The following is a 57,671-nucleotide window of genomic DNA, read 5'->3' as shown; positions in this document are numbered from 1 at the left end:
GCTGGCCGAGCACCGACGGGGTCAGCTCGGCGGCCAGGATGGTGGTGGTCGGGTGGTTGCCCTTGAAGGTCTTGTGCGGGACGAGCTCGGCCGGCACGCCCTCGGCCGCGACCTCCTCCGGGGTCTTGCCGAAGGCCAGCGCCTGGGTCTGGGCGAAGAAGTTGGCCAGCAGCAGGTCGTGCTGGGCGACCAGCCCGGCCGGCAGGTCGGCGACGGGGCGGGCGAAGCCGATGAAGTCGGCCGGGATCACCTTGGTGCCCTGGTGCAGCAGCTGGTAGTAGGCGTGCTGCCCGTTGGTGCCGGGGGTGCCCCAGACCACCGGGCCGGTCTGCCAGTCGACCGGGGTGCCGTCGCGGGTCACCGACTTGCCGTTGGACTCCATGTCCAGCTGCTGGAGGTAGGCGGTGAACTTGGACAGGTAGTGCGAGTACGGCAGCACCGCGTGCGCCTGGGCGTCGAAGAACGCGCCGTACCAGACGCCCAGCAGGCCGAGCAGCAGCGGGACGTTCTGCTCCGGCGGGGCGGTGCGGAAGTGCTCGTCGACCAGGTGGAAGCCGTCCAGCATCTCGCGGAAGGCGTCCGGGCCGATGGCGATCATCAGCGAGAGGCCGATCGCCGAGTCGTAGGAGTAGCGGCCGCCGACCCAGTCCCAGAACTCGAACATGTTGGCGGTGTCGATGCCGAAGTCCTGCACGCCCTGGGCGTTGGTGGACAGGGCGACGAAGTGCTTGGCGACCGCCTCGGTGCCGGCGCCCAGGCCGTCCAGCAGCCAGGAGCGGGCGGAGACCGCGTTGGTGATGGTCTCGATGGTGGTGAAGGTCTTCGAGGCGACGATGAACAGCGTCTCGGCCGGGTCGAGGTCGCGGACCGCCTCGTGCAGGTCGGCGCCGTCCACGTTGGAGACGAAGCGGACGTCCAGGTCGCGCTGGGTGTACGGGCGGAGCACCTCGTAGGCCATCGCCGGGCCGAGGTCGGAGCCGCCGATGCCGATGTTGACCACGGCCCGGATCCGCCGGCCCGTGTGGCCCTTCCACTCGCCGCTGCGGACCCGCTCGGCGAAGGCGGCCATCTTGTCCAGGACCGCGTGCACCGCGGGGACGACGTTGACGCCGTCGACCTCGATCACGGCGTCGCGCGGGGCGCGCAGCGCGGTGTGCAGCACGGCGCGCTGCTCGGTGACGTTGATCTTCTCGCCGCGGAACATGGCGTCCCGCAGCCCGGCGACGTCGGTGGCGGCGGCGAGTTCGCGCAGCAGCTCCAGCGTCTCGGCGGTGACCAGGTGCTTGGCGTAGTCCACGTGCAGGTCGCCGACCTGGAGGGTGTGGCTGCGGCCGCGCTCGGGGTCGGCGGCGAACAGCTCGCGCAGGTGGGTGTCGCCCAGCTCGGCCCGGTGCTTGGCCAGGGCGGCCCACTGCGGGGTGCGGTCGAGCGGGGTGCGGGCGTCGGCGCGGGTCTCCGACATCGGTGGGTCCTCGATTCATCTGGGTGCAGAAACCGGCAGGGCCAGGCGTGAGGGCCAGGCGGCGGACGCCTGTTCGCGAGGTCGTGGCGGTACGGGTGGTGCGCCGACTCCGTTGACGGCCTGCCCGGGTTCAGCCTATGCAACCCGGGAGGGGGTCGTGCGCATTCCGCCCCGCGGGCGGGCGCGGGGCGGACTGTCCGTCACTTCCGTTCGGAGCGCAGGTCCAGTCCGCGCAGCACGTGGTCGACCAGTTCCGGGTCGGCGCCGAGTTCGCTGCGGGCGATCAGCATCTCGCGCCGGGAGGCGGCGATCATCTCCTGCTCGACCTCGACGGCCGCCCGCCACTGGGCGATCCGCTGCTTGGCCTCGGCGGCCTCCTCCTCGGCGTAGTTCTCCGGGCAGAGCCGGGCCAGCCGGTCGTGCTGACGGTCCCGCAGGCGGTCGGCGACCTCGGCGGGCAGCTTGTCCTGCTCCTCCAGCTCGCCGAGCCGCTGGAGGCCGGCCTTGGCGGCCCGCCACCAGAGCTGGCGCACCGCCTGCTCGTGCTTGTCCTGGTCGATGTCCAGTTCGAGCTGCTTGGCCAGCCAGGGCAGTGTCAGGCCCTGGACCAACAGGGTGAACAGCACCACGCTGAAGGCGATGAAGACCAGTCGGCCGCGCTCCGGGAAGTCCTCGCCGGAGTGCAGGGTGAGCGGGATGGCGAGGGCCAGGGCGACGGTGGCCACCCCGCGCATGCCGGACCACCAGAGGACCACGCTCTCCTTCCAGCTGAACGGGGTGTCCTCCTCGTCGCCCTTGCGCAGCTTCTTGGACAGCCAGCCGGCCGGCAGCAGCCAGAGCAGCCGGACCACCACCACGACCGCGATGACCACGGCCGCGTCCCCGAGGAAGCCGGTCCAGCCGCGGCCGGCCTCCTTGAGCACGGTGGCCAGCTCCAGGCCGATCAGGCCGAAGGCCACGCCGGTGATCAGGATCTCGACCACCTCCCAGAAGGCGTTGCCGACCAGCCGGTAGGCGACGGCGTCGGCGTCGGCGGCCCGCTCGGCGAGGTAGAGCGCGCAGATGACGACGGCGAGCACGCCGGAGCCGTGGATCTCCTCGGCGACGGTGTAGGCGGCGAAGGGCACCAGCAGGTTGAGCGCGACCTGCTGGGTCGGGTCGTCCAGGCGGTCGGCCAGCTTGGCGTTGACCCAGCCGAGCACCACGCCGACGACCACGGCGAGCACCGCGGACAGCACGAAGCGCAGGACGGCGTCGCCGACCGAGAAGTCGCCGCTGACCACGGCCTCGATGGCCAGCGAGTAGATGACGATCGCGGTGACGTCGTTGAACAGCCCCTCGCTCTCCAGGATCGCCACCAGGCGCCGGGGCAGCCCGACGCTGCCGGCCACCGCGACGGCGGCCACCGGGTCGGGCGGGGAGACCAGCGCGCCGACCGCGATGGCGGCGGCGAGCGGCAGGGCGGGCAGCAGCCAGTGCACGGTGCCGGCCACCGCGACCGTGGTGACCGCCACCAGGGCGATCGCCAGCAGCAGGATCGAGCGGGCGTTGGCCTTGAAGTAGCGCACCGAGGAGCGCCGGGCCACGGCGAAGATCAGCGGTGGCAGGACCAGCGGGAGGATCAGCTCCGGCTCGATCTTGACGTCCGGGATCTGCGGGACGAGCGCCATCACGATGCCGAGCAGGGTCATCAGGACCGGCTGCGGAACGCCCGTCCTTCGGGCGAGCGGCATGGTCACCACGGAGGCGAGCAGCACCAGGAAGAACAGGGGCAGCTGGCCCACGGGACGGTTCCTCTCGACGGCGGATCGGCGCCGGCCGGCCCGGCGGGGCGGGCGACCGGTCGGCGGCGGACGGCTGAGCGCCGCCCAGGATAAATCTGACAATGCACCCATACGTGAAGACACGCCGAACAGGTGCTTGACCTGAAGTGCACTTCAAGTCCGAGGATCGGCGGTACCGAAACGGTCGAGAGCGCGAAGGAGCCCCCCATGAAGGCGGTCACCGTCCCGGAGTCCGGCGGTCCGGAGGTCCTGCGGGTCACCCGGGTCGACGACCCGGAGCCCGGCCCGGGCGAGGTCCGGGTGCGGGTGTACGCGGCCGCCGTGCAGCCGGTGGACCTCGCGATCCGGGAGGGCTTCCGCCCGCCGGGGCTGGTGGCCGAACCGCCGCTGGTGCTCGGCAACGAGTTCGCCGGGGTGGTGGACCGGCTCGGGCCGGGGGTCGACACCCGACGGGTCGGCGACGAGGTGCTGGGCTTCCGGGTGCTGGGCTGCCAGGCCGAACTGGTCACGGTGGACGCCGGGCAGTTGGTGGCCAAGCCCGCCGGGATGCCCTGGGAGCAGGCCGGTTCGCTCTCCGCCTCCGGCCAGACCGCGCACCTGGCGCTCGAACTGCTCGGGGTCGGCCCCGGCGACACCGTGCTGGTGCACGGCGCCTCCGGCGGGGTCGGCACCGTCGCCGTCCAGCTCGCCCGGGCGTCCGGCGCCACCGTGATCGGCACCGCGAGCGCGCGCAACCACGACTACCTGCGCGAGCTGGGCGCGATCCCGGTCGCGTACGGCGAGGGGCTGGTCGAGCGGGTCCGGGCGGTCGCGCCGCAGGGGGTGGACGCGGCCTTCGACGCGGCCGGCCGGGGCGCCCTGGCGGCCTCCGTCGAGCTGGTCGCCGACCGGCACCGGATCGGCACCGTGGTCGACTACCAGGAGGCCGAGCGGCTGGGCGTCCGGGGACTGCGGGGGCCGCGCACCGCCGAGCGGCTGGCCGGACTGGTGGCGCTGTGGGAGGCGGGCGGGCTGCGGATCGAGATCGCAGAGTCGCTGCCGCTGGAGCGGGCGGAGCAGGCGCACCGGCTGGTCGGGGCCGGACACGTCCGCGGCAAGGTGGTGCTCACGGCCTGAGCGACCGGGCGAGCGGGCCGGGCGGACGGCCGGGCCGCGGGGCTCCGGGCCGATTGTGTGTTTCGGCCGCTGACCAGGTAATGTTCTCCACGTCAGCAGGCGCCGCTAGCTCAGTTGGTTAGAGCAGCTGACTCTTAATCAGCGGGTCCGGGGTTCGAGTCCCTGGCGGCGCACAGACAGCCGGAAGGCCCTTCGCGAGAGCGAAGGGCCTTCCGGCGTTTCGGCGCTCCCCGGCACCGGCGCTCCCGGGCGTCGACGCTCCCGCCCGCAGCGGACCCACCGGCTGGCAGGAAAGGTGGGAAACAGGTCATTGCTGCCATCCCGGCCCGGTGACAGGCTGGCCGCATGAGAGAGCGCAGCGTGGTCGTGGTCCTCTACGACGACGTGCAGAGCCTGGACGTCACCGGCCCCCTGGAGGTGTTCGCGGGAGCGGGCGCCGCCGCCCGGCGGCCGGGGGCGTACCGGGTGGTCACGGCCTCCCCCGGCGGCCGACCGGTGCGCAGTTGCAGCGGACTGCGGCTGCTGCCGGACGCCGACCTGGCCGAGGTCGGGCCGGTGCACACCCTGCTGGTCCCCGGCGGCGTGGACTTCGAGCACCCGGACGGCGCGCTGGTCGCGCGGATCCGGGAGCTGGCCGGCCGGGCCGAGCGGGTGGTGTCGGTGTGCACCGGGGCCTTCCTGCTCGCCGAGGCCGGTCTGCTGTCCGGGCGCCGGGCGACCACCCACTGGGCGTACTGCGAGGAGCTGGCCCGGCGGTTCCCGGACGTGGCGGTCGACCCGGACCCGATCCACGTCCGGGACGGGCACGTCGCCACCTCGGCCGGGGTCACCGCCGGGATCGACCTGGCCCTGGCCCTGGTCGAGGAGGACCTCGGCCGGGACGCCGCCCTGCTGATCGCCCGTCACCTGGTGGTGTTCCTGCGCCGGCCGGGCAACCAGGCCCAGTTCAGCACCCAGTTGGCCGCCCAGGTGGCGTCCCGGCAGCCGCTGCGCGAGGTCCAGCGGTGGATCGCCGAGCACCCGGAGGCCGACCTGTCGGTGGAGGCGCTGGCCGGCCGGGCGGCGATGTCACCGCGGCACTTCGCCCGGGCCTTCGCCGCCGAGGTGGGGCTGCCCCCGGGCCGGTACGTGGACGGGGTCCGGCTGGAGGCCGCCCGGCGCCGGCTGGAGGACACCGACGACGGCGTCGAGGGGATCGCGCGCTCCTGCGGCTACGGCACCCCGGAGGCGATGCGGCGCGCCTTCGTCCGGGCCCTGGCCGCCCCGCCCGCCGAGTACCGCCGCCGCTTCCGTTCCCGACCCGACTCCCGACCCGGCTCCTGAGCCGGTTCCTGATCCGCTTCCCGACCCGATGGAGGACCCTGATGCGCATCGCGATCCTGCTCTACGACGACTTCACCGCGCTGGACGCGGTCGGCCCCTACGAGGTGCTGTCCCGGATCCCCGGGGCCGAGGTGGTGTTCACCGCCGCGAAGCGCGGGCCGGTCCGCACCGACATGGCCAGCCTGGCGCTGACCGCCGACGCCGCCCTGGACGAGGTGGACTCGGCCGACCTGCTGCTGGTGCCCGGCGGCCCCGGGACCCAGGCGCAGCTGACCGACCGGGCGGTGCTCGACTGGGTGCGCCGGGTCGACGCCACCACCACCTGGACCACCTCGGTCTGCTCCGGCTCGCTGATCCTGGGCGCCGCCGGGCTGCTCACCGGCCGCCGGGCCACCAGCCACTGGGGCGTGCTGGACGCCCTGCCCCGGTTCGGGGCGGAGCCGACCGGCAGCGAGCGGATCGTGATCGACGGCAAGTACGCGACGGCGGCCGGGGTCTCGGCCGGGATCGACCTCGCGCTGCGGGTGACCGGCCTGGTCGCCGGGGACGCCACCGCGCAGGCGATCCAGCTGCTCATCGAGTACGACCCGCAACCGCCGTACGGGACGGGCTCGCTGGCCACGGCGTCCCCCTCGGTGGTCGAGGGGGCGAAGCGGCTGCTGGCGACCTGACCGGGTCGTACCGTGCCGTGGGGCCCGCGGTCCGCGGGCCCCACGGCCGGGTCAGCGGCCGAAGTAGCCGTCGAAGTTCTTGGAGAACTCCCGGCCGCCGAACTGGTCCCAGTTGACCGACCAGGTCATCAGCCCGGCCAGGTTCGGCTGGGCGCCCGAACGCGGCACGTACGTCCCGCAGTTGGTCAGCTTGGTGAGGCAGTCCAGCGCCTTGTCCACCTCGGCCGGGGCGACGTAGCCGTTGCCCGCGTTGGTGGTGGCCGGCATGCCGATGGCCACCTTCGAGGCGGGCAGCGGCGGGAACATGTTGGCGGTGTTGCCGGCGACCGGGAAGCCCTTGAGCAGCAGGTCGGTCATCGCGACGTGGAAGTCGGCGCCGCCCATCGAGTGGTACTGGTTGTCCAGACCCATGATGGAGCCGGAGTTGTAGTCCTGGACGTGCAGCAGGGTCAGGTCGTCGCGCAGCGCGTAGATGACCGGCAGGTACGCCCCGGCGCGCGGGTCCTGGCCGCCCCAGGGGCCGGATCCGTAGTACTGGTAGCCGAGTTGGACGAAGAAGGTCTCCGGCGCCATGGTCAGCACGAAGCCCGGGCCGTACTTGGCCTTGAGGGTCTTCAGGGCCGAGATCAGGTTGACGATGACCGCGCTCTTCGGGTTCTTGAAGTCGGTGTCGCCGGTGTCGAGCGAGAGCGAGTGGCCCTCGAAGTCGATGTCCAGGCCGTCCAGGCCCCACTTGTCGATGATCGCCGAGACCGAGCTGACGAAGGTGTCCCGGGCCGCGGTGGTGGTCAGCTGGACCTGGCCGTTCTGGCCGCCGATCGAGATCAGCACCTTCTTGCCCTGGGCGCGCTTGGCGGCGATGGCGGCCTTGAAGTCGGCGTCGGACTCGACGGTGGGGCAGTCGGTGGCCGAGCAGCGGTTGAAGCGGATGTCGCCGGAGGTCGGGGAGGTGGGCTCGCCGAAGGAGAGGTCGATGATGTCCCAGGAGTTGGGGACGTCGGCCATCCGGGTGTAGCCGGCGCCGTTGGCGAAGCTGGCGTGGAGGTAGCCGACCAGGGTGTGGCCGCCGCTGGGGGTTCCGGTGGGCGTGCCCGTGGGCGTTCCGGTGGGCGTGCCCGTCGGGGTGCCCGTGGGCGTACCGGTCGGCGTGCCCGTCGGGGTTCCGGTGGGCGTACCGGTCGGCGTTCCGGTCGGGGTTCCGGTGGGCGTACCGGTCGGGGTGGGGGTCGGCGAAGGGCTGGGGGCGCCCGGGCCGTCCAGCGAGACGTCGTCCGCGTAGTAGGTGCCCTGCCCGTACCAGCCGTGGGTGTAGACGGTGGCGCTGGTCTGGGTGGCGCCGGTGGTGAAGCCGACGCTGAGCTTCTGGTAGGCGCCGCCGGTGCCGGGCGTCCAGGTGCTCGGGCCGCCGCCGTCGACGCCCAGGTAGACGTAGGAGCCGTTGACCCAGGCGCTCAGCGTGTAGGTGGTGTTGGGCGCGACGGCGACGGTCTGCGCGCACTGGGCGGTGTCGCCCGCGGTGGCCGCGGCGGCGAGCGCGTAGCTCCCGCTGTGCACCGGGGTGGTGACGACGCTGCCGGAGTTGCCGGTGCAGCTCCAGGGGCCGAGCGCGCCGGACTCGAAGCCGCCGTTGACCAGGAACTCGCCGGCCGAGGCGGCGGGTGCCAGGCCCAGGGTGAGGCCGGCCAGGGTGGCCGCGGCGACGGCGGAGGCGGTGCCGGCGGCGAGTGCGGCGCGGCGGTGTCTGGGCACGGTTGATCTGCGCATGGGGGTGCTCCTGCGTGGCGCGGTCGTGGGGGACGTCCGTGGGCACGCCGGAGCACGCGCCAGTGGGGGGAACGGCCCGGCTGCGCGCCCAAGTTGGACTAGACCACTGAAGCGGATCCGGCAGTGCGCCGTCAATGGTCCAGACCGGTCGAGAGGGGTCCGGGAGGACCGCCCCGGTTGCCGGGGGTGACACCCCGTCGAAGGATGGAGGAGTGACCCCGCCCGGCTACCTCCGCCACCCCCACCTGCACGGCGACCTGCTCACCTTCACCGCCGAGGACGACGTCTGGATCGCCCCGCTGGACGCCGGCGCCGCCGCCACCGGCCGGGCCTGGCGGGTCGGCTGCGACCGCACCCGGGTCAGCCACCCCCGCTTCTCCCCCGACGGCACCACCCTCGCCTGGACCAGCTGGCTCGGCCTCACCCCCGAGGTCTGGACCGCCCCGGTCGAGGGCGGCGAGGCCCGCCGGCTGAGCTTCTGGGGCAGCCAGGACACCCGGGTGCGCGGCTGGCTGCCGGACGGCGAGGTGCTGGCGGTCACCTCCTACCACGAGCCCTTCGGCCACTACACCTGGGCGCACGCCCTGCCGCCGGACGGCTCCCCCGGCCGCCGGATGCCCTGGGGTCCGGTCGGCGACGCCCAGCTGAGCCGGACCAGGACCGTCCTGCTCACCGGCTCCGCCCCGCACGAGCCCGCCGCCTGGAAGCGCTACCGCGGCGGCGCGACCGGCCGGCTCTGGGTCGACGGCGAACCCGTCCTGCCCGGGCACACCGGCCACCTCGCCTCCCCCATGCCGGTCGGCGGGGCACCCGACGACCGGATCGCCTTCCTCTCCGACCACGAGGGCATCGGCAACGTCTACTCCTGCCGCCCGGACGGCACCGACCTGCGCCGGCACACCGACCACGCCACCTACTACGCCCGCGAGGCCGCCACCGACGGCACCCGGATCGTCTACCAGCACGCCGGCGACCTCTGGCTGCTGGACGGACTGGACGCCCCGGCCCCCCGCCGGCTGCACGTACCGCTCGGCGGCGCCCGGGCCGGCCGCCGCCCGTACCAGGTCGGCGCCGCCGCCCAGGTCAAGGACCTCGCCTGCGACCAGACCGGCCGGGCCGGGGTGATCACTGTGCGCGGCAGCCAGTACTGGCTCACCCACAAGGACGGCCCGGCCCGCGCGCTCGCCGACACCCCCGGGGTGCGCACCCGGCTGCCGGTGGTGCTCGGGCACACCGGCGAGGCCGCCTGGATCACCGACGCCGAGGGCGCCGACGCGATCGAGGTGGTGCCGCTGCCCGGCCACGAGGAGAGCGTCCAGCACCGGCACCGGGTGCTCGCCGCCGGACGGCTCGGCCGGGTCCTGGAGCTCACCGCGGCCCCCGACGGCGCCCGGCTCGCCGCCACCACCTCGGACGGCCGGCTGCTGCTGGTCGCCGCCGACGACGGCGGGGTGCGCGAGCTGGCCGCCTCCGACTACGGCCCGGTCTCCAGCGCCCGGTTCTCCCCCGACTCGCACTGGATCGCCTGGTCCCAGCCCGCCGCCGGGCGCTCGCTGCGCCGGATCCGGCTGACCCGCACGGACGCGCCCGCGCCGATCACCGACGTCACCGACGGCCGGTTCGAGGACGAGCAGCCGGTGTTCACCCGGGACGGCCGCTACCTGGCCTTCCTGTCCTGGCGCGGCTTCGACCCGGTGCACGACGTGCACACCGGCGACCTCTCCTTCCCGGTCGGCTGCCGCCCCTACCTCGTCCCGCTCACCGCCGACACCCCCTCCCCGTTCGCCGCGCCCGCCGAGGACGGCGCCCCGCGCGGCGACGGCGGCGGCGACGGCACCGTCCGGGTCGACCCGGAGTCCATCGGCGAACGGCTGCTGCCGTTCCCGGTGATCGCCTCCAAGTACTCGGCCACCGACGCGGTCCGCGGCGGCCTGGTCTGGCTGCGCTGGCCGATCTCCGGCACCCTCGGGCAGACCTTCGCCAACCCCGAGGACACCTCCGGCCGCCCGTCCCTGGAGCACTTCGACCTGGCCCGCGGCACCCGCAGCACCCTGGTCGACAAGCTGGACGGCTACGCGGTCTCCGGGGACGGCGGCTCGATCGCCGTCTACTCGGCCGGGACGCTGCGGGTCCTCCCGGTCGGCGCCCCCTCCGCCGGGACCGGCGTCGACCTGCGCCGGATCACCCACACCGTGCACCCGGCCGCCGAGTGGCGCCAGGCGTACCACGAGGCCGCCCGGATCGTCCGGGACCAGTTCTGGGACGAGCGGATGTCCGGCCTGGACTGGCCCGCGCTGGTCGCCCAGTACGAGCCGCTGCTGGACCGCATCTGCTCACCCGACGACTTCGCCGACCTGCTGCGCGAACTCCTCGGCGAGCTCGGCACCTCGCACGCCTACGTCACCCCCTCCCGGCGCGCCGAGGGCCCCACGCTCGCCCAGCAACCGCTCGGCCTGCTCGGCGCCAACGCCCACCGCTCCCCCGACGGCCGCTGGCTGGTCGACCGGGTGCTGCCCGGCGAGTCCTCCGACCCGCGCGCCCGTGCCCCGCTGGCCGCCCGGGGCGTCCGGGACGGCGACGAGCTGCTGGAGGTCGGCGGCCGCCCGGTGGACCCGGTGCGCGGTCCGCTGCCGCTGCTGGCCGGCACCGGCGGCACCACCCTCGAACTGGCCCTGCGCAGCGGCCCGGACGGCCCGGTCCGGCGGATCACGGTCACCCCGCTGACCGACGAACGGGCCGTCCGCTACCAGGACTGGGTCGCCAAACGCCGTTCCCTGGTACGGGAGTTCAGCGACGGCCGGTGCGGCTACCTGCACATCCCGGACCTCGGCGGCTCCGGCTGGGCGCAGTTCAACCGCGACCTGCGGCGCGAACTGGACAAGCCCGCCCTGGTGTTGGACGTGCGCGGCAACGCCGGCGGCAACGTCTCCGAACTGGTCCTGGAGAAGCTCACCCGGCACGTCCTCGCCTGGGACTTCAGCCGGGACCGCCAGCCGGTCCGCTGGCCCCGACACGCGCTGCGCGGGCCGCTGGTGGCGCTCGCCGACGAGGCGACCAGTTCGGACGGGGACGTCATCATCGCGGCGATCAAGCTGCTCGGCCTCGGCCCGGTGATCGGCAACCGCACCTGGGGCGGGGTGGTCGGGATGACCGGGCGGCACACCCTGGGCGACGGCACCCAGATCTCGGTGCCGAAGAACGCCTCCTGGTTCGGCGGCGGGCTCGGCTGGTCGGTGGAGAACCGGGGCGTCGAACCGGACGTGCACGTGCTGCGCACCCCGCAGGACTGGGCCCGGGGGCGCCACCCGGAGCTGGTCACCGCCGTCCAGCTGGCCCTGGAGCTGCTGGAGGACGCGCCCGCGGCGGCGCCCCCGCCGGACTCCACGCCCCGGCCGGACCTGCGGCGCCCGCCGCTGCCGCCGCGGAGCGGATGACCGGCTCGACCGGGCTCGGCCCCGGGAGCGGACGACCGGCCCGGCGGAGCTCAGCCCCAGGGGTCGCCCTCGGCGGTCATGTCCGCGGCGGCGCGCCGGTCCGCCTCCTCCTGGGACATCCGCTCCTGGGCCACCCGTTCCTGGGCGTCCCGGGTGCGCTCGACGTCGTCGCCGAACGCGTCGGCGGCCTCGTCGTGGGCGAGGGCGGCGCGCTGGGCGGCCTCCTGGCCGGTGGACTCGTGCTGCGGCGGACGGTGGAACAGCCTGTCCAGGATGCCCATGACTCCTCCTCCGGACGGATTACCGGGCTGCCCCCACTCTCACACCGGGGGCGGACGGTCGCACGTTGAGCCTTTGGTCCCGGGTGCACGCGCCCAAGGGCCGTAGCCGGGCGCCGCCGACCGGCGGAGGGTGGCGGTGTGAGGAACTCGACCGAGGAACTGCACGACGGACCGCGCCGCCGGGTCGGCGCGCTGGCCGCACTGGACGGACGGCTGCCCGGCACCCACGACCTGCTGCTGATGCAGTGCCCCGGCTCGCTGCGCCCGCTGGCGGGCGGCGGGCTGCCCGGCTGGGCCCGGACGCTGCTGCGGACCCACCCGTGGGTCACCGTCGGCCGCGCGCCCTCGGTGGTCGGCACCCCGGCGGACCTGCCGCGCCCCCAGCGCTGCACCCGGGACCCGGAGGCCGCGCCCGAGCACTGGATCCCGGTCACCGTGCGCGGCCCGCGGCCCGGGCAGCGGCTGGACGCGCTGGCCCCCTGGGCGGCGGTGGCCCGCACCCTGCGTCCCGAACAGCTGCCCGGCCGGCGGGAGCGGCTGGCCCCCGGGCGGACCACCGGGATCCCGGCGCTGGCTCTGCTGCCGGAGGTCGGCCGGCTGGTCGCGGACCACCGGCTGGTCTGGGGGCCGATCGGCGCGGTCGGCTACGAACTGGGCACCGGCCTCCCGGTCGCCGGGCCGCTCAGCCCGCTGCGGCTGGTGCTGCGCGCTCCGCACCCGATCAGCCGGCGGGACGCCCTGCAGCTGCGGCGGGCGCTCAGCAAGCTGCCGGTGCCGGTGCAGGCCGAGTTGGAGACCCGCTACGGCGCGGTGCAGCTGGCCGAGTACGCCGCCGGGGTGCACAGCTTCACCCTGCTGACGCCGGACGGGCCCCGGGAGGTCCACGATCCGTGGTTCCCCCGGGGCCCGTCCGGCTGAGGCTGCCGTCCGGGGCTGCCGTCCCGGACCGTCGGGTCAGCCGCTGACGCTGGGCGCGCCCGTCTCCAGGTGCCCGGTGAACCGCTGCGACCAACTGCTGTCGGTGTTCACGGTGACCGTGAAGTCGTACCAGCCGTTGTTGTAGGCGACCGCGTTGAAGAAGTCGCTGACGCTGCCGCCGGCCGGCACCTGGTACGTCCAGGGGCCGTCCGTGCGGTAGTTGTTCGAGGTGATGGTGAAGGTGATCGGCGTGGAGCCGGAGTTCGCCAGCGCGAAGTAGACGGCCGGCTGGCCGCTGCCCGGCTCGACCGCGTACGAGGCGGTGACGGCGGCGTTCTTGCCGGGCCGGGTGAGGTCCCCGGTGAAGCGGCGCAGGAAGCGGTTGGGGCCGACCACGGTCAGGTCGTACTTGCCGTTGCCGAAGTTGTTGGTGCCGCAGTTGAAGAAGTCGGTGACCGGGCTGCCGGAGTCGACGGTGTACTGCCAGGGGCCGCCGCTGCGGTAGGCGTTGGCGTAGGCCGAGAAGTGCGCGGCCCGGGCGGCGCCCTCGTTGGACATCTTCACCCAGACGTGCATGATCCCGCTGGAGTTGCTGTCCCAGTGGTCCAGGTTGGCGTTGGGCTGGTACGGCAGCGGGCGGGCCGGGCGGGTGCCGGGCTCCTGGGCGGGCAGCGCGTTGTCGCTCGGCGCGGGGTTGGGCAGCGGGCCGCAGGTGGACAGGCCGATGGTCTGCGAGGTGTCGGGCAGTGCTGGCATGCCGTAGACCGGGTTGGCGAAGTCGAAGACCGAGGTGAGGTCGCCGCACACCTTGCGACGCCAGTCGCTGATGTTGGGGCTGGTGGCCGGGGTGCCGAGGGCGGCGGTCCACACCTCCAGGAAGCGCAGCACCGAGGTGTGGTCGAAGGTCTCGGAGTTGACCCAGCCGCCGCGGGTCCACGGGGATATCGCGAGCATCGGGACCCGGAAGCCGAGGCCGATGTTGGTGGAGTTGTAGAACTCCCCCGCGGTGCCCGCGGGCGCGGCCGGCGGCGGGACGTGGTCGAAGAAGCCGTCGTTCTCGTCGTAGTTGATCAGCAGGACGGTGGAGTTGAACACGTTGGGGTCCGCGTTCAGCGCGTCCATCACCAGGTGGACGAAGTGCGCGCCGTCCTGCGGCGTGGCGTAGGGGTGCTCGGAGGACTGCTGGTCGGCGACGATCCAGGAGACCTGGGGCAGGGTGCCGTTCCGCACGTCGGCCCGGATCGCGGCGGCGATGTCGTCCGGGGTGCGGCCGGTGACCTTGGGGACGGAGCCCATGCCCTTGACGGCGAGCGGGCTGCCGGCCGCGGCGCCGGTGAAGCGGCTGAAGTAGGCCAGGGCGTTGTCGCCGAAGTTGTCGGCGGCGTTCTGGTAGACCTTCCAGCTGACGCTGGCGGCCTCCAGCGCCTCGGCGTAGGTCTGCCAGCGCAGGTTGGACTCGGAGCCGCCGTCGTAGGCGGGGCCGCCCGCGGTGCCGGCCGGGTCGATCGTCCCGCTCCAGTGGTAGGTGCGGTTGGGGCCCGTCGCGCTCAGCACCGAGCAGTGGTAGGCGTCGCAGATGGTCCAGTTGTCGGCCAGCGCGTAGTGGAACGGGATGTCGGCGCGCTGCAGGTGGCCGAGGGTGCGGACGGTGCCCTTGGCGGACACCCAGGAGTCCATCTTGCCGCCGTTCCAGGCCTTGTGCTGGTCGGACCAGGCGTGCGAGAGGTCACCGTTGCACTGCGCCTGGGTCTCCGCGCTGCCGCTGCTGCCGGAGGGGTTGAAGGCCCACGGGTACTGGCGGGAGAACAGCCCGTTGGGCTGGTTGAAGACGCTGTAGCCGCCGGAGAGCTGGATGGTGGCCTTGTCGGCGTAGCCCCGGACGCCCTTGAGGGTGCCGAAGTAGTGGTCGAAGCTGCGGTTCTCCTGCATCAGGATCACCACGTGCTGGACGTCGGTGATGGTGCCGGTGGTGCTGAGCGCGGTGGTGGAGGCGGCGGCGGCGCTCGGGGCGGCGGCGCCCACGACGTCGGCGCCGGCCACCGCGAGACCGGCCGCGGTGGCGCCGGACAGCGCGACGAACTTTCTACGACTCAACTCGGCCATCAGACCGGTCCGTCCCTTCACTGGCGATGTTGTGTACACAACTCGGGGCCATCGATCGCGGAGAAGTGTCCACCGCGGCCGGAGCGGGCCACCAGATGCGCGCAGCAGGGTTGTCGGACTGTTCGCCCGGCTGTCACCGAGCGACGCCGGGCTGAACGCCCGGCTGATGGAACCGGGAGGCCGCCTCCACCGGGAGCGGCCGGGGGTCGGTCAGCGGTCCTTCACCTCGATGCCCAGCGCCTGGGCGAACTGCGGTGCCAGGTCCAGCAGTTGGGTCGAGCTGATGACGGCGCCGCGCAGCCCCTGGTGACCGTCGGCCAGCCCGAGCCGAGCGGCCCCGCGCAGATCGGTGCCGCTCAGCACGGCCCCGCGCAGCCGGACCTCCTCCAGCGTCGAACCGGGGAACGTCACCCCGGTCAGCTTCGCCCCGCCGAAGTCCACGTCGCGCAGCAGGCAGTCCTCGAACACGACGTCCCGCAGCACGGCCGCCCGCAGGTTCACCGCCTCCAGCTTGCAGCCGCGGAACACCACCCGGCGCAGCGCGGAACCGTGCGCGGCCACCCCGGCCAGCACCCCGCCGACGAAGCTGCTGTCCTGCCACTCGGTGTCGCTCAGGTCGCAGGCCACCCAGCGGCCGGCCTGCACCCAGACCTCGTTGAACCGGGCCTGGCGCAGCTTGACCCCGCTGAGCGCGACCCCGGTGAAGGCGCACTCCAGGAAGGCCGCCCCGGCCGCCGACTCGTCGGTGTGCTCGCCGCCGTCGAAGTGCGCGGTGTCGTACCGCTCGTCGCTGCGCAGCGGGCCGGTGTGCGGGCTCAGCAGTTCGGCGTAGGGGAGGTCGGTGAGCTGCTCGGGAACGGGACGGGGCATGGCGGCGGCGCCTTTCGGGGCGGGGGCGAACGGGTCTCGCCCGCATGGTCGCACGCACCGCCGACACCGCCCGCCCGGACGCGCACCGCCGACACCGCCGACACCACCGCCCCGGACGCGCACCGCCGACACCGCCGACACCGCCGGCCCGGACGCTGCGGACGCGGCCGGGCCGGTGGTGCTCATCGGGCGTTCAGGACGGTCAGCCGCGCGCCCAGAGCGAGTTGACCCGGCTGCGCTCGGCACTGTTCGGGTACGGGTTGGTGCAGGACGGGCCGGGGCCGCCGCCCGACATCAGCTCGCTGCACGGACCGGAGTAGTGGTCCGGCAGGCCCAGCACGTGCCCGGTCTCGTGGGCCGTCACCCGGACCGAGTTGTACTGCTGGTTCTGCTGGTAGTCGAGGAAGACGTAGCCGCGCCCGTGCCCGTCGGTGCTGGCGTACGAGCCGCGCGGGTCGTTGCCCTCGTAGTAGCGGAAGTCGGCGGCCGAACCGGCCCGCAGCTGGACGTTGCCGACCGAGCTGTTCCAGATCTGCGCGGCGCTGGCGATCTGGCTGCGGAAGGACGGGGCGGAGCTGGCGTCGTAGGTGACCACCACGGTGGCCAGGCCCGGGCTGGCGGCCTGCTTGGCCTTGGCGGAGGCCATCACGGCCTGGAAGAACGCCTGGTTGTTCGCGGCCTCCTCGGTCGAGCCGGCGTACGTGGAGGCGGTGTAGCCCTGGACGGCGGGGGCAGCCGGGGCGGCGGCGGCCGCGGTGGCGGGCAGCACGGCGAGGCCGGCCGCGAGGGCGAGGCCGAGGGTCGCGGACAGCACGGATCGCTTCATGTGGGGGCTCCTGAAGGGGTCCTGGAAACGGTGGGGGGTTCCGGTCCCGGGTGCCTCGGCCGGTTGGGGACGGCCTCGGGGGGACACCTGGCGACCGGGTGTCCCCAGAGCTTCGGGCAGCCCGACGGGCCCGCGGATGATGTCAACCCGCGATAGTGCGGTCCAATCCCCCCGGCCCCCGCCGGATTTGAGCCGCCTTTTCCTCGTCTTGACCCAGCCATGCCCCTGGCATTCCGTTCCGGGGGCGGCTAGGCTCCGGGGCGGGGAAGTACCCATGCGGTGACCCGCCCGTTTCCGGCCGGGCGGGTCACCGCGCCCCGTTCCCGTGCCGGGCCGGTCAGTTGGCCGGAGCCACGCCGTTCGCCCAGAGCGAGTCGACCTGGGCGCTCTCGTTCGCGTCGGGGTGCGCGTTCATGCAGGACGTGCCCGGGCCGTGGCCCGACATCAGTTCGCTGCACGGACCGGAGTAGTCGTCGGGCAGGCCCAGCACGTGCCCGGTCTCGTGGGCGACGATCCGGAGCGAGTAGTACTCCTGGGTCTGCTGGTGGTCGAGGAAGATGTAGCCGTGCCCGTGCCCGTCGGTGCTGGCGTAGGAGCCGCTGCCGTCGCCCTCGGTGTACGAGAAGTCCCCGGTGCCGCTGGCCTCCTGGAGCTGGACGTTGTGCACCGAGCTGTTCCAGATCTGCGCGGCGCCGGCTATGTCGGCGGTGTAGGAGGGGGCGTTGGTGGTGTCGTAGGTGACGGTCACGGTCTGCAGCCACGGGTCGGCGGCCTGCCGGGCCCGGGCGGAGGCCATCACGGCCCGGAAGAACGCCTGGGTGTTCGCGGTCTGCTCGGCCGAGTGGGCCCGGGTCGCGTGGGTCGGCGCGGCCGGGGCGGCGGTGGCCGCAGTGGCGGGCAGCGCGACGAGGCCCGCCGCGAGGGCGAGGCCGACGGTCGCGGACAGCACGGATCGCTTCATGTGGGGGACTCCGGTTTCCTGGCGCGCCGTCCCGCCGGGCCCGGTGGGGGCCGGACCGGACGGTGGCGGCGCGCAGTGGGGGCCGTCCCGGCCGGGCGCCGGGGCGGTGTGGTGCCCCCGAGCTTCGACCCGCCCGGGCCCGTCGCGGATGATGTCAACCGGCGATAGTCCGGCCGCATACCGGCGGGGACCGCGCCGCGGGTTCCGTCGGCATGCCCTTGATCCCCTGTCATGTCCTTGGCGATGTGGCGCGTTGACGTCTATGCTCCCGTCGTGGAGCTCGACGTGAGACACCTGCGGGTGCTGTGCGCGATCGCCGACACCGGCAGCCTCCGCAAGGCCGCGCTCCAACTCGGCATGACCCAGCCCTCCCTCACCACCCAGCTGCACCGCATCGAACGGGCCATCGGCGGAAGCCTGTTCACCCGCGAGCAGACCGGCAGCCGGCCCACCGCCCTCGGCCACTCGGTGCTCTCCCGGGCCCGGCCGGTGATCAGCGAGATGGCCGCCCTGGTCGCCGCCGCCCGCCAGGAGGCCCGCGACACCACCGGGCCCGGCCGGCAGCGGCGGCTGCGGATCGGCAGCGTCGGCAGCCGGGCGGTCGCCGCCTGGCTGCGCCGGGTGCACGAGCGGCTGCCGGACACCGACACCACCATCCACGTGGACATCTCCGCCAGCGCACTGCTGCGGATGGTCGCCGCCGACCAGCTGGACGTGGCCTTCGTCTACGAGAGCGAGGGCTTCCCGCTGCGGGTGCCGCCGGACGCCGAGCACCGGGTGCTGATGGCCCGCGAGCCGCAGTTCGTCGCGCTCGCCGCGGGGCACCCGGCCGCCGCCCGGCCGGTCGTCCACCTGGCCGACCTGGCCGAGGACACCTGGATGGTCGACCCGACCGCCGACCACGAGTACGCCGCCATGCGCCGGGTGTTCAGCGAGGCCGGGCTCAACCCCCGGGTGGTCCAGGTGCGGGACAACGCCACGGCCGCCGAACTGGTCGCCTCCGGCGAGGCCGTCCGCCCCTGCCAGCCCACCTCACTGCCCGGGCCCGGCACCGTGGTCCGCCCGGTGCACGGGGACCCGCTGGCCGTCCGGCTGCTGTTCACCTGGCGTCCCCGGGTGCTCAGCCCGCCCGCCCTGGACGCGCTCTACGGCGAACTGCGCGCCGCCTACCTGGACCTGGCCAAGGTCAACCCGGCCTACCTGGCCTGGCTGGCCCGGCACGAGCCGGTGCTGCTCGGGCGGCTCTGACCCGACGGGCCGGGCCCGACCCCCTCCGGCCCTGCTCGGACCCGACCCCCGCGCGGGCCGGGCCCCTCCGACCCCGGACCCGACCCCGTTCGAGCCCCGCTCAGGCCCGGCCCTCCCGGCTGTGGACCAGCACGCCCACCCCGATCATCACCGCGCAGACCAGGCCCGCCGCCAGCACGCCCGAGCCGCCCAGCGCGGTGCAGGCCAGCACCAGCACCGCGGCGGTCGGCGCCACCGACTGCGCGAGGGCGCCGCGCTTGGTGTGCCGGGAGTGCAGGAACCAGACGGTGACCAGGTAGAGGGCGGTCGGCACGGTGACCGTCGCGGTGGCGGCCGCCGGGGAGATCGCCGCCTGGTGCACCGCGGACTCCACCGCCACCTCCAGCCCGGTGCCGATCGCCGCCGCCGACCCGAACACCAGGTAGTGCCCGTACCCCCAGGCGAAGGCCTGCCGGTTGGAGCGCAGGTGGTCGTGGACCGGCCGGGCGAAGTAGATCCACCAGGCCGCGAAGCAGATCAGCAGCCCGCCGACCGCCACCGGCACCAGCCGGCCCAGCTCCTCGTGCTCGTCCACCGCCGACTGCACCGCCACCGTCGCCGCGGCCACCGTCTCGCCGAGCACGATCAGGGTGAACAGCCCGTACCGCTCGGCGATGTGGTGCGGGTGCCAGGAGGTCTGCGTCCGCAGCTCGGCGACCACCGGCACGGACAGCTCGCACAGCACCCCGATCGGGATGACCACCGGCCGGGCGGCGGCCGGCAGCAGCACCACCACCACCCAGCCGATCTGGCAGAGCGCGATCCCCACCGCGTAGCGCAGGGCCACCCGGCGCGCCGCGCCCTGCTCGGCGGCCGCCGCGCGCAGCCACTGGGTGACCATCGCCAGGCGCATCACCACGTAGCCGGCGATCGACAGCCGCAGGTCCTGGGTGGCGAACAGCCGGGGCACCCCGGCCGCGAGGATCAGCACGCCGGCGATCTGCACCAGCGTGGTGATCCGGTACGGCACGTCGTCGCAGTCGTAGGCGGAGGCGAACCAGGTGAAGTTCATCCAGGCCCACCAGATGGCGAAGAAGGCGATGGCGTAGCCGCGCAGGCCCTCACCGTAGTGCCCGGCCGCGAGGGAGTGGGCGAGCTCGCGGCCCGCCTGGCCGACGGCGACCACGAAGCAGAGGTCGAAGAAGAGTTCCAACGGGGTGGCGACCCGGTGCGGCTCGGCGCGGTCGCGCGGGACCATCCGGCGCACCGGGGGCGGGTCGACGTGGTGCGCTCGGGGTGCCGCGGCGGCGGGATCACTGGCCATCGGTGCTGCTCCGGGGGGGTCGGGAGGGGCGGACCGGGCCCGGCAGGGCCCGCCGTCCCGCGCATCCTGGCAGCGGCCCGGGCCCGGCGCACGCACCGGCGCGGCGCGGGTGGCCCGTCCGTACGCGCGTATGGCCCGTCCCGTACGGACGGGTGGCCCGTCTCGAACGCGCGGGTGGCCCGTCCCGCCCGCCGGGGCCTGCCGAGGGCCCGCCGGGGACCCGCCGGGGCCGCAACTCCGGTCGACCCCGGGCGCGATGCCCCTTTATGCCCGTTTTCTCCTTGCCGTCAGCGAGAGTTGACGCTCCGGTGCGCGAAGTGGGTGACAGCACGGCGGGTTTCCGGGCGCGCCCCGCGCGCTGCACCACGACCGGCCGGGACGCCCCGCTAGATTCGTCCCCGGTTGGAAGCGAGCGCGGGCCCCCTGCGGGGCCCCACGACACGGGCGGCCTGCGGGCAACGCGGAAGGTCAAGGCCGGTGGCAGGACAGCGGGGGCGGCAGTGCCGACCCACCCGTGTCCGTACCACCGGCCTCGTGATCACCGCGCTGCTCGCCAGCGCCTGCCGTGCCCTCGCGGTGGCCGTCGCCCGCACCGCGGCCGCTTCGGCGGCCCGGGCTACTTCTCCCAGCCGACCTTGCTGTAGTCCTCCTGGGCGAGGCCGAAGGCGCCGTAGTTGGCGAGTCCCTTGCGGGTCGCCACCACGGCGGGCCGCTGGTAGAGCTCGACGGTGTGGCCGAGCTCCCAGATCTTCGCGTCCGCCTGGTTGTAGAGCTTCGCGGCCGCCACCGGGTCGACCGTCCCGGACGCCTGCTTCAGCAGGGCGTCGATCTCCGGGGTGCCCAGCCGGGACGGGTTGCTGAAGGTGTTGTCGCCCACCGGCAGGCGGAAGTTGGCCAGGCTCTTGGAGTTCGGGAACGAGTCCGTGTTGCGCCAGCTGGCGATGTCGAACTTGCCCGGGGTGACGTACTTGTCGAAGTAGTCGTTGGCGGCCACCTTGTCCAGGTCGACCTTGACCCCCGCGGCCTGCCACATCGCCGCCGCCGCGGTGGCGAGGTCGAGCTGGGCCTGCGCGGTGCCGTCGCTGAGCACCCAGTGCAGCTCCAGCGGCTTGCCGTCCTTGGTGCGCGGCTGGCCCGCCCCGGCGCTCTTCCAGCCGGCGTCGTCCAGCAGCTTCCCGGCCGCCGCGAGGTCGAACGTGGCCCAGTCGCCGGAGTTGTCCTGGTAGCCGGCCTGGTTGGGCATGATGATGTGGTTGCCGAGCGGCTTGAACTCCACCGGCACCCCGTTGTTGGCGATCTTGATCAGCGCCGAGCGGTCGAGCGCCTTGCCGAGCGCCTGGCGGACCGTCCGGTCCGCCAGCGCGCCGGTGCCGCCGAAGGAGATGTGCACCTCGTCCCACGGGCTGGCGGACCGGATCACGGTGTCCTTGGCGTTCTTGAGCTGCCCGTACGCGGCGGCGGTGCCGGCCGAGGCGAAGTCGATCTCGTTGTTGAGGTACGCCTGGATGCTCGCCGACTTGTCCATCACCCGGAAGGTGATCTTGTCGAGCTTGGCCCTGGTCCCCCACCAGGCCGGGTCCGGGACCAGGCTGATGGTCTGCGCGGTCTTGTCCGCCGTCCCGATCCTGAACGCGCCCGCGGTGATCGGGACCTTCTCCACCCAGCCCTTGTTGAAGTCGTCCGGGGTGGAGATGCCCGCCGCCGGGATCAGCGGGCGGAACAGGTTCTGCCAGTCCGCGTACGGCTGCGCGAAGGTGACCTTCACCTCGGTCGGGTCGGCCCCCTGTTCGACCGCGGAGATCAGCTCGTAGCCGGACGGGTCGTAGAGGTTGTACGCCTGGTTCTTGCCGTTGCTGGCCTGCCAGTCGGCCTTGAAGTCCAGGTAGCCGAGCGGCTTGCCGTCCGACCACTTGGCCTTGGGGTTCAGCTTGTACGTGACCACCTGCGGCGAGGTGGAGGTGACCTTCGCCTCCGCCAGGTAGTCCGGGTTCGCCACGAAGGTGCCGGAGGCGTCGGTGCTGAAGAGGTCGGGCTCCAGCGCCCGCATCAGGTCCACGGTGTCGTTGTAGGAGCCGCCGTCCACCTGGAGCGGGTTCCACTGGGTGATCCACTGGTCCAGTTGGAAGCGCACCTCGCCGCCGTCCTTGAGCTGGTCCACCGGCTTGACGTTGATGTCCTGGGAGTCCTGTCTCGGCGGCTCGCTCTTGGCCACGTCACCGCCCGATCCGCCCCCGCCCGAGGTGCACGCGGTGACCGCCAGCGCGACGGCGGCGGCGAGGGCGGCCGCCCGGCCGAGGCGCCGGAGCGGACGGGGCGCACGGGAGGTCCGGGGCGTACCGGGCGTACCGGGCGTACGGGAAGCGTCCATGAGGGTCCCCCTGGTGAGGTCTGCGGCCGAGGTCCGCGCGGGCGCGGGCGGGGCCCGGGCGAGGTGGGCGTGGGGCACGGGAAACGGGAGTTGGGGCGCAACAGGCATGACCGGGCTTGAGCGTGGGCACTCAATCCGGCACCGAGCCAGAGGAACGTAACAGCGGATCAGATCCGCCACCAGGGGGAGGAACGGACACCTGATCCAGACGTCACACGCAGCAATCCCGCCGCAACACCCCGCTGCTTCACTCTGACCTGCGGTTTCCCCAACTGCACGGCCGCCTCTGCCACCTGACGCCCGATCGGGCCCCGACCGAAGGCCACCCGCCGATGCCCTCCAGACGCGTCGCCCCCGCCCCGACCCCGGGCGGCCGCTGATGCTCCGCTACCTGTCGAAACGGCTGAGCTACTACGCGGCGCTGCTGATCGCCGCCGTCTTCCTGGCGTACGCGATCTCCGCGAGCGCCCTGGAGCCGCGCACCTACTTCGACGCCAAGGTCCCCCGCCCGTCCGCCGCGTCGGTCGAGCGCCAGCTCACCGCGCTCAACCTGAACGACCGCACCCCGGTCGTCGAGCGCTTCGGCCACTGGGCCGGCGACCTGCTGCACGGCGACCTCGGCCGGACCATCCACGACACCCCGGTGACCGACGACTTCGGCCGCCGGGTCTGGGTCTCGCTGCGGCTGCTGGTGATCGGCAGCCTGCTCGGAGCCGTCCTCGGCGTCGCCGCCGGGGCGTGGAGCGCGGTGCGCCAGTACCGGATCTCCGACCGGCTGCTCACCGTGGTGTCCTTCGTACTGCTCTCCACCCCGGTCTTCCTGGTCGCGCTGTTCCTCAAGAACGGCGCCATCGCCGCCAAGGACGCGGCCGGCCACGAGGTCATCCCGTTCACCGGCTACGAAACCCCCGGACTGGCCGGCGGCCTCGGCGCCCACCTCGCCGACTGGGCGCTGCACCTGCTGCTGCCCACCGTCTCGCTCGCCCTCGGCGGCCTCGCGACCTACAGCCGCTACCAGCGCGGCACCATGCTCGACGTGCTCGGCTCCGACTACCTGCGCACCGCCGAGGCCAAGGGCCTCACCCGGCGCCGGGCCCTGCTCAAGCACGGGCTGCGCACCGCGGTGATCCCGATGTCGACCATGTTCGCCTACAGCTTCCTGGGCATCTTCACCGGCGCGATCTTCACCGAGACGATCTTCGGCTGGCACGGCATGGGCGAATGGCTGATCAAGGCGATCAACGAGCAGGACGTCAACTCGGTGGTGGCGATCAACCTGTTCACCGCCGTCGTCGTGCTGGCCTCCGGCTTCCTGGCCGACACCCTGCACGCCGCCCTCGACCCGCGCGTGCGGTCCTGACCGGAGGTGCACCGAGATGACCGTCGTCGCCGCTGAGCCCGCCGAACCCACTGACCCGGCCGGCACCGCGGGAGCCGCAGGCACCGCGGGACCTGCCGGACCCTCCGGACCCGCGCGACCGGCGGGACCCGCAGGAGCCGTGCCCGTCGTGGAGCGGCCCCGGGCCGCCGGACGGGGCCGACTCGTGCTGGCCCGGCTGCTCGCCGCCCGCGGCGCCCTGGTCGGGGCCGGGCTGATCCTGCTGCTGTTCGCCCTCGCCTTCGGCGGGCCGTACCTGATCCCCTGGGACTACGCCGCCCCCGACTTCACCGCCCTGCACCAACCCCCCTCCGCCGAACACTGGTTCGGCACCAACGGGGTCGGCCAGGACGTCTTCGCCCAGACCGTCCGCGGGCTGCAGAAGTCGCTGATCATCGGCCTGCTGGTGGCCCTCTTCTCCACCGTGCTGGCCTCCCTGGTCGGCGCCTGCGCGGGCTACTTCGGCGGCTGGGCCGACCGGGCCCTGATGTTCCTGGTCGACCTGATGCTGGTCTTCCCCAGCTTCCTGATCATCACGGTGGTCTCGCCCCGGCTGCGCAGCAGCGGCTGGATCGCCTTCGTGCTGCTGCTCGCCCTGTTCAACTGGATGATCACCGCCCGGGTGGTCCGCTCGATGACCATCTCCCTGCGCGAGCGCGAATTCGTCCGCGCCGCACGGTTCATGGGCGTCCGGCCGCTGCGGATCATCACCCGGCACATCCTGCCGAACGTCGCCTCCTTCCTGATCGTCGACGCCACCATCGCGGTCGGCGGCGCCGTGATGAGCGAGACCGCGCTCTCCTACTTCGGCTTCGGCGTCCGGCCGCCGGACGTCTCGCTCGGCACCCTGCTCGCCGCCGGGACGTCCGAAGCCCCGGTGTTCCCCTGGATGTTCTACTTCGCGGCCGGACTCCTGGTGCTGTTCGTACTCGCCGTCAACCTGGTCGGGGACGGGCTGCGCGACGCCCTCGACCCCACCGCCGGAGCGGGCCCCCGCCGTTCCCGGCGTTCCCTGCGTTCCCTGCGTTCCCTGCGTTCCCGGCGGGCCGCCCGCCGCCCCGGTAGCTCCCCGAGGAAGCCGAAGTGACCACTGCCGTCGAGACCCCCCTGCTCGCCGTCCGGGACCTGCGGGTGGACTTCACCGGCCCGCACGGCCCGGTGCCCGCCGTCCGCGGGGTGGACCTCACCCTGCGCCGCGGCGAGACCCTCGGCATCGTCGGCGAGTCCGGCTCCGGGAAGTCCGTCACCGCGCTCTCCGTGCTCGGCCTGCTGCCCGGCACCGCCCGGGTCACCGGCTCGGTGCGGCTGGACGGCCGGGAACTGGTCGGCCTGCCCGGCCGGGAGCTCGCCGCGATCCGCGGTCGCCGGGTCGCCATGGTCTTCCAGGACCCGCTGTCCGCCTTCACCCCGGTCTACCGGATCGGCGACCAGATCGCCGAAGCGGTCCGGATCCACCAGCCGGTCGACCGGGCCACCGCCCGCCGCCGGGCCGCCGAACTCCTCGACCTGGTCGGCATTCCGGCGCCCGACCGGGCCCTGGACAGCTTCCCGCACGAGTTCTCCGGCGGCATGCGCCAGCGCGCGATGATCGCCATGGCGATCGCCAACCAGCCGGACATCCTGCTCGCCGACGAACCCACCACCGCCCTGGACGTCACCATCCAGGCCCAGGTGCTCGACGTGCTGCGCACCGCCCGCGAGGAGACCGGCGCGGCCCTCGTCCTGGTCAGCCACGACCTCGGGGTGATCGCCGGGGCCGCCGACCGGGTCGCCGTGATGTACGCGGGCCGGGTGGTCGAGACCGCGGGAGTGGACGAACTGTTCGCGGCCCCGCGCCACCCGTACACGCTCGGCCTGATCGGCGCGCTGCCCCGGCTGGACGGCGCCGGCGGTCCGCTGGTGCCGATCCCCGGCTCCCCGGCCCCGATGGCCGAACTCCCGCCCGGCTGCGCGTTCGCCGCGCGCTGCCCGCTGGCCGAGGAGCGCTGCTCGGCGATCGAGCCCGAACTGACGGGCGGGCCCGAAGCGGGCGGCGGGTCCGATGTGGGGGACGGGGCCGATGTGGGGGACGGGGCCGAACCGGGCGGTACGGAACGGCACCTGGCGGCGTGCGTCCGGTCGGCCGAGTTGGCCGAGCGCCGTCCCGCGCCGAGCGAGGTGTACCCGGTGCCCGAACCACCGCCGACGACCGCCGCCGGGGACCGCTCCGAGCGGGCGCCGGTGCTGGCGGTGAGCGGCCTCGGCAAAACGTTTCCGCTCCTCAAGGGCACGGTGTTCAAGCGCAAGGTCGGCGAGGTCTACGCGGTGGACGGCGTCGACCTGGACCTGCGGGAGGGCGAAACCCTCGGCCTGGTCGGGGAGTCCGGCTCGGGCAAGTCCACCACCCTGTTCGAACTGCTCAAGCTGGGCGCCCCGGAGACCGGCCGGATCGAACTGCTCGGCCGGGACACCGCCCGGCTGACCCGCTCCGAGGCCGCACGGCTCCGGTCCGAACTGCAGATCGTGTTCCAGGACCCGATGGCCAGCCTCGACCCCCGGATGCCGATCGGCGACATCGTCTCCGAACCCCTGCGCGCCCAGCGCGCCCCGCGCGAGGAGATCGCCCACCGGGTGCCCGAACTGCTGCACCAGGTCGGCCTCGACCCGCACCACGCGGACCGCTACCCGCACCAGTTCTCCGGCGGTCAGCGGCAGCGCGTCTCCATCGCCCGGGCGCTCGCCGTCCGGCCCAGGCTGCTGGTGCTGGACGAACCGGTCTCCGCCCTCGACGTCTCGATCCAGGCCGGGGTGCTCAACCTGCTGCAGTCGCTCAAGGCCGAGCTCGGGCTGTCCTACCTGTTCGTGTCGCACGACCTCTCGGTGATCCGGCACCTCGCCGACCGGGTCAGCGTGATGTACCTCGGCCGGACGGTCGAGCAGGGGGCGGTCTCCGCCGTCTTCGACCGCCCCCGCCACCCGTACACCCGGGCACTGCTCTCCGCCGTCCCGCTGCCCGACCCGGCCGCCGAACGCGCCCGCGACCGCATCCTGCTCGCCGGGGACCCTCCCTCCCCCACCGAGCGCCGCACCGGCTGCCCGTTCCGCACCCGCTGCCCGCTCTACGCCGGGCTGGCGGACGCGACGGCCCGGGCGCGCTGCGAGCAGGACCGGCCGGCCCTCGACGGCGACCGGGCCGCGGCCGACCACCGGGCGGCGTGCCACCACCCGGGGTGACGGTGGCGACCCCGGCGGCGACTCCGGTGGGTGATCGGCCGAATACGATTCGGCGGATCGGGTCGCTGACGTGTACTGTCTTCCACGTCAGCAAGCGCCGCTAGCTCAGTTGGTTAGAGCAGCTGACTCTTAATCAGCGGGTCCGGGGTTCGAGTCCCTGGCGGCGCACATGGCAAGGTCTCAGGCCGTCCACTCCGGTGGGCGGCCTGAGGCGTTTCCGGGGCGATCCACCCGGCTCACCCGGCTCACCCGGCCCAGTGGGCCCACGCAGCCGACCGCTCAGCCGGTCTCCAGGACGGCGGAGGCCACCGCGTCCGGGCGGTCGAACATCACCAGGTGCCCGGCCGGGGCCGTGGTCCGGTAGTCGGCCCGGAGCAGCGTCGCGAGCTCCCGCTGGTCGGCCAGCCAGGACTCGGTGCGGCGGTTCCGGCAGCCGTCGTCGGCGGCCAGCACGGTGACCGGCAGGTCCTCCGGCAGCGGCCGGGCGGCCCGCAGCCCGTCCAGTTCGGCGGCCATGTCGAGGTACCGCCCGTTCTCCCGGAGCAGCGCGCGCAGGGCCCGTCCGGTGCGGTAGCAGTGCCGGACCAGCGGCGCCGGGGCCAGGTCCTCGCGACGGACGGTGGACAGCCGGGCGGTCAGCCGGCGCACGGCCGGGCCGAGCAGGTACGGCACGGCGAGGGCGGTCGCGGCGCCCGCCACCGCCCGGGCGGCCAGGTCCCGCGCGACGGGCGCCGGGTACGGCCGGGGGTCCGGTTCGACGCTGCCGTCGACCAGCACCAGCCCGGCGGCCCGCTCGGGGTGCAGCCGGGCGAAGGCCTCCACGTGGAAGCCGGCCAGCGAGTGGCCGGCCAGGGTGCAGGGCCCGTCGAGCCCGAGCCCGTCCAGCACCGCGCGGATCCGTTCGGCCTCACCGGCCAGGGTCGGCGCGGGCCGCCGCCCGGTCGCGGGCTCGCCGGCGCTGAGCCCGTAGCCGGGCCGGTCGAAGCGGACCACCGTGCGGTACGGGGTGAGGAACGGGACGACCAGGTCCCAGTCGAACCAACTGCTGCCGAGGCCGCCGGTGAGCAGGCAGACCGGGCCGCTGCCCTCGGTGCGGACGTGCAGCGGGACACCGTCGATGCGCAGGAAGCGGCCCCGGGGCGCGGGGCCGGTGGGGCCGACGGCTCCAGGGGGTCCGACGGGGCCGGAGGGGCCGGTGGAGTCGGCGGGCGTGGTCATGTCCGACCCCGGTCAGGGTCGGGGTCGTCTGTTGCCCGGTCCGGCGTCCGGTCCGCGACCCGGTCCGCGACCCGGTCCTCCGTTCCGGGCGGGGCACCCGGGGCGGCCCGGCCGCCCGGACCGCCCTCCCGGGCGACGGCCACCGCCAGGACGGCCAGCCAGAGCGCGACCAGCAGCACCTGGAGTCGCTGCCCGGCGCCCAGCGCCCAGGTGCCGCGCCCGGCCTGGAAGGCGGCGATCGCGCCGAGGCTCCAGCCGGTGGCGAGCAGTTCGGCGCCGAGCAGCCAGGGCCCGAACCGGCGCACGGCCGGCCAGCGGTGCTGCCGCCGGGCGGCGACGGTGAGCGCGACCAGCCCGGCGAGCGCGCCGACCATGGCGAGGCTGCTGGTGACGGCGTGCGCGGTGTGGGTGGCCGGGACGAGCCCGGCGGTCTCCCGGGCGGCGCACATCTCGTCGCTGGTGGGGGTGCAGCTGAGCGGCAGCCGGGAGTCGGCGGCGGTCGCGGCCCCGAACAGGGCCAGGGCGGACCATCCGACCAGGGCCCAGCGGCTGCGGCCGGGGGCGCGGCGGGAACCGGCGCCCGGGTGCGGACCGGGCACGGCGGGCCGGCGGGCCTGCCCGGTGGCGAGCGCGGTGACGGCAGCGGCGAGCACGCAGAGCCCGGCGACCAGGTCGGTGGCCCGGAACAGGCCCCCCAGCGGCTGGTCCTCGGCCGCGAGTTCGCTGATGTACGCCTGCACCGGGTCGAGCCCGGTGCTCAGCACCACCTCCAGCACCCACGCGGTGTACGCCACGGCGCTGAGCAGCAGCAGGACGGCGACCGCCGTCCGCGCGGCGTGCGGCCGCCGGAGGCCTCGGGGCTCTCGGCGGCGGGGGCGGGGGCGGGGGTGTCCGGGCTGGGGGCTGGGCACGTTTCCACCCTAACCGGGAGAGAACTCCTCCCCAACCGGGAGGAAACGGGCAGCTCAGAGGCCCTTCGGACGCCGGCGGAGCCGAGGTGGCACGAGGCACCCTCCGGGACCGTGTATTGTTCTCCAGGTCAGCAAGCGCCGCTAGCTCAGTTGGTTAGAGCAGCTGACTCTTAATCAGCGGGTCCGGGGTTCGAGTCCCTGGCGGCGCACAGACAGTTGGGGAGCCTCTCGCAGCAGCGAGGGGCTCCCCGATTTTTTGGCCCTCGACGTCCGTTTTGTGTGTGATGTCGGTCTCGATTGCCGTTCCGGTGGAGCCATTGGGCCCGCCCGGCTCGTCCAGGGCAGTAAACCGGAATCGGGACATGGGTCCCTAACCACCGATGTCCCCGTCTGTGCAGGCCGGCTCGGTCCGCCCGCAGGAAAGGCCGCGCCTTGTTCCGAAACGCCCAGAGCGGCGGCGGTCGCACGCCGTCGATCGGCCTCCGGCCGGTCAAGGGGCTCAAGCGCTCCGCCGCCACCCCCGGTGGCGGTAAGCCGCGCCGGCCCAAGCGCAAGCGCACCGGCTGGCGCCGGCTGATACCCACCTGGCGGATGACGCTGCTCGGCCTCGCCTCGGCGCTGCTGCTCGGTGTCGGCCTGTTCGCGCTGGGGATCGCGCTGGTGAAGGTCCCGGACGCGCACGCCGCCGCGACCGCCCAGAGCAACACCTGGCTCTACGCCGACGGCTCGGTGCTCACCCGCACCGGCCAGACCAACCGGCAGAACGTCGGCCTGGACAAGGTCTCCCCCGCCGCCCAGCACGCGGCGCTGGCCGCCGAGGACCGCAACTTCTACAACGAGGGCGCCGTCAACGTCCAGGGCCTGGTCCGGGCCGCCCTCAACACCGCCAAGGGCGAGGGCACCCAGGGCGGCTCCACCATCACCCAGCAGTACGTGAAGAACACGTACCTGGACCAGAAGCAGTCGATCACCCGCAAGGTGAAGGAACTCTTCATCGCGATCAAGGTGGACGCCACCGAGAGCAAGGACGAGGTCCTCTCCGGCTACCTGAACACCTCCTACTACGGCCGCGGCGCGTACGGCATCCAGGCCGCCGCCCAGGCGTACTTCGGCGTCGACGCCTCCGCGCTCAGCGCCGCCCAGGGCGCCTACCTGGCCACCCTGCTGAACGCCCCGAGCGCCTACGACGTGGCCACCGCGACCCCGGCGGGCAAGCAGAACGCCGTCAACCGCTGGAACTACGTCATGGACGGCATGGTCAAGGAGGGCTGGCTCTCCGCCGACGACCGGGCCAAGGCCACCTTCCCGGACGTCAAGGACCCGCAGCCCAACCCGGGCCTGTCCGGCCAGTCCGGCTACCTGGTCAACGCGGCCACCCAGTACCTGACCTCGAACAACATCATCAGCGAGACCGAGCTGGCCAAGGGCGGCTACACGATCAAGCTGACGATCGACCCGAACCGCCAGCAGGCCCTCCAGGACTCCGTCCAGGCGCAGCTGCACGACACCCTGAACCCGGACAAGCGGAAGAAGGACGCGGCCGCCCAGGCCGGCGCCGTCTCGGTGGACCCGAAGACCGGCGCGGTCGTCGCCCTGTACGGCGGCGTCGACTACGTGAAGCACTACGTCGACAACGCGACCCGGCGCGACTACCAGGCCGGTTCCACCTTCAAGGCGATCGCGCTGGCCGCCGCCTTCGAGAACAACGCCAAGACCCAGGACGGCCGCACCATCACCCCGCGCACGGTCTACGACGGCACCAGCGGCCGCAAGGTCCGCGGCGGCAAGGGCACCCCGTACGCACCGCCGAACGAGGGCGACAGGAGCTACGGCCAGATCAGCCTGCAGCAGGCCACCGACTGGTCGGTCAACTCGGCCTTCGCCCAGCTGGCGCAGGACACCGGGCTGCAGAAGGTCAAGGACACCGGCATCGCGCTGGGCCTGCCCGGCAGCACCCCGGGCCTGGACCCGGTGCCGTCCATCCCGCTGGGCGCGGCCACCCCGAGCGTGCTCGACATGGCCGGCGTCTACGCCACCCTGGACAACGGCGGCAAGCAGATCACCCCGTGGCTGGTGCAGTCGGTGGACCGCGAGGGCGAGGCCGTGTCGCTGCCCGCGCACAAGTCCACCCAGGCGATCAGCGCCGACACCGCCAACCAGGTCACCTCGATGCTCCAGGGCGTGGTGAGCGACCCGGGCGGCACCGGCTGGCGGGCAAAGGCCCTGGGCCGCCCGGTGGCGGGCAAGACCGGCACCACGGACGACCAGAAGTCCGTCTGGTTCGTCGGCTACACCCCCGAACTGGTCACCTCGGTCGCCCTGTTCGGGCAGGACCCGGGCAGCGGTGCCCAGGTCAGCCTCAGCGGCATCGGCGGGATCGACGGCGCGGCGGGCGGCCAGTACCCGGCGCAGATCTGGACCAGCTACATGAAGTCGGCGCTCAAGGGCCAGCCGGTGACCGACTTCCCGACCCCGGCGGACGGCGGCGACTCCTCGGGCGCCACCGACCTGCCGACGGCCCCGAACACGCCGAGCAGCACCCCGTCGACCGGCGGTGCCACGCCGAGCACCGGCGCCGGCAACCAGTCGGGCGACAACTCCGGCGCGACCTCCTCGGGCGGCTCGGGCTCCGGCTCCGGCTCGGGTTCCGGCTCCGGTTCCGGCTCCGACGGGTCCGGCACCGGGCCGACCACGGCCCCGACCGGTCCGCCGACCACCCAGCCCAGCACCCGGCCCCCGCGGCCGACCACGCGGCCGACGCCGACCACCCAGCCCACCACGGGCCCGACCGGTCCGCCGACCACCCAGCCCACCGGCGGGACGGACGCGCTCACCGGAGCGGGCGCCGGGGGCTGATTCACCCGGTCGGCCGCACCACCTCCGTCGGCCGGACCACTGACCTCGGGTCGGTGGTCCGGCCGTCGTCGTCCCGGCGGCTCCGGCCGTGTCCGGGCGGTTCCCGGGCCGTTCTCGGGCGGCGCTCGGGCCGTACTCGGGCCGTTCCCGGGGTCAGGGCGGGCAGCGGCCCGGGAAGGCGCTGACGGGCGCGGGTGAGCGCGCCGCTACGGACAGTTCGGGCCAGGACCGAATGACGAAATGGCGCCTTACCGAAGGATCGGTACGACTGTCACAATGCGCCCGTGCACAGATCAACGGCCTCGCCCGTCACCCCTTCGGGCCGAACCCTCGGCCTCGGCCTCGCGCTGGTCTCCGCCGTCGCCTTCGGCGGCTCCGGCACCGCGGCCAAGCCGCTGATCGAGGCCGGGCTCTCCCCGCTGCACGTGGTGTGGCTCCGGGTGACCGGGGCCGCCGTGGCCCTGCTGCCGATCGCCTACCGGCACCGGGCCGCCGTCCTGCGCCGTCCCGGCCTGCTGCTCGGCTTCGGCCTGCTCGCCGTGGCCGGCGTCCAGGCCTTCTACTTCGCCGCCATCTCCCGCATCCCGGTCGGCGTCGCCCTGCTGATCGAGTACCTCGGACCGCCGCTGCTGATCGGCTACGTCAAGTTCGTGCAGCGCAAGCCGATCACCCGGGGCGCGGCCGTCGGCGCGGCCGTCGCGGTCACCGGGCTGGCCTGCGTGGTCGAGGTCTGGAACGGCCTGAGCTTCGACCCGCTGGGCGTGCTGCTGGGCCTCGGCGCGGCCTGCTGCCAGGTCGGCTACTTCCTGCTCGCCGACGCCGGCCGACGCGGCGACCGGCCGGTCGACCCGCTGGCCGTCAGCGCGTACGGCCTGCTGGTCGGCGCCGTCGTGCTCACCGCCCTCACCCGGCCCTGGGAGGCCGACTGGAGCCTGCTCGGCGGATCCGTGGTGATGAACGGGCACAGCCTGCCCGCGCTGATCCCGGCCGCCTGGATGGTGCTCATCGCGACCGTGCTCGCCTACCTGACCGGGGTGATCGCGGTCGGCCACCTCTCCCCGCCGATCGCCGGGGTGGTCGCCAACCTGGAGGCGGTGGTCGCCACCGTGCTGGCCTGGGTACTGCTCGGCGAGCACCTGGGGCTGCCGCAGGTCGCGGGCGGCCTGCTGGTGCTGGCGGGCGCCTTCGCGGCACAGACCAGCACGTCACCGGGGGCCACGGGAGCGGGAGGGGCTGGAGGGGCTCCGGAGGCGGCTGGGGGGACGGGGCCGGCCGGGGCGACGGGCCCGGCCGGCGCGGGGGTCTCCGGTGTGCGGGTCTCCGGCGCCACCGCCTCCCGCGCCGCTGCGGCCGCCCGGGAGCGGGTGGCCGCCGTCGACGGTGGGGTCAGCGGCCGGTCCAGCCGAACCAGTCGAGGTGACTGACCGGCCACACCACGGCCGACACCGGGCCGACCACGTTGCCCACCGGCACGGCGCCGCCGCCCGGATTCTGCCGGTGCCAGCGGGAGTCCGCCGAGTCGCTGCGGTGGTCGCCCTCGACCCAGATGTAGCCCGAGGGCACCGTCACCGGGCCGAAGTCCAGGCCCGCGCAGGAGTCGTCGCCCGGGTGCAGGTACGGCTCGTCGACCTTCCGGCCGTCGACGGTCAGCGTGGTGCCCGAACACTGCACGGTCTGTCCGCCGGTCGCGATGACCCGCTTGACCAGGTAGTTGTCGTCCTTCGGCGGCATCAGACCGACGAAGCTCAGCACCGAACTCACGGCGTTGGTGAACGGGTTGGAGTCGACCGGCTGCGGCGGCAGCCAGTTCCCGGGGTCCTTGAACACCACCGGCTGCCCCGGCTCGGGCTTCCAGCCGGTCAGCGGCGCCAGCTTGTTGACGCCCACCCGGTCACCGATCCGCAGGGTGTTCTCCATCGACCCGGACGGGATGGTGAAGACCTGGAACAGACAGGTCTTGATCAGCAGCGCGACCACCAGCCCGACCGCCGCCATCGCCGGGATCTCGATCCACCACGGCCGGGGACGGCGCCCCGTCCGGCGGGCCTTGCGAGCGCGCGAGCCCTCGGCCCGACGCCGGGCCCCGGCCCGGCCACCGGAGGCGGGCCGGGCGGGCCGGGTCTCCGGGGCGGGCCGGCTCTGCCGGCCGTGCTGGCTCTGCTGGCTGGGAGCTCCGCTGGGCGTTTCGGGCAGGTTCACCGCCATCGTCGCTGCTCCACCTCTCCGGCTGGGGAAACCTGCACGCTACGCCAACCGGGGAGCCTCGGGAAATCCGGGCTTTAGCCGCCCCCGACATCGCCGGACGGCGGGAGCCGTACGGCGGGCGGCAGGGGGCCGTGCCGGAGCGGTGGGGGGCGGCCGGGGCCGTGCGGCGGGACGCTCGGAGGAGACGTGCCCGGGGCGGGCCCCGGAGGCAGCCCTCGGATGCGGACCCCGGAGTCCTGTTCAGGCGGCTTGGTCCTGCGGCCTGTTCAGGCGGTGTCTCCAGGCGGCCCGTCCCGGTCGGCCTGTTCAGGCGCGGGATGTTCAGGCGCGGGCGATGGCCTCGTGGTGGCGGATGACCTCGGCGATGATGAAGTTGAGGAACTTCTCCGCGAAGACCGGGTCGAGCTTGGCCCCGGCGGCCAGCTCCCGCAGCCGCTTGATCTGGTCCCGCTCCCGGGCCGGGTCGGCCGGCGGCAGCTTGTGCTCGGCCTTGAGCCGACCGACCCGCTGGGTCGCCTTGAAACGCTCGGCCAGCATGTGGACCACCGCGGCGTCGATGTTGTCGATGCTCTCGCGCAGGCTGGTCAGCTCCGCCCGCACCGCGTCGTCGATCCCCTCCGGCGCACCGGCGTCGGAGGTCATGGGCTGGTCCGTCATCGGGGCGGCTCCCGGTGTCTCTGGGGTGGGCGCCCGACCGTACGGCGGCCGGGCTCGGGCCCCGGCAAATCTAACAGGGCCCCCGCGCCGGACCGGCACCGTTCGAAGAACGGTCCAGCATCCGGACACCCGTCGCCGCCACCGTGACCGCCTTTGTCGCCGTCATCGTCGCCGCCGTCCGGCTCCGTGGCGCGGCTGCCCGTAGGCTGGTGCGTGCATGACCGGAAGTGACGACCAGCAGTCCCTCAGTAGTGGAGGCACCGATCGTGGCAACCACCCGCACCGCCCGCACGGCCTGGGAGGGCGACCTCCTGCACGGCAAGGGGGAGGTCACCTTCGCCTCCTCGGGGATCGGCGAGTACCCCGTCTCCTGGCCGGCCCGGGCCGAGACGCCCAACGGCAAGACCAGCCCCGAGGAACTCATCGCGGCCGCCCACTCCGCCTGCTTCTCGATGGCCCTCTCCCACGGCCTGACCGGCGCCGGGACCCCGCCCACCAAGCTGGACACCCAGGCCGATGTCACCTTCCAGCCCGGCACCGGCATCACCGGCATCCACCTGACCGTCACCGGCGCGGTGCCCGGACTGGACGAGGCCGGCTTCGTGAAGGCCGCCGAGGACGCCAAGGCCAACTGCCCGGTCAGCCAGGCCCTGAGCGGCACCACCATCACCCTCACGGCCAAGCTGGCCTGACCGCCCCCGGCCCGTCCGGGGGCGCACCCGGACCCGCCCCCGGCGCGCAACCGGCGCCCGGGGGCGCGGCGTCGGCGCACACGCCCCCGACGCACCTCATGTGATGTGTAGCGGGGGCGTCCGAACGTTCCACCACGCATGATCACAAACAGGGCGAATCACCCTGCCGGCGGTCACCGCGCGTTGCCGTCGCGGCCTATGATCGGCCGAAGCGCCCTGTTCTCCCCGGGTCCCCGCGCGGTAGCGCCCCACGCCGGACGCCCCGCAGCGGACCGACCCCGAGACCCCGACAGAGTGCGGAGCCGGCCGCCGGGACCCCGACCGGCCAGGCGAACCATCGTCAAGCGTCAGCAGCGGACGGGAGCATGCCGTGCCGGGCCAGAACGAGGGGGCCGACGCACACCACCACCCAGGCGTGCGACGCGAGGAATCGTCACACCACCGCCGCCTCGCCGCACCGGTCCTCGATCCGGCGGCCCGCAGTTCACCGGCCGCCGTCTCCCCCGCCGCTCCCCCGGCCGCCGCGCCGTCGACCTCGGCCTCGGCTTCAGTCACGGCCGCGGCCACGGCCTGCGGCACCCTGGAGGACCCGGGGGTCCGGCGCTGCCCCACCTGCTCGGCGCCGCTGACCGACGGCGCGCACCTGGACGGCGCCGACGATCCCGGTCGGCCCGGCAGCACCGACGACCGCCTGCTGGCGGCGCTCCGGGCCAGCGAAGCCCGGTTCCGGGCCGCCTTCTGCGACGCCGTCATCGGCATGGCGCTGATCGACCCCGAGGACCGGATCATCGAGGTCAACCCCGCGTGCGCCGCGCTGATCGGCCGCGGCGTCGACGAACTGGCCGGCACCCACCTGTACGAGACCATCGACCCGGAGGGCATGCCGCACCGGCTCTTCGAGGAGCTCGTCCACGGCGGGCGGGAACGGTTCCGCGTGGAGAAGCAGCTCAAGCACCGCGAGGGGCACCCGGTCTGGAGCAAGGTGACCGTCTCGCTCATCCGGGACCCGGCCGGGCAGCCGCTCTACACCCTCGCGTTGGTCGAGGACATCACCGAACAGCGCCGCCTCGGCGACCGCCTGGAGTACCAGTCCCTGCACGATCCGCTGACCCGGCTGCCCAACCGGACCCTCTTCTTCGAACGGCTCGACGCCGCCTGCCTCCCGGGCGTCGAGGAGCCCGTGCGCCGCAGGGCCGATGGCGTCGGTCGGGACACCGGGGGCGGCGGGGACACCGGGGGCACCGGGCCCGACGGGGGCAACGGTGCCGACGGGGGCCGCAGGACCGGCGGCTCCGACGGGACGTCCGTGACGGACCCGCGCCGGGTCGGTGTCTGCTACCTGGACCTCGACGGCTTCGCGGCGATCAACGAGACCCTCGGCCACCACATCGGCGACCAGCTGCTGATCGCCGTCGCCGCCCGGCTGCGGGGCGGGCTCTCCGGGCGGGACACCCACCTGGTGGCCCGGATGGGCGGCGACGAGTTCGCCGTCCTGGTCACCGACAGCAGCGGCAGCGAGCAGCTGACCGCGCTGGCCGGGCGGATCCTGGAACTGCTGGAACGGCCCTTCGACGTCGTCGGGCACCGGCTGGTGATCACCGCCAGCGTCGGCGTCGTCGAGCGGTCGGTGCACGAGACCACCCCGACCGACCTGGTCAAGGACGCCGACGCCACGCTCTACTGGTCCAAGGCCGACGGCCGGGCCCGCTGGACCCTCTACGACCCGGACCGCGGTGCCCACCAGCTCACCCGGCAGCTGCTCGCCACCGCGCTGCGGCCGGCCCTGGAACGCGGCGAGTTCACCGTCGAGTACCAGCCGCTGGTCGGCCTGGCCGACGGCGCGGTGCACGGCGCCGAGGCCCTGGTCCGCTGGCGCCACCCCCGTTACGGGACGCTCTCGCCCGACCGCTTCATCCCGCTCGCCGAGGAGTCCGGCGCCATCGTGCCGCTCGGCACATGGGTCCTGGAGGAGTCCTGTCGCCAGGCCCGGCAGTGGCTCACCGAGTTCCCCGACACCGAGACCTTCGTGAGCGTCAACCTGGCGGCCCGCCAGATCTGGGACTCCGACGTGGTGGCCGACGTCGCCCGTGTCCTCGAACGCACCGGCCTGCCCGCCCGGCTGCTCCAGCTGGAGATCACCGAGAGCGCCCTGCTCGGCCCCGGCGGGCGCCCGCTGCAGGCCCTCCAGGCGCTCGCCGACATGGGCGTGCGGATCGCGATCGACGACTTCGGCACCGGCTACTCCAACCTGGCCTACCTGTCCCGGCTCCCGGTGCACGTCCTGAAGCTCGACGGCACCTTCATCGAGGGCTTCCGCGACCCGGCACCCACCCCGGCCGCCCCCGCGGGGGCCTCGGGCTCCGCCGCCGTCTCGGGTTCGGCCTCGGGCTCGGGGTCGGGGTCGACGGCGGCTTCGGCTTCGGCTTCGGCAGCGACCGTGGACCGGTCGGGCACCCCGGAGCTCCGCTCCCGCCGCCGTGACGCGGACGAGCAGATCGTCGGCGCGATGGTGCAGCTGGCCCACACCCTCGGCCTGACCGTCACCGCCGAGGGCATCGAGAGCGCCGCCCAGGCCGAGCGGCTCCGGCTGACCGGTTGCGACACCGCCCAGGGCTGGTACTTCGCCCGGCCGGGCGAGGCCGAGCTGGTCGCGGCGATACTCCGGGAGGGCCGCCCCGCCCCGACCGGGCGTTAGCCGGGCGGCGCGGAACAGGGCAGGGCGGGGTCGGGCGACGGTCGTCGCTGTGAAGCCTGACGCGGTCGCCGTCAGACCGCGGCGGTCAGGCCGTACGCCTCGGCGATCAGCCCGTAGGAGCGGAACCGGGCCTCGTGACCGTGGATGTGCGAGGTCACCATCAGCTCGTCCACCCCGGTCCGCTTCCGCAGGGCCTCCAGGCCGTCGGCCACCTGCCCCGGGTCGCCGAGCACCACGTTCTCGAGCCAGCTGTCGATGAAGTCCGCCTCGGCCGGGCTGTACGGGTACTCCTCGGCCTCCTCCGGAGTCGGGATCGGGCCCGGGTTGCCGCGCCGCAGCCGGAGCATGCCGAGGGCCGCGGAACGGGCGAGGCGGCGCGCGGCGGTCTCGTCGTCGGCGGCGACGGCGCTCACGCCGATCAGCGCGTACGGCTCGTCGAGCACGGCGGAGGGACGGAAGGACGTCCGGTACAGGTCCAGGGCCGGGAGGGTGTTGGCGCTGCTGAAGTGGTGGGCGAAGGCGAACGGGAGGCCCAGGCGGCCGGCCAGCTGCGCGCTGAAGCCGGAGGAGCCGAGCAGCCAGACCGGCGGGCGGCCCTCGCCCTTGGGCACGGCGGTCAGCCGCTCGTACGGGTGGCCGGAGGGGAAGTCGCCGTCGAGGAAGTGGGTCAGCTCGGAGAGCTGGAGGGGGAAGTCGTCCGCGCCCTCGGCGTGGCCTCGGCGCAGCGCGCGGGCGGTGGCGGGGTCGGTGCCGGGGGCGCGGCCGAGCCCGAGGTCGATCCGGCCGGGGTGCAGGGCCTCCAGCAGGCCGAACTGCTCGGCGATGGCCAGCGGGGCGTGGTTGGGGAGCATGACACCGCCGGAGCCGAGTCGCAGCGTCGTGGTGTTGGCGCCGAGGTGGGCGAGCAGCACGGCCGGGGTCGAGCTGGCGACCCCGGGCATGCCGTGGTGCTCGGCGACCCAGAAGCGGTGGTAGCCCCACTGCTCGGCGCTGCGGGCCAGCTCGGTGGTGGCGGCCAGGGCCTGGCTGGGCGTGTAGCCGACGCCGACGGTGGCGAGGTCGAGGATCGAGAGCGGAGCGGGGGCCGTGCCGCGGGCGGTGCCCCGGATCGCCTCGCCGGCTCCCGGCCCGGTGCCGTACTCCTGCTGGTCCTCGGTGGTCATGCCGTCCGCCCTCCTGGCTGTGGTGGCCCGGCTCTCCTCCGAGCCGGCCGTCGTGGGCGGCCGCGCGGGTCTCTCACGGCCCGGCGGTCGCTGCTGCCGTCGGGGGTCAACCAGCTCCGGGGGCCCGCTGTTCCCGTCCCAGCCGCTCGATCCGGGTGCGGTCGGGGCGGGGCGGACTCGGGAGGGGCGGATCGGGGAGGCGTGGGCCCGGACGGCGTGGGCCCGGACGCGGCCTCCGGGGCCGTTCCGCCGGACCTCCGGATCGTCGGACCGCCGGACCGCACCGGCGGGCCGACCGATCGTTCGGATGACTCAGGGCCAACGGGCCGACACGGTTGGCGACTTCACGCCAGGATCGGAAGTCGCCAGCCCCGGCGCTCGCGATCGCCGACCGACCTCGGGCAGGCTGGTGATCAGGAGCGGGTCACCGAGCGGGTCCGCGCTCCGTCTGCAAGATCGTCGGGCTGGACCAGCTCCGGACGATCCCTGCGAGCCCTCGGCGCGGCACCCCGCCCCGGGGGCTCGTCCCATTTCCGGGTTCGGTCATACCCGCCATTTCCGGGTTTGGTCATACCCGCGCATACTGGGGTGCTTCATGGCATGAAAAGTCGAGGCGCTAGCGTTGACCTCAGAGCCACCTGCTCCACCAGGGCGGCGTGGAGGGAGTAAGGGCCTTGCATTTCGTAGCGACGATCGGATCCTCGTGGATCTGCGCCCTTGCCCTTTTCGCCGTACTCGGGGACGCCCTGCTCCCCTTCATCCCCAGCGGGACGCTGGTCATCCTGGCCGTGCTCAAGACGGCACAGATCAACGGCGCACCGCTGCTGCTCGGCCTGGGCGTCGCGGTGGCCTCGTTCCTGGGTGACGTCCTGCTGCTGCACCTCGCCCGGCGCGGCGCCCCGGTGCTGCAACGCCGGCTCGCCCGCCGCCCGAAACTGGCGGCCAGTGTGGCCCGGGTCCAACAGTCCCTGATCGAACGACCGCACGGCGGGGCGGCCGCGATGGTGGTGGTCGCACGGTTCGTGCCGGCCGGGCGGACCGTCCTGGACCTGGCGATCGGCCACTCCCCCGCCCACCCGCACCGCTTCCTGCACTGGTCGGCGCTGGCGGCGCTGGTCTGGGCCGCCTACATCGTGACGCTGGGCTGGCTGAACAGCCACTGGTTCAACACCGCCTGGCTGAGCCTCGCGGTCTCCTGCGCGGCGGCCACCGCCGTGAGCACCGCGATCGCCCGAATAGTGCGCCGCACCCGGCGGCTGGCCGCGCTCTGAGCCACCCGGACCGGTCGGCACGGTCCGACCGCACCGTGCCGTCAGGAGCACAATTTTCCCTTACGGGCGATGCCCCGTTCCGAGCGCTGACGAACTCTGACCGGACCGGGCGGCGCGGCGGTACCGTACTCCCCTGAAGATGCGCCGTGCGAAGCGTCACAGGACCGCAACAGACGATGAGTCCCTGCAGCCCGACGGGGTACCCGTGGCGTGTTGACTGTCGTCGGGGCCGGGCGACCTTGGAAGCCACTGCGGCGACATGACATGCTAACGGCGGAATATTCATCAATTGCCCGATTTGACCGGTGCGGCCCGAGCCGCCCTCACCACCGGCCGTCGGCACCCAGGGGAGACCATGACCAGCATCTCGCGCAGGACGGTGCTCAGTGCGACCGCCGCGACCGCAGCCCTCGGCGCGGTCACGGCCTGTTCCAGCAGCGGATCCGGTTCCGGGCAGAACTCCACCTCGACCTCCCCCGGTGCCGGCCCCGGCACGGGCACCGGCACCGGCAGTGCCGACCCGACCCAGGCGGTGGTGCCCAAGGGCGCCCCGATCGGGGACGGGTCCAACGCCGACACCGGCCCGCAGCCGAACCAGCCCAAGCCCGAGAAGCTCAAGCCGGGCGAGCGCCCGCCGCAGTTCGTGGTGTTCTCCTGGGACGGCGCGGGCGGCACCGACGACGGCCAGTTCCCCCGCTTCCTGAAGCTGGCGGAGCAGTACAAGGCCACGATGACCTTCTTCCTCTCCGGCATCTACGCCCTGCCCAAGGGCAAGTCGGAGCTGTATCACCCGCCGAAGCACGCGGTCGGCGCGTCCGACATCCCATACCTGTCGGACGGCGCGGTCAAGAGCACCCTCAAGCTGGTCAGCCAGGCCTGGCTGGCCGGGCACGAGATCGGCACCCACTTCAACGGGCACTTCTGCTCCAGCCGCCCGGACAAGAACGGGGTCAACATGTGGACCCCGGAGGACTGGCAGAGCGAGATCGACCAGGCGATCTCCTTCGTCACCCAGTGGCGCACCAACACCGGCTTCACCGACGTCGACCCGCTGCCCTTCGACTACAAGAAGGAGCTCATCGGCGGCCGCACCCCGTGCCTGGAGGGCCAGAAGGCACTGCTGCCGACCATCGCCAAGCTGGGCTGGAAGTACGACGCCAGCTCCGCCGGCGGCCTCCAGATATGGCCGCAGAAGGTGCAAGACGGCAAGGTCTGGGACTTCCCGCTGCAGTCCATCCCCTTCCCCGGGCACTCCTTCCAGGTGCTGTCGATGGACTACAACATCCTCGCCAACCAGTCCAACGGCAGCACCAAGGGCGACCCCGCCAAGTACAACGACTGGCGCACCCAGGCGACCAACTCCTACCTGGCTGGCTTCGACCGCGCCTACAACAGCAACCGCGCGCCGTTCTTCGTCGGCAACCACTTCGAGCAGTGGAACGGCGGCATCTACATGGACGCCGTGGAGGGGGCCCTCAAGGCCATCGCGGGCAAGCCGGAGGTCCGGCTGGTCTCCTTCAGGCAGTTGGTCGAATGGCTGGAGGTGCAGGACCAGTCGACCCTGCGCAAGCTGCGCACGCTCAACGTCGGCCAGGCGCCGTCCGGCGGCTGGGAGAGCTTCCTCGGCGCGGCCGGCTGACCCGGTAGGACCCGGGCGACCGGTGTCACCGCGGGGCCGCCACGGCCGGCGGGGTGTTCGCACCCCGCCGGCCGTGGCCGTTCCACGGGGGTGCCGTCACCCGGCGGCGGGGGCCTCGGCGAGCAGGCCGCGGACGATGCGGTCGGCCCCCGCCTCGCCCCAGAGGATCGAGTAGTGGTTGGTGTCCGGGACGAGCGAGGCCGGTACCCGTTCCCGGTCCAGCCCGGACAGTCCGATCCGCTGGTGGTCGTAGAGGCCCTGCGGCTCGTCGAGCAGACCGCGTTCCGCCCAGAGCAGTTCGGCCGGGCAGGGCAGCCGGTGCACCGCGCCGGCCGCCTCCTGGTCGAGCAGCACCTGGGCGCCGTCGGTCTGAACGGCCTCCAGCACGCAGGAGGAGCGCAGTTCGGGCTCCACGCCGATGAGGTCGCGCTGGGTGTAGGCGTCGATCCCCTCGGCCCAGCCGTCGCCGATGGCCGGGTGGCGCTGCCAGAACTCCCGGTAGGCGGCACGGTCCGGGAAGGTCATCGAGAGCCGGGCCAGTGCGGGGCCGAGCACGGCCGCCAGGGCGTCCTCCTCGCGGACGCCCTCGGGGAGCGGGAAGCTCAGCGCACCGTCCACCAGCAGGACCCGGCGGACGAGTTCGGGGTGCCGGACGGCGGTCAGGGCGGTCACCCAGGCTCCCATCGAGTGGCCGACGACCACGACGGGCCCGGCTCCGAGGGCGGCGATCAGCGCGGCCACGTCGTCGGCGTGCCGGGCCAGCCCGTACGGTCCGGCGAGCGCGCGGCTGGCGCCGCGGCCCCGCAGGTCGGGTGCGAGCAGGGTGGCCCGCCCCGCGAGCCGGCGGGCGACCTCGTACCAGGCGAGGCCGTTGGCGGTGATGCCGTGCACCGCCACGACCGTCGGGGCCTCCGGGCGGTCGGCGGGCCACCGCAGGACGGCCAGGTCCCCACCGGGTACGGGGACGGTCAACTCCTCGGGCTTCAGGGGTGTCTGGCTCACGCGGGGGAACCTCCGGTGGGACGGGCGGTCCGGGCGCCGGCCGGCGGGCGGACCGCGCGGGCGGATCGGGCGGCACGGATGCGAGCGGGCAGTCTAGCCAGGCCGCCCGGCAGCAGGTAGACCACGGCGACGAACAAGGCGCCCAGCAGGAACAGGGGTTGGGAGAGCGGCACGCGCAGCACCGCGGGCAGCCCGGCGACCGTGGTCGAGTTGGCGAGGTCGCCGAGCCGGTGACCGGCCCAGGTGTAGAGCACGCCGCCGAGCAGCGGCCCCCAGCGCGTACCGGAGCCGCCGAGCACCACCATCACCAGCAGCGCCAGTGTGGCGTCCGAGCCGGCGGTCTGCGGGGTGGCACCGCCGGTGAGCAGCAGGTAGACCACCCCGCCCGCCCCGGCGAGCGCACCGGAGAGCACGAAGGCGACCAACTTGTAGCCGTAGGGCCGCAGTCCGAGCACCTCGACCCGGCGCTCGTTCTCCTTGATGCCCTCCCAGACCCGCCCGGTCGGCGAGTTCACGGCCCAGTGGACCGCGGCGACCGTCAGTACCAGGTAGCCGACGGCGATCCAGTAGAGGTTGGCGGTGTTCTCGATCCCGAGCAGGCCGGACGGCAGCAGGTCGGCCGGGGCGGAGCGGCCCTCCTCCCCGCCGGTGATCCCACCGGGGTTGCGCTGGACCAGGATCGCGCCGGCCTGGGCGAAGGCGAGGGTGACCATGGAGAAGCCGATGCCGGTGACCCGCAGGCTCACCGAGCCGAGCAGCAGGGCCAGCAGGACGGTGCAGGCGACGCCGAACACCGCGGCGACGGCGAAGGGGAGCCGCAGTTCCAGCATGCCGAGGTCGGTGGCGTAGAGACCGGTCGCGAAGTAGAGCGCGTGGCCGAAGGAGAGCAGTCCGGTGCGACCGAGCAGGAGGTCGTAGCCGGTGGCGAGGGCCCCGTAGAGCAGGCACAGGGCGATGAGTTGGAGACTTCCGGGGCTGCCGAGCGGGCCGTCGAGCAGTCCCGGGACGGGAAGCGCACTGTATGGGGCGACAAGGAGCGTGATCAGCAGGGCGATCGGCCACCAGCGTAGCGCTCCGTGCAGCACTGTCCAGCGGCTAGTGACTGAATCACCTGTTCGAGGGATGGCGCCGGGCTCGTCCGTGTGTTCACAATGGGTTCCGGCAAGGCTGGTGTCAGTCCCCCTTGCCATAGTGACGGTGTCGGCGGAGCTGGTGTCAGTCCCCTCTGCTGATATGGCGGTCACGGCAGGGCTGGTGTCAGTCCCCCCTGTCGAGGTGGCGGCGCCGCGGGCGGCCGCGGGGCCACCGGTGCTCGTGATCGGGGTTTCGGCGCTCACGCGAGCCTCCCGGTGAGTCCACGGGGTCGGACGAGAAGCAGCACGGCGAGCAGCACGACGACCGAGAGGTCGCCGAGCCCGGCGCCGGTGTAGTAGTTGGCGAACTGCTGGACGAGGCCGACGCCGACCGAGGCGGCGGCGGCCCCGGTCACGGAGCCCATGCCACCCATCACCACGACGACGAACGCGAAGATGAGCAGGCCGGTCCCCTGGCCGGGATTGACCGAACCGAAGTAGAGGCCGCCGAGGGCACCACCGAGGGCGGCGGCCGCCCCGCCGATGGCGAAGACCAGGGTGAAGGCCCGTCGGACGTCGATCCCGAGCGCCGTGACCATCGCCCGGTCCTCGACGCCGGCCCGGACGATCAGCCCGTAGCGGGTACGGGCGAGGAACAACCGAAGAGTGAGCAGGAGCAGCGCGGCGGCGGCCACGAGCACGAAGCGGTTGACCGGGACGGTCGCACCGAGCACGTGCCAGGTGCCGGCCAGCAGGGCCGGCTGGGGGAAGGGGCGGGCGTCCGCGCCCCAGATCCCCATGAGGAGGGCGGGTACGGCGAGCCCGACCCCGACGGTGGCGAGGATCTGGTCGCGCGGCCGGCTGTAGAGCGGCCGGATCAGGAACAGCTCCAGCAGGACGGCGGCGGCCGTCCCGAGCAGGGTGCCGAAGGGCACCGCGAGCCAGAAGGGGAAGCCGGCTTCCGCGCCGGCCCACCAGGTCGCGTAGGCGCCGATCGAGAGCAGGGCGCCGTGCGCGAAGTTGAGCACATCCATCAGACCGAAGATCAACGAGAGTCCGGAGGCAACCAAGAAGTACAGCGCACCAAGACCGAGACCGGTACAGGAAAGGAGAACGACGGTGTCCATCAGGGCTTCACCTCCGTGGTGACGACCGGGGCGGCGGCCGAGGGAGCGGCGGCAGACCGGGCCCCGCCCGCGAGCGGGTGCCGGGAGCCGACACCGAGCAGGCGGCGGGCGGCCTCCTCGTCGGCCAACAGCTCGGCGGTATCGCCACGGTGGGCGGTCCGGCCGTCTGCCAGGACGGCGCAGGTGCCGGCCAGGCGGCGGACGAGCGCGAGGTTCTGCTCGACCAGGAGAACGGGCACGGCCTCGGCTGCTCGCGCCAGGACCTCGGCCACCTCGGCGACGATCTTCGGTGCCAGGCCCTTGGTCGGCTCGTCGGCGATGATCAGCCGGTTCCGGTTGAGCAGTGTCCGGCCGATCGCCACCATCTGCTGCTGACCGCCGGAGAGCGTTCCGGCCAGCTGACCTGCTCGTTGCTTGAGTTCGGGAAAGAGCTCATGGACGAGCGCGTAGTTCGGCCCATCGGTCCCGGCACCGGCACCGGCACCGGCACCGGCACCGGCCCTACCGGCGCTCCCCGGACCGCCCCCGACCCGGGCTCCGCGCTCGGCGAGCCGAAGGTTCTCGGCGACCGTCAGGCCGGCGAAGATCCCGCGGTCCTCGGGCGCGTAGCCGATGCCATGACGAACCACCAGATGCGTAGGGAGGGAGGAGAGCTCCACACCGGAGAACCGAATGCTTCCGGTGCGCGGAACCAGGCCCATGAGGGCCTTCACGGTGGTGGTCTTGCCCGCGCCGTTGCGGCCCAGCAGTGCGGTGACCCCGGCGGGGGCCACATCGAGGTCGACACCGTGGAGGATGTGCAACCCGTCGATGACCACCCGCAGATCACGGACGGAGAGGAGGGGATCGGCGCCACAGGAGCGCGTGGAAGGCGGCTGCAGCGAGGGGAGCGGAGAGGAGAACGAAGAGGAGGTCACAACGCCTCACCCAGGTAGGCCTGTTGCACGGTCGGGTCGGCCATCACGGCCTCGGGGGTGTCCAGGGCGAGCAGGGTGCCGTGGTGCATCACCGCCAGGCGGTCGGCCAGACCGAGCAGGACGTCCATGTGGTGCTCGACCATCAGGACGGTACGGCCGAGTTCACGGTGCACGGAACGGATCAGTGCGGTGAGGGCCGGCACCTCCTCCGCGCTGACCCCGGCCATCGGCTCGTCCAGCAGGATCAGCCTCGGGTCGGAGACGAGCAGGACGGCGAGTTCCAGCTTGCGCTTCTCGCCGTGCGAGAGCGCTCCGGCCAAGGTGTCGGCGCGGTGGGTGAGTTCGGTGCGGTGCAGGGTGTCGGCCACCTGCTCCGCATGGCGGTCGGCGCGGCGCCAGAGGCGGTACGAGGCGCCCGGCCCGGCCGCCGCCTGGGCGGCCAGCCGGACGTGGTCGGCAACCGTCATCCCCGGCCAGAGGGAGGAGGTCTGGAAGGTCCGGCCGAGCCCACGGCGTGCCCTGGCGTGCACGGCCTCGGCGGTGATGTCCGTGCCGTCGAGGTGGAGGCTGCCGCGGGTCGCCGGGTAGATGCCGGAGATCAGGTTGAAGAGGGAGGTCTTGCCGGCCCCGTTGGGCCCGATGAAGGCGATGAACTCGCCTTCGCCGACCGAGCAGGAGACGTCCTCGACGATCGGCACACCACGGACGGACCAGCCGAGCCCGTCCAGCCGCAGCACCGGGGAGGAGGAACCGGACGGCGTGACGCGAGGAGAGGAAGCAGCGGGAACGGGCATCGGGGTCAGCCCGCCATCGGGGTGACCGGGGGCGCCACCTCGTCCGCGGTCAGGGCCTTCTCCACCGAGGGCTTGGCGGCGGCCCCGGTGCCGGTCAGCCGGACCTGGAACATCGGCTGGAGCAGGGCGTGGTCCTCGGCGCGGACCGTGGTCCGACCCTTCACCCCGTCGAAGCTCCAGCCCTCCAGCGCCTTGACCAGGGCGGACGTGTCCTCGGTGGAGCCGTGCTCGGCCTCGACGGCGTGCACGATCAGCTGGGCGGCGGTGAAGCCGTCCGGGGTGAAGATGTCGGGCCTGCCGCCCGCCGCGGTGACGGCCTCGGTCATGGCCTTCTCCGCCGGAGTGCCGGCGGCGCCGTCGAAGTAGTGGTCCAGGAAGGAGATCTTCTCGCCGGCCGGGCCGAACAGCGGGTAGGAGGCGGCCAGGTCCAGGCCGGTGACGACCCTGGTGTCGGCGAACACGTCCTGTTGGTTGAGCGCGGTCCAGAGGGCGGACGCCGTGTCGCCGGCCCAGGCGACGAACAGCAGGTCGGGTTTGGCGGTCTTGGCCTGGGTGGCGAAGGGGGTCAGGTCGGTGGCGCTCGGCGGGGCGAGCACCTGGTCCACCGTCGCCCCCTGGGCGCCGAGCACGGCCTTCACCGCGGCCACATTGGCCTGCCCGAAGGCACTGTCCTGGGCGAGCACGGTGACCTTCCTGCCCTTGGCGTCCCCGATGAACGAGGCCGCGGTCCTGATGTCCTGGTAGGACTGGCGACCGGAGCGGAAGGTGTACCTGTTCAAGCCGGTGACCTTGTCGGCGGCGGCCGGGCCGCTGATGAAGAGCACCTTGTTCTGGGCCGCGATCGGGCCGACCTGGAGCGCGACACCGGACGCGGTGGAGCCGGCCAGCACCTTGTAGCCCTTGCCGATCAGGTCCTTGGCCGCGGACACCGCCTTCGCCGGGTCACCCGCGTCGTCCTGCTCCTCGAACTCGATCCGGTGCCCGTCGACCTCGCCCGAGCCCTTGGTCGCGTAGCTCAGGCCGGCCTTGAAGCCGTCCAGGTACTGCTTGCCGTAGGCGGCCAGCGGCCCGGTCCTGGAGTACACCAGGCCGACCTTGACCGGGGCCTTGGCGCCACCGCCGCCCGCCGCGGCCGTCCCGGCGGTGCCCGCCTCGGCGCAGCCCGCGGCGAGCAGGAGGCAGGCCGCCACGGCGGCCAGCCTCCGGGTCGGGCCACCGGCCAGGGGCCGGCCCGGGCGGGTTCCGGAGGCGGTCCTGGTGGGGACTGTCGTGCTGCGCATGGTGACCGACTCCTGAGGGTGCGGCGGGGTGGATGCCGGAACCGTAGGTGTGCGGTGGGTCCCGCGACATGTGCCCGGTCGACGTAGCAGCCCGCCGTGATGTGGCTCCGGTCGCCATACCGCCGCCCGGGCGCCGCGTTCCGGATGTCCGGATGTGGCCTGTCGACACGGGTCCGCCCCCGGCCATGGCGGTGCCCGCCATGGCCGCGGAAGCCCGGACCCGGCGACGGTGGAGACGGCGCGACGACGGCGGAGACCGCCCACCGCAGTGGAAGCCGCCCGCTGACGGCGGTGGATGCCGCCCGGCGACGGCGGGAGCTGCCCGGAGCAGCCCCGGAACCGCACGGCACCGCACGAGCGGCCGCCACGGCCGGGAGCCGCGCCGCCCCGGGACGCGCCGCGTCCCGTCCCCACCCACACCCCCATGAGGTGATCCCTTGGACAAGGTCCTGGACTCCCCCGCCGCCGCGGTCGCGGACGTCCCCGACGGAGCGGTCCTGGCCGTCGGCGGCTTCGGCCTCTGCGGCATCCCCAGCACCCTGATCGGCGCCCTGGTGGACACCGGCACCACCGGGCTGCGCGTGGTGTCGAACAACTGCGGGGTGGACGACTGGGGGCTGGGCCTGTTGCTGCGGGCGGGCCGGATCGCCCGGATGACCTCCTCCTACGTCGGTGAGAACAAGGAGTTCGCCCGGCAGTACCTCACCGGGGAGTTGGAGGTGGAGCTGACCCCGCAGGGCACGTTGGCCGAGCGGTTGCGGGCCGGCGGCGCCGGCATCCCGGCGTTCTTCACCCCGGCCGGTGTCGGCACCCAGGTCGAGGAGGGCGGGCTGCCCTGGCGGTACGCGGCGGACGGCTCGGTGGCGCTGGCCTCACCGCCCAAGGAGGCACGGGAGTTCGGCGGTCGCCGGTACCTCCTGGAGGAGGCGATCACGGCGGACTTCGCCCTGGTCCGGGCGGAGGTGGCGGACCGGCACGGCAACTGCGTGTTCCACGCGGCCGCCCGCAACTTCAACCCGCTCTGCGCCACGGCCGGTCGGGTCACGCTGGTCGAGGCGGACCGGATCGTCGAGCCGGGCGAGCTGACCCCGGACGCGGTGCACCTGCCCGGGGTGTACGTCGACCGGGTGGTGGCCGCCGAGCCGGCCGACCGCCGCATCGAGCGCCGAACCGTCCGTCCCGCCCGACAGGAGGCCTGAACCGATGTCCACCGCGACCACCGCCCACGACACGGCCACCCCGCTCGATCCGCGCGACACCCCACCGGTCCCGCGCGACACCCCACCGGATCCGCGCGACACCCCACCGGATCCGCGCGACGCCGTGGCCGCCCGCAACGCGCTGGCCGCCCGCGCCGCCCGGGAGTTGCGCGACGGACAGTACGTGAACCTGGGCATCGGCCTGCCCACCCTGATCCCCGGCCACCTCCCGCCCGGCGTCCAGGTGGTGCTGCACTCGGAGAACGGCATCCTCGGCGTGGGCCCGTACCCGGTGGAGGGCACCGAGCACCCGGACCTGGTCAACGCGGGCAAGGAGACGGTGACGGTCGCCCCCGGGGCCTCGTACTTCGACTCCGCCTTCTCCTTCGGCATGATCCGGACCGGCCGGATCGACGTCTCGGTGCTCGGGGCGATGCAGGTGTCGGCCGCCGGGGACCTCGCGAACTGGATGATCCCCGGCCGGATGGTCAAGGGCATGGGCGGGGCGATGGACCTGGTGCACGGCGCCCGTCGGCTGATCGTGGTGATGGAGCACACGGCGCGGGACGGCTCTCCCAAGATCGTCCGGGAGCTCTCGCTCCCCGCGACCGGTCGGCGGGTGGTGGACCGGATCGTCACCGATCTGGCCGTCGTCGACGTGACCCCGGAGGGACTGCGCCTCGTGGAGACGGCCCCGGGAGTGAGCCCCGCCGAGGTGCGGGCGGCGACCGGCGCCGACCTGCTGCCGGCCCGCTGAGAAGCACCCCCGCGCCCGGCCGCCCCGGCACCCGACCACCCACGCCTCAGCACCCGACCACTCACCGCCCCGCCACCCGACCGCCACCCGCCCCATCGGCCGACGGCCGGACCGCCTCCGGGAGACAACTCCCCCGGGCGGTCCGGCCGTTCGCTTGCCCACGATGGCATCCGCCAACCATCACAGTGCCGAATTCCCCGCATTAGCACCATCGCAAGCCATCGTGGCCAGGAACCGTAGTATCTTCACGCCTGGGCGGTGATCGTCGGTGGGAATGGTTGCGATCAGCGTTACGCTCCGGGAGAGTTGAGCAAGCCAAGGATCCTGCCGCACCCGGAGGGGAAGCTGGATAGCGCACCGGGATCCCGCATTCGAAGCCGCCGTGCAGGCCTACGACCGAACCGGTCGCACACACATCGTGCGCCGGGCTTCACGCGTTGGATTCCCACGGCCGGAACGCGTGTCGGACACCCCGGAAACCGTGGGACGGCCCGCAGTTCACCGGGACGCGTTCCGGCCGGGCGGCTCCGGGGCGAGGCGGGCAAAGCCGAGCACAGTACGCCGCCATACTCCGGGGGGAGCACGCCATGACCATTCCGTCCTCGCGACGAGAGGACGCCGGCACGGCCCGGCCGGACCGGGAGCGAGGCCAGGGCCTGGGCCAGGACCGGGGCCGGAGTCAAGACCGGGACCGGGACCGGGAGGACGACCAGGGCGGCCGCCGGAGCCGCCGCCGGGATCCCGGGCGACTCGACGAGGCCGCGCTGCGCGACCTGCCGGTCCCCGAAGCCCCGTACGACTACGGCCACTTCAGCCGTCTGGCCGGTCCGGCGGTCGATCCGGGCGAGGACCGGGAGTTCGGCGGCGGGGTCTACCGTGCGGAGCCGGGCAGTGCCCGGGAGTCCGCGGGAACGGAGCCGGCCACCCCCTACCGGGTCCAGTACCGCAGCCTGCTGCGCCACGAACCGCACCGGATCCGGGCCGCCCTGCTACTGGTGGCCGCCCCGCTGGTGGAGGCGATCCTGCTGGTCTGGCTGCTGCTGCCGGAGCACTGGCCGGAGCGCCCCGACGAGACCAACGTCCTGGTGCTGCTCGGCGACAAGGTGATGATCGGGATCATCGCCGTGGTCGAGCTGTTCCGGCTGGTCAACGTCGTCTCCAACACCCATGCCACCCTCGTCGCCCGCGACCCGATACCCGTGACGCCGGAGTCCGGCACCCGGGTCGCGTTCCTCACCACCTGCGTGCCGGGCAAGGAGCCGCCGGAGATGGTCCGGGCCACGCTGGTCGCGGCGGGTGCCGTCCGCCACGAAGGGCCGTACGACGTCTGGCTGTTGGACGAGGGAAACGATCCTGCAATGCGGTCCCTCTGCGGCGAGCTGGGCGTCCGCCACTTCAGCCGGGCCGACCGTCCGCACTGGAACCAGCCGAAGGGGCGGTTCCGCGCCGGGACCAAGCACGGCAACTACAACGCCTGGCTCCAGGCCCACGGCGACGACTACGACTTCTGGGTGTCCGTCGACACCGACCACGTACCGCTGCCCGACTTCTGCGAGCGCATGCTCGGCTACTTCCGCGATCCGGACGTGGCATTCGTGGTCGGCCCCCAGGTGTACGGGAACTACCGCAGCTCGGGTTCGGCCGTCACCAAATTCTCCGAGAGCCAGCAGTACCTCTTCCACGCCCTCATCCAACGCGCCGGAAACCGTTACGGCGCACCGATGTTCGTCGGCACCAACAACGCCGTCAGAATCCGCGCGCTCCAGTCGATCGGCGGGTTGTACGACTCCATCACGGAGGACATGGCGACCGGCCTGGAGTTCCACCGGAGCCGGAACCCGGAGACCGGGGAACACTGGAAGTCCGTCTACACGCCGGACGTGCTCGCGGTGGGGGAAGGCCCTTCCTCCTGGACCGACTTCTTCTCCCAGCAACTGCGCTGGAGCCGCGGCACCTACGAGACCCTGCTCACCCAGTACTGGCGGGTGCTCTGGCGGCTCTCGCCCGGCCGGCTGCTCAACTACTCGCTGATGGTGGGCTTCTACCCGATGGCGGCGCTCACCTGGCTGCTCGGCGGCGTGTCCAGCGTGCTCTACCTGGGCTTCGGCGCCTCCGGGGTGCACGTCTCCTCGGAGATCTGGATGATGCTCTACAGCGACGCCGCCGCGCTCCAACTCCTGCTCTACACCTGGAACCGCAAGCACAACGTGAGCCCGCACGAGCCGGCCGGCTCCTCCGGGGTCGCGGGCATGGTGATGTCGGCACTCTGCGGGCCGGTGTACGCGGCCTCGCTGCTCCAGGCGCTGGTGCGCCGTCGCAGCCGCTTCGTGGTGACGCCCAAGGGCCGTTCGGCCAGTACCGACCGGCCGGGCACCTTCCGCTACCACCTGTTCTGGACGCTGGTGTTCGGCGGCGCCGTCGCCGCCTCCTTCCACACCGGCTACGACCACGTCGCGATGCGCACCTGGGCCTGCATCGCGCTGGCCCTGACCGTGCTGCCGCTGCTGATCTCGGCGGGTGACGCCGTCCGCCGGCGGCGCACCCGGCCCACCGCCACCCTCACCGTGACCGGCGGCCCGTCGGCCACCCCGACGGTCGTCCTGGAGAAGCGCCGCCCGCGCCACGCCCGGACCACCACCACGCCGCACGACCCGACGCCCCAGGGCCCGACGCACGAAAGCCCCGCGCACCAGGGCGCGGCGCACGAAAGCCTCGCGCACCAGGGCCCGGCACACGAAGGCCCCGCGCACCCCGGCCCATCGCTCGACAGCCCGACGCTCCAGCTCCGCCTGGCCGGGCCCGAGGACCGCACCGGGAACCGCACGCCCACCCACTGAGCCCGTCCCGCCCGCCACCGAGGGGACCACCACCGTGAAGATCCACAAGACCGGCCGCACCAAGCGCTTCGCCCTCGGCAGCACCGTCGCGCTGACCGTCGCCGGGATGAACGCCCCCGCCGTCCTGGGCTTCGCCAGCGACCAGTACCACCAGTACGTGATCAACCGCCCCGGCTACAAGGCGCAGTACGGCCACTGGCAGACCCTGTCGCTGCCCGCCGAGTTCCGGGTCAACGCCGTCCACGCGACCCTGCTGCGCACCGGCAAGGTGCTCATCGTGGCCGGTTCCGGCAACGACGAGAAGCAGTTCAACGCGGGCACCTTCAAGAGCCTGCTCTGGGACCCGGCGAAGAACACCTACAAGCTGATACCCACCCCCGCCGACATGTTCTGCGGCGGCCACACCTCCCTCCCGGACGGCCGGGTGCTGGTGGCCGGCGGCACCCAGCGGTACGAGAAGCTGGACGGCGCGGTGAAGAAGGCGGCCGGGGTGATGCGGGTGCGCAACGAGAGCCCGGAGCGCGACCGCACCTTCCCCAAGGGGACGGTGTTCGTCGGCCCCAACGGCCGCGAGTACGCCAGCACCGTCCAGGTGACCGTGCCCGCCGCGACCAAGACCGGCTCCGGGAAGCAGACCGTGGTCACCGCGGGCGAGCAGCACGTGTTCGTCGAGGCGGTCGGCGAGGGCGCCGGCTACGTGGCCGACTCCCCCGCCCAGTACCGGATCAAGGGGCTGTCCGGTGCCGACGCCCACAACCTGTACGGGCAGAGCGACAAGCTGAACCTGGACAAGCAGGACTACCAGGGCATCCGCGCCGCCTTCGAGTTCAACCCGGACACCGAGCTCTACGAGCAGGTGACGGACATGGCGCACGCCCGCTGGTACCCGACCCTGACCGGGCTGGGCGACGGCCGGGTGGTCACCGTCTCCGGCCTGGACGACACCGGGCAGATCCTCGACGGCAACGACAACGAGATCTACGACCCGAAGTCCAAGACCTGGTCCAAGGGCCCCGACCACTACTTCCCGACCTACCCGTCGATCTTCCTCACGGCCACCGGCAAGCTCTTCTACTCCGGCTCCAACGCCGGCTACGGGCCCGCCGACAAGGGCCGCGAGCCGGGCGTCTGGGACCTCTCGAACGACGGCTTCCAGCCCGTGCCCGGCCTGCGCGACCCGAACCTGACCGAGACCTCCTCCTCGGTGCTGCTGCCGCCCGCGCAGGCGCAGAAGGTGATGGTGCTCGGCGGCGGCGGGGTGGGCGAGTCCCCGCTGTCCACGGCCCGCACCGACATCGTCGACCTGTCCGTGCCCAAGCCCGCCTTCACCCCGGGCCCGGACCTGCCGGCCGGCGGGACCCGCTACCTCAACAGCGTGATCCTCCCGGACGACACCGTGTTCACCACCGGCGGCTCCAGCGGCTACCGCGGGCGCGGCGACAGCGACCTGCTCAAGGCGCAGGTCTACCACCCTGGCTCCAACAGCTTCAGCACCGCCGCCGAGCCCACCGTCGGCCGCGACTACCACTCCGAGGCGCTGCTGCTGCCGGACGGGCGGGTCGCCGTGCTGGGCTCCAACCCGCTGTTCGCCGACAAGGCCGAGACCCAGCCCGGCGGCTTCGAACAGCGGATCGAGATCTACACCCCGCCGTACCTGTACCACGGCGACCGCCCGGAGGTGACCGCCGCGCCCGCCGCGGCGAAGCTCGGCGGGACCGTCCGGGTCGGCACCGCCCGGCCGGACGCGGTGACCACCGCCAAGCTGATCCGGCCCAGTTCGGTGACCCACGCGACCGACGTCGAGCAGCGCTCGGTCGCCCTCGACATCACCGGCCGCACCGCCGACGGGGTCTCGCTCACCCTCCCGGCCAACCCCAACCTGCTGCCGCCCGGCTGGTACATGCTGTTCCTGACGGACGCCGCGGGCACCCCGTCGGCCGCCCGCTGGATCCAGGTCACCGGCTGACGGGGCCGACCGGTCAGTGCTCCGCAGGCGGCGCCGTCTGCGGGGCCTGCGGGGCCTGCGCCGTCGGCGGAGCCTGGACCGCCTGCGGAGCCTGCGCCCCCGGCAGAGCCCCCTGCGGAGCCGCCTGCGCCAGCCCGAGCGCGTACGGCAACCAGAACTGCCCCGCCCGGGGCTCGCCGCGGCCGCACTCGCCGTCCGACTCGCCCGGGTTCTTGATCCACAGGTAGGCGTCGACCCCCGGCCGCCCGGTCTCGGCGGTCGGCGCCTCGCCGAGCGCCCGGCCGGGCGGGTTGCACCAGGACTCGGCGCCCGCCGAGCCGTTGCCGCTGCGGCTGGTGTCGATGACGAAGTGCTTCCCGCCCAGCGCGGCGGAGAGCCGGTTGCCGTAGGCCACGTTCCGGTCGGTCGGGTAGAAGTTGGCGACGTTCACCGCGAAGCCGTCGGCCGCGGCGATGCCGGACTTGCGCAGCGCGCCGGCCATCTCGTCCGGGTCCTGCGCCCAGCCCGGGTTGCCCGCGTCCAGGTAGACCCGGGCGTTCGGGTTCTTCTTCAACTCCTGGACGGCGAAGGCCAGCAGGCCGTACCGCTCGGCGGCCAGGTCGCCCTTGACCGCACAGGTGTCCAGGGTGTGGGCGACGGCGTCCGGCTCCAGCACCACCCAGGCCTTGCGGTCGCCGAGGGCCTGGGCGACGCCGGTGATCCAGGCCCGGTAGGCGGCCGCATCGGGGGCGCCGCCGGCCGAGTACTGGCCGCAGTCCCGGTGCGGGATGTCGTACGCGACAAAGACGGCCGTCCGACCGGCCTCGGTGGCCCGCCGGCTCACCTGCTCGGCGATCTGCTGGGCGCCCTGTTCGCCGAGCCACTGCGAGGAGGGCTGGCCGGCGATCCGCAGCAGGGTGTCGGCCTCGGCCGAGCGGCCCTGGCCGCGCAGCACCGCGACCTGCTGGGCGGCGTTGGTCCGGTCGGAGACGTAGAAGGCCTGTCCGGGAAGCTGGTTGAGGCCCGGTGTGTCACCCGTCGGCTGCGCGGCGGAGGCCCCGGCACCACCAGAGGCGGCGGCGCCACCGGGGGCGGCGCCCGCCCCACCGCCGTCCGAACCGCTGCAGCCGGAGACCGCCAGCATCGTCAGGCCCGCGAACAGCGCGGCCCACCGAAACGTTCCTGCCCGTCCCACCCCGCGCACGTACCGCTCCTCCGGTCCTCCGGGCCGACTCCCGCCCACCGGACCGGCCCGACGACCGGTCCGCACCAGCTAAGCACACCCGGCCCGGACCGACGGCCCACACCGGTGAACGGCAAGTGGCCGTGGTCGGACGGGAACACGTCCCGTCCGGCCACGGCCACTCGACCCGCCCCCGAGAACGGTCCCGCGGAGGTGGGGTCAGATCAGATCAGGTCAGTCCTGCTTCAGGTTCGGCACCTGCCAGTCGATCGGCTCGCCGCCGAAGCCGTCCAACGCCGTGTTGATCTGGGAGAACGGGCGGCTGCCGAAGAACAGCTTGGCGGACAGCGGCGACGGGTGCGCGCCCTGGACCACCACGTGCTTCTCGGTGTCGATCAGCGGCAGCTTCTTCTTCGCGTAGTTGCCCCACAGCACGAAGACCACCGGCTCCTCGCGCGCACTCACCGCCTTGATCACCGCGTCGGTGAACTTCTCCCAGCCCTTCGCCTTGTGCGAGTTGGCCTCGTGCGCGCGGACCGTGAGCACCGCGTTGAGCAGCAGCACGCCCTGCTCGGCCCAGTGCATCAGGTAGCCGTTGTCCGGGGCGGGGATGCCCAGGTCGGCGTCCAACTCCTTGAAGATGTTGCGCAGCGAGGGCGGCGTCTTCGTCCCGGGCAGCACGGAGAAACTCATGCCGTGGGCCTGGCCGTTGTCGTGGTACGGGTCCTGGCCGAGCACCAGCACCCGGACCTTGTCGTACGGGGTCGCCTCCAGCGCGGCGAACTCCTGGCCGCTCGGTGGGAACACCTCGTGCTCCGCGCGCTGGGCCGCCACGAAGGCCGCCAACTGCGCGAAGTACGGCTGCTCCACCTCGGCGCCCAGCACCTCGCGCCAGGACTCGGGCAGCTCCAGCCCGCCGCCCTCGCCGGCCTCGACCACGCCCGCCTCGACCGTGTCCGTCACGACATCTACCTCCCACACCGCGGCTGCTGCGCCGCCCGCCCTCTTACACCCCGAACGCTACACAGCCCCACCGACAACTCACTCCACGGGCGCCGCCGCAGCGGCGTCCCCGACGCCCGAACCGGCAGGCGCCACAAGCCCGGTGGGCACAGCAGTCACCGCAGGCTCAGCGGGGAACGAGCCCCGCCCCGGCGCGCGGCCGGGGCGGGGCGCGCGACGGCGCCGCAGAGGCTAGGACAGCTGGGCCAGGGGCGCGATTGTCGT

General features: G+C 73.5%; 42 protein-coding genes and 3 tRNA genes (1 of these 45 running past the window's edge). 22 read left to right on the top strand and 23 right to left on the bottom strand.

What is annotated here, in order from left to right:
* Positions 1-1,462, bottom strand: the 5' portion of a protein-coding gene (pgi, locus tag AB0O91_RS27100; protein WP_363438018.1) for a glucose-6-phosphate isomerase. The gene continues 200 nt to the left of window position 1, outside the view; 1,462 of the gene's 1,662 nt are visible here — the first part of the coding sequence; the start codon lies at positions 1,460-1,462; its stop codon lies off the left edge, out of view.
* A 200-nt stretch (positions 1,463-1,662) separates the two neighbouring features.
* A complete protein-coding gene (locus AB0O91_RS27095) occupies positions 1,663-3,246 on the bottom strand; it encodes a Na+/H+ antiporter (RefSeq protein WP_363438016.1) in 1,584 nt (527 codons plus the stop codon).
* A 207-nt stretch (positions 3,247-3,453) separates the two neighbouring features.
* Here AB0O91_RS27095 and AB0O91_RS27090 point away from each other — a divergent pair, with 207 nt between their 5' ends.
* The 4 genes from AB0O91_RS27090 to AB0O91_RS27075 all read left to right on the top strand — a co-directional run bounded on the left by AB0O91_RS27090 (position 3,454) and on the right by AB0O91_RS27075 (position 6,356).
* Positions 3,454-4,362: an NADP-dependent oxidoreductase gene (locus AB0O91_RS27090; protein WP_363438013.1), complete on the top strand. Its 909-nt coding sequence runs from the start codon at positions 3,454-3,456 to the stop codon at positions 4,360-4,362.
* A 99-nt stretch (positions 4,363-4,461) separates the two neighbouring features.
* Positions 4,462-4,535, top strand: a tRNA-Lys gene (locus tag AB0O91_RS27085).
* 172 nt (positions 4,536-4,707) lie between these two features.
* Positions 4,708-5,685, top strand: a complete 978-nt coding sequence (locus AB0O91_RS27080) for a GlxA family transcriptional regulator (RefSeq protein ID WP_363438010.1) — start codon at positions 4,708-4,710, stop codon at positions 5,683-5,685.
* A 41-nt stretch (positions 5,686-5,726) separates the two neighbouring features.
* Positions 5,727-6,356 (top strand): DJ-1/PfpI family protein, encoded by a 630-nt coding sequence (locus AB0O91_RS27075; RefSeq protein WP_363438007.1) that lies wholly within the window; start codon positions 5,727-5,729, stop codon positions 6,354-6,356.
* Between the two features lie 51 nt (positions 6,357-6,407).
* Here the strand turns inward: AB0O91_RS27075 and AB0O91_RS27070 are convergent, their stop codons facing one another.
* Positions 6,408-8,120 (bottom strand): glycosyl hydrolase family 18 protein, encoded by a 1,713-nt coding sequence (locus AB0O91_RS27070; RefSeq protein ID WP_363438004.1) that lies wholly within the window; start codon positions 8,118-8,120, stop codon positions 6,408-6,410.
* 212 nt (positions 8,121-8,332) lie between these two features.
* Here AB0O91_RS27070 and AB0O91_RS27065 point away from each other — a divergent pair, with 212 nt between their 5' ends.
* Entirely contained in the window at positions 8,333-11,554 is a 3,222-nt protein-coding gene (locus AB0O91_RS27065; protein WP_363438001.1) for a S41 family peptidase, read from the top strand.
* Between the two features lie 50 nt (positions 11,555-11,604).
* Here the strand turns inward: AB0O91_RS27065 and AB0O91_RS27060 are convergent, their stop codons facing one another.
* On the bottom strand, positions 11,605-11,835 hold the full coding sequence (locus tag AB0O91_RS27060) for a hypothetical protein (RefSeq protein WP_363437998.1): 231 nt from the start codon (positions 11,833-11,835) through the stop codon (positions 11,605-11,607).
* A gap of 138 nt (positions 11,836-11,973) precedes the next feature.
* Between AB0O91_RS27060 and AB0O91_RS27055 the strand changes: the two genes are divergently transcribed.
* The gene (locus AB0O91_RS27055) at positions 11,974-12,753 is read left to right on the top strand and encodes a phosphoribosyl-dephospho-CoA transferase MdcG domain-containing protein (protein WP_363437996.1); all 780 of its coding nucleotides are present in this window, start codon (positions 11,974-11,976) and stop codon (positions 12,751-12,753) included.
* A gap of 36 nt (positions 12,754-12,789) precedes the next feature.
* Here the strand turns inward: AB0O91_RS27055 and AB0O91_RS27050 are convergent, their stop codons facing one another.
* The 4 genes from AB0O91_RS27050 to AB0O91_RS27035 all read right to left on the bottom strand — a co-directional run bounded on the left by AB0O91_RS27050 (position 12,790) and on the right by AB0O91_RS27035 (position 17,513).
* Entirely contained in the window at positions 12,790-14,856 is a 2,067-nt protein-coding gene (locus AB0O91_RS27050) for a phosphocholine-specific phospholipase C (protein ID WP_363438109.1), read from the bottom strand.
* Positions 14,857-15,066: 210 nt separating this feature from the next.
* Entirely contained in the window at positions 15,067-15,726 is a 660-nt protein-coding gene (locus tag AB0O91_RS27045) for a pentapeptide repeat-containing protein (RefSeq protein ID WP_363437994.1), read from the bottom strand.
* A 202-nt stretch (positions 15,727-15,928) separates the two neighbouring features.
* Positions 15,929-16,552, bottom strand: a complete 624-nt coding sequence (gene snpA / locus AB0O91_RS27040; protein WP_363437992.1) for a snapalysin — start codon at positions 16,550-16,552, stop codon at positions 15,929-15,931.
* Between the two features lie 337 nt (positions 16,553-16,889).
* On the bottom strand, positions 16,890-17,513 hold the full coding sequence (locus AB0O91_RS27035; RefSeq protein WP_363437990.1) for a snapalysin family zinc-dependent metalloprotease: 624 nt from the start codon (positions 17,511-17,513) through the stop codon (positions 16,890-16,892).
* Positions 17,514-17,786: 273 nt separating this feature from the next.
* Here AB0O91_RS27035 and AB0O91_RS27030 point away from each other — a divergent pair, with 273 nt between their 5' ends.
* Positions 17,787-18,761 (top strand): LysR family transcriptional regulator, encoded by a 975-nt coding sequence (locus tag AB0O91_RS27030; RefSeq protein ID WP_363437987.1) that lies wholly within the window; start codon positions 17,787-17,789, stop codon positions 18,759-18,761.
* Positions 18,762-18,861: 100 nt separating this feature from the next.
* On the opposite strand, the gene AB0O91_RS27025 is transcribed toward AB0O91_RS27030, so the two are convergent.
* A complete protein-coding gene (locus AB0O91_RS27025; protein ID WP_363437985.1) occupies positions 18,862-20,064 on the bottom strand; it encodes a low temperature requirement protein A in 1,203 nt (400 codons plus the stop codon).
* A gap of 616 nt (positions 20,065-20,680) precedes the next feature.
* Entirely contained in the window at positions 20,681-22,432 is a 1,752-nt protein-coding gene (locus tag AB0O91_RS27020; RefSeq protein WP_363437982.1) for an ABC transporter family substrate-binding protein, read from the bottom strand.
* A 379-nt stretch (positions 22,433-22,811) separates the two neighbouring features.
* Between AB0O91_RS27020 and AB0O91_RS27015 the strand changes: the two genes are divergently transcribed.
* The 4 genes from AB0O91_RS27015 to AB0O91_RS27000 all read left to right on the top strand — a co-directional run bounded on the left by AB0O91_RS27015 (position 22,812) and on the right by AB0O91_RS27000 (position 27,191).
* Positions 22,812-23,792, top strand: a complete 981-nt coding sequence (locus AB0O91_RS27015) for an ABC transporter permease (RefSeq protein ID WP_363437979.1) — start codon at positions 22,812-22,814, stop codon at positions 23,790-23,792.
* Between the two features lie 139 nt (positions 23,793-23,931).
* Positions 23,932-24,897, top strand: coding sequence for an ABC transporter permease (locus tag AB0O91_RS27010; protein ID WP_363437976.1), 966 nt, complete (start codon positions 23,932-23,934; stop codon positions 24,895-24,897).
* Positions 24,894-27,023 (top strand): ABC transporter ATP-binding protein, encoded by a 2,130-nt coding sequence (locus tag AB0O91_RS27005; RefSeq protein ID WP_363437974.1) that lies wholly within the window; start codon positions 24,894-24,896, stop codon positions 27,021-27,023. The genes AB0O91_RS27010 and AB0O91_RS27005 overlap by 4 nt, the downstream gene beginning before the upstream one ends.
* A gap of 94 nt (positions 27,024-27,117) precedes the next feature.
* Positions 27,118-27,191: transfer RNA gene (locus AB0O91_RS27000), tRNA-Lys, on the top strand.
* A 111-nt stretch (positions 27,192-27,302) separates the two neighbouring features.
* Here AB0O91_RS27000 and AB0O91_RS26995 read toward each other — a convergent pair.
* Positions 27,303-28,241 (bottom strand): alpha/beta hydrolase, encoded by a 939-nt coding sequence (locus AB0O91_RS26995; RefSeq protein WP_363437972.1) that lies wholly within the window; start codon positions 28,239-28,241, stop codon positions 27,303-27,305.
* Positions 28,238-29,053, bottom strand: a complete 816-nt coding sequence (locus AB0O91_RS26990; protein ID WP_363438106.1) for a DUF998 domain-containing protein — start codon at positions 29,051-29,053, stop codon at positions 28,238-28,240. The genes AB0O91_RS26995 and AB0O91_RS26990 overlap by 4 nt, the downstream gene beginning before the upstream one ends.
* Positions 29,054-29,287: 234 nt before the next feature.
* On the opposite strand from AB0O91_RS26990, the gene AB0O91_RS26985 reads away from it, so the two are divergent.
* The 3 genes from AB0O91_RS26985 (at position 29,288) to AB0O91_RS26975 (ending at position 33,432) form a co-directional block, all read left to right on the top strand.
* Positions 29,288-29,361 (top strand) — tRNA-Lys (locus AB0O91_RS26985).
* Between the two features lie 223 nt (positions 29,362-29,584).
* The gene (locus AB0O91_RS26980; RefSeq protein ID WP_363437969.1) at positions 29,585-32,008 is read left to right on the top strand and encodes a transglycosylase domain-containing protein; all 2,424 of its coding nucleotides are present in this window, start codon (positions 29,585-29,587) and stop codon (positions 32,006-32,008) included.
* Positions 32,009-32,292: 284 nt separating this feature from the next.
* Entirely contained in the window at positions 32,293-33,432 is a 1,140-nt protein-coding gene (locus tag AB0O91_RS26975; protein ID WP_363437966.1) for an EamA family transporter, read from the top strand.
* Here AB0O91_RS26975 and lepB read toward each other — a convergent pair.
* Positions 33,395-34,213 carry a signal peptidase I gene (gene lepB / locus AB0O91_RS26970; protein ID WP_363437963.1) on the bottom strand — a complete coding sequence of 273 codons (819 nt, stop codon included), beginning with the start codon at positions 34,211-34,213 and terminating at the stop codon, positions 33,395-33,397. The two genes, AB0O91_RS26975 and lepB, sit on opposite strands and share 38 nt — an antisense overlap.
* 321 nt (positions 34,214-34,534) lie before the next feature.
* Positions 34,535-34,870, bottom strand: a complete 336-nt coding sequence (locus AB0O91_RS26965) for a chorismate mutase (RefSeq protein WP_363437961.1) — start codon at positions 34,868-34,870, stop codon at positions 34,535-34,537.
* Positions 34,871-35,136: 266 nt separating this feature from the next.
* Between AB0O91_RS26965 and AB0O91_RS26960 the strand changes: the two genes are divergently transcribed.
* Positions 35,137-35,562, top strand: coding sequence for an OsmC family protein (locus AB0O91_RS26960; protein WP_363437959.1), 426 nt, complete (start codon positions 35,137-35,139; stop codon positions 35,560-35,562).
* A 415-nt stretch (positions 35,563-35,977) separates the two neighbouring features.
* Positions 35,978-38,257 (top strand): EAL domain-containing protein, encoded by a 2,280-nt coding sequence (locus AB0O91_RS26955; protein ID WP_363437957.1) that lies wholly within the window; start codon positions 35,978-35,980, stop codon positions 38,255-38,257.
* Between the two features lie 71 nt (positions 38,258-38,328).
* Here the strand turns inward: AB0O91_RS26955 and AB0O91_RS26950 are convergent, their stop codons facing one another.
* Positions 38,329-39,420 carry an LLM class flavin-dependent oxidoreductase gene (locus AB0O91_RS26950; protein WP_363437955.1) on the bottom strand — a complete coding sequence of 364 codons (1,092 nt, stop codon included), beginning with the start codon at positions 39,418-39,420 and terminating at the stop codon, positions 38,329-38,331.
* Between the two features lie 674 nt (positions 39,421-40,094).
* Between AB0O91_RS26950 and AB0O91_RS26945 the strand changes: the two genes are divergently transcribed.
* Positions 40,095-40,691 carry a VTT domain-containing protein gene (locus AB0O91_RS26945; RefSeq protein ID WP_363437953.1) on the top strand — a complete coding sequence of 199 codons (597 nt, stop codon included), beginning with the start codon at positions 40,095-40,097 and terminating at the stop codon, positions 40,689-40,691.
* A gap of 355 nt (positions 40,692-41,046) precedes the next feature.
* On the top strand, positions 41,047-42,330 hold the full coding sequence (locus AB0O91_RS26940; protein ID WP_363437950.1) for a hypothetical protein: 1,284 nt from the start codon (positions 41,047-41,049) through the stop codon (positions 42,328-42,330).
* Between the two features lie 96 nt (positions 42,331-42,426).
* On the opposite strand, the gene AB0O91_RS26935 is transcribed toward AB0O91_RS26940, so the two are convergent.
* From AB0O91_RS26935 to AB0O91_RS26910, 6 genes are all read right to left on the bottom strand, one after another.
* Positions 42,427-43,332: an alpha/beta hydrolase gene (locus AB0O91_RS26935; RefSeq protein WP_363437947.1), complete on the bottom strand. Its 906-nt coding sequence runs from the start codon at positions 43,330-43,332 to the stop codon at positions 42,427-42,429.
* A complete protein-coding gene (locus AB0O91_RS26930) occupies positions 43,329-44,417 on the bottom strand; it encodes a branched-chain amino acid ABC transporter permease (protein ID WP_363437944.1) in 1,089 nt (362 codons plus the stop codon). Before AB0O91_RS26930 ends, AB0O91_RS26935 begins: the two co-directional genes overlap by 4 nt.
* 248 nt (positions 44,418-44,665) lie before the next feature.
* Positions 44,666-45,532 (bottom strand): branched-chain amino acid ABC transporter permease, encoded by an 867-nt coding sequence (locus AB0O91_RS26925; protein ID WP_363437941.1) that lies wholly within the window; start codon positions 45,530-45,532, stop codon positions 44,666-44,668.
* Positions 45,532-46,335 (bottom strand): ABC transporter ATP-binding protein, encoded by an 804-nt coding sequence (locus AB0O91_RS26920; RefSeq protein WP_363437939.1) that lies wholly within the window; start codon positions 46,333-46,335, stop codon positions 45,532-45,534. The genes AB0O91_RS26925 and AB0O91_RS26920 overlap by 1 nt, the downstream gene beginning before the upstream one ends.
* Positions 46,336-46,445: 110 nt before the next feature.
* Positions 46,446-47,243, bottom strand: coding sequence for an ABC transporter ATP-binding protein (locus AB0O91_RS26915; RefSeq protein WP_363437936.1), 798 nt, complete (start codon positions 47,241-47,243; stop codon positions 46,446-46,448).
* Between the two features lie 5 nt (positions 47,244-47,248).
* A complete protein-coding gene (locus tag AB0O91_RS26910; RefSeq protein ID WP_363437933.1) occupies positions 47,249-48,523 on the bottom strand; it encodes a substrate-binding domain-containing protein in 1,275 nt (424 codons plus the stop codon).
* Positions 48,524-48,960: 437 nt separating this feature from the next.
* Between AB0O91_RS26910 and AB0O91_RS26905 the strand changes: the two genes are divergently transcribed.
* The 4 genes from AB0O91_RS26905 to AB0O91_RS26890 all read left to right on the top strand — a co-directional run bounded on the left by AB0O91_RS26905 (position 48,961) and on the right by AB0O91_RS26890 (position 55,282).
* Entirely contained in the window at positions 48,961-49,722 is a 762-nt protein-coding gene (locus tag AB0O91_RS26905; protein ID WP_363437930.1) for a CoA transferase subunit A, read from the top strand.
* Between the two features lie 4 nt (positions 49,723-49,726).
* Positions 49,727-50,479, top strand: a complete 753-nt coding sequence (locus AB0O91_RS26900) for a 3-oxoacid CoA-transferase subunit B (protein WP_363437929.1) — start codon at positions 49,727-49,729, stop codon at positions 50,477-50,479.
* 587 nt (positions 50,480-51,066) lie between these two features.
* Entirely contained in the window at positions 51,067-53,316 is a 2,250-nt protein-coding gene (locus tag AB0O91_RS26895; protein WP_363437927.1) for a cellulose synthase catalytic subunit, read from the top strand.
* Between the two features lie 106 nt (positions 53,317-53,422).
* Positions 53,423-55,282, top strand: coding sequence for a galactose oxidase-like domain-containing protein (locus tag AB0O91_RS26890; protein WP_363438103.1), 1,860 nt, complete (start codon positions 53,423-53,425; stop codon positions 55,280-55,282).
* A gap of 13 nt (positions 55,283-55,295) precedes the next feature.
* On the opposite strand, the gene AB0O91_RS26885 is transcribed toward AB0O91_RS26890, so the two are convergent.
* Both AB0O91_RS26885 and AB0O91_RS26880 read right to left on the bottom strand, forming a co-directional pair.
* Positions 55,296-56,465: a glycoside hydrolase family 6 protein gene (locus AB0O91_RS26885; RefSeq protein ID WP_363437925.1), complete on the bottom strand. Its 1,170-nt coding sequence runs from the start codon at positions 56,463-56,465 to the stop codon at positions 55,296-55,298.
* 213 nt (positions 56,466-56,678) lie between these two features.
* Entirely contained in the window at positions 56,679-57,407 is a 729-nt protein-coding gene (locus AB0O91_RS26880; RefSeq protein ID WP_363437923.1) for a uracil-DNA glycosylase, read from the bottom strand.
* Between the last annotated feature and the right edge of the window lie 264 nt (positions 57,408-57,671).

Source organism: Kitasatospora sp. NPDC089797 (genome assembly GCF_040684795.1).
Classification (GTDB): domain Bacteria; phylum Actinomycetota; class Actinomycetes; order Streptomycetales; family Streptomycetaceae; genus Kitasatospora.
This window is presented reverse-complemented; position numbering and strand designations above follow the sequence as displayed.

Excerpts from the sequence above, each read along its gene's own strand:
- AB0O91_RS27025 (WP_363437985.1), bottom strand. The coding sequence starts at position 20,064 with ATGGCCAGTGATCCCGCCGCCGCGGCACCCCGAGCGCACCACGTCGAC.
- AB0O91_RS26890 (WP_363438103.1), top strand. The coding sequence starts at position 53,423 with ATGAACGCCCCCGCCGTCCTGGGCTTCGCCAGCGACCAGTACCACCAG.
- AB0O91_RS26925 (WP_363437941.1), bottom strand. The coding sequence starts at position 45,532 with ATGGACACCGTCGTTCTCCTTTCCTGTACCGGTCTCGGTCTTGGTGCG.
- AB0O91_RS27075 (WP_363438007.1), top strand. The coding sequence starts at position 5,727 with ATGCGCATCGCGATCCTGCTCTACGACGACTTCACCGCGCTGGACGCG.
- snpA (WP_363437992.1), bottom strand. The coding sequence starts at position 16,552 with ATGAAGCGATCCGTGCTGTCCGCGACCCTCGGCCTCGCCCTCGCGGCC.
- AB0O91_RS26900 (WP_363437929.1), top strand. The coding sequence starts at position 49,727 with ATGTCCACCGCGACCACCGCCCACGACACGGCCACCCCGCTCGATCCG.
- AB0O91_RS27015 (WP_363437979.1), top strand. The coding sequence starts at position 22,812 with ATGCTCCGCTACCTGTCGAAACGGCTGAGCTACTACGCGGCGCTGCTG.
- AB0O91_RS26915 (WP_363437936.1), bottom strand. The coding sequence starts at position 47,243 with ATGCCCGTTCCCGCTGCTTCCTCTCCTCGCGTCACGCCGTCCGGTTCC.
- AB0O91_RS27050 (WP_363438109.1), bottom strand. The coding sequence starts at position 14,856 with ATGGCCGAGTTGAGTCGTAGAAAGTTCGTCGCGCTGTCCGGCGCCACC.
- lepB (WP_363437963.1), bottom strand. The coding sequence starts at position 34,213 with ATGGCGGTGAACCTGCCCGAAACGCCCAGCGGAGCTCCCAGCCAGCAG.
- AB0O91_RS26950 (WP_363437955.1), bottom strand. The coding sequence starts at position 39,420 with ATGACCACCGAGGACCAGCAGGAGTACGGCACCGGGCCGGGAGCCGGC.
- AB0O91_RS26995 (WP_363437972.1), bottom strand. The coding sequence starts at position 28,241 with ATGACCACGCCCGCCGACTCCACCGGCCCCTCCGGCCCCGTCGGACCC.
- AB0O91_RS27020 (WP_363437982.1), bottom strand. The coding sequence starts at position 22,432 with ATGGACGCTTCCCGTACGCCCGGTACGCCCGGTACGCCCCGGACCTCC.
- AB0O91_RS26940 (WP_363437950.1), top strand. The coding sequence starts at position 41,047 with ATGACCAGCATCTCGCGCAGGACGGTGCTCAGTGCGACCGCCGCGACC.
- AB0O91_RS27070 (WP_363438004.1), bottom strand. The coding sequence starts at position 8,120 with ATGCGCAGATCAACCGTGCCCAGACACCGCCGCGCCGCACTCGCCGCC.
- AB0O91_RS27045 (WP_363437994.1), bottom strand. The coding sequence starts at position 15,726 with ATGCCCCGTCCCGTTCCCGAGCAGCTCACCGACCTCCCCTACGCCGAA.
- AB0O91_RS26895 (WP_363437927.1), top strand. The coding sequence starts at position 51,067 with ATGACCATTCCGTCCTCGCGACGAGAGGACGCCGGCACGGCCCGGCCG.
- AB0O91_RS27035 (WP_363437990.1), bottom strand. The coding sequence starts at position 17,513 with ATGAAGCGATCCGTGCTGTCCGCGACCGTCGGCCTCGCCCTCGCGGCG.
- AB0O91_RS26965 (WP_363437961.1), bottom strand. The coding sequence starts at position 34,870 with ATGACGGACCAGCCCATGACCTCCGACGCCGGTGCGCCGGAGGGGATC.
- AB0O91_RS27090 (WP_363438013.1), top strand. The coding sequence starts at position 3,454 with ATGAAGGCGGTCACCGTCCCGGAGTCCGGCGGTCCGGAGGTCCTGCGG.
- AB0O91_RS26910 (WP_363437933.1), bottom strand. The coding sequence starts at position 48,523 with ATGCGCAGCACGACAGTCCCCACCAGGACCGCCTCCGGAACCCGCCCG.
- AB0O91_RS27060 (WP_363437998.1), bottom strand. The coding sequence starts at position 11,835 with ATGGGCATCCTGGACAGGCTGTTCCACCGTCCGCCGCAGCACGAGTCC.
- AB0O91_RS27080 (WP_363438010.1), top strand. The coding sequence starts at position 4,708 with ATGAGAGAGCGCAGCGTGGTCGTGGTCCTCTACGACGACGTGCAGAGC.